Below are 51,966 nucleotides of genomic sequence, written 5' to 3' on the forward strand. Positions count from 1 at the left end.
CCGCCAGCGTATTGATAGTCGGCGCCGCCAAAGCCGTAGCCGATCTGGCCGCCGACATAACCGCCGCTCCAGTTGTAGCTAGATGCCTCAGGCAGATCGCCATCCGCTGCCAGCGCGCTGCCTGCCAGCGCGATCATCAATGTTGTCGCCAGAAGAACCGATTTCATTGTCATCCCCTTGGTCATGCGGCCGCAGCGCCCGTTCGCGGCGCAGTCCTGTCGGCTGTTGCACGGCCAGACTGCTGACGTCACCGTTGCCAAGGCAGGTTGGGACGCGCAGTCATCAAGATGGGACTGGCGATCAAGGCAGGCCGAGCCGCCGCCGTTGGAACCGAAAAGTTTACTTGGCGCCGCAGCGGCCTTTCAGCCGGGCAATTTCGGCTCGTGGGTCTCCGAGCCGCCCAGCGGGACACCGATCATGAAGACGCCGAGCGCATCCTGATTGGCCACGCGCTGCTGACGCGATGTGATGTCGGCGAGGCGATCCTTGTCGGCCTGGGTGCATTGCTTGCCGTCCGACGGCCCGGCCTTGATGTTGGAAGGCGGCGTTGCACAGCCTGCGAAGGCAGCAAGCGCTGCCAATGGTAGAAGCTTGTTCATGAAATCCCCCCGGATGTTCATATGTCTTGTTACATGTAGCAGCCTCATTGCCAATCGAGCCTGGTGTCCAACTGCGTTGGCACTGCAGCGTCGGGGTCGCTGAGGGCCAGGTCGGTGCGGTGGCGCAACTGGCGGCGGCAGGCGGGATCGCATGTCAGCGCCGGCGCGACCGGCTGGCACGTGCCGGTGGCGAGTTCGTCACCAAGCGCCATTGCCGCGTCGGTGAGGTAACGCGCCTCGTTGCAGCTCATGGCAGCAGCCTTTCGGCCTGGGCGATGACGACAGCGAAGAGGAAGGCGAAGCGGACACGGTCGAATGCGCCAGTGCGGTTGATCCAGGCGGAAAACATCAGGCCGCCGCCCGCGCCATGATCTTGATGGCGAAGCGGCGGACGAAGCGGAGATAGAGGCGGTTGGCCTTGGCCTTGGCGATCGCCGCGGCATGGTTGTGCCGGCGCCATGTCGGCATGTTGCGGTAGCGGATGATGAAGGCGGCAATGTCGTCCAGCGCTTCGTCGAGCGACTGCGCGGGGTGGATCATCGCTGCAATCAGGCCTGGATCGGCGGTGAGCGCGTCGGTGACCTGCTTGCGGGCGAAATGGGCCTTTCGCGCCTCGGCGATGCCGTGCCGGCGGATCACTTCCAGGGCTTCGCGCATGGCCGGGCTGGTGCCGGCATAACCGCATGCACGGGCGAACTGGCTGGCATGGCTGGTCATGTCAGCGGCCCCTGTCGGCGCGGATCAAAAGGGCGGTGACGACCAGCCTGTCGGCCTGTCGCCGCATGGTTTCGGTCAGCCAGTTGGCCTGTCGCCGCAGGTTTTTGGCGGGCCCGCTGCGGCGCAGCACGTCATTGGCGATGCCGGAGCGCGCCAGGAATTTCGGGTGCTGCATCTGCCTGTCGGTCAGGGCCATCGCTTCGCTCCAGTTGATGAAGCGAAGATATGGAAAACTCATAAATCCGTCAACGGAAATATGATAAAGTCATATTCTGTTTTGCCGCTTGCCCCAACCCTGGCGAATCGTCGGCATGAAAAGGCCCGCCGCCGAGGGCGGGCTTTCAGCTGTCTTTCAAATGGATGAGAGCGCCAAATGGGCGAGGGGGCAGAAAACGCTCAGTCGGCGGCGATCTCATAAGCCGCGTCGGCGCGTACGCGCCTGCCCGGCGCGCCCGGAACCGTCAGCATCGCGCGATAAAGCTTCGCCATCGCCGGGCATAATCTTTCATCCTTGGGGTCGGGCGAGGTGACCGACTGGAGTTCTTCTGTGGATCCGCCAGCGGACAGGAATGCCGCGCCCGCCTCGGCCCAATCGCTGTTGGTCGGCGGTTCGATCGGCTGCGGGTTTTCGATCGCTCCCGCCAATGCGCCGAACATACTGGCGGACGCGGCATCAATTGCCTGCACGTATTGGCTGTCGGGATCGGCAAGCACAATGGGGCCTTGAATGACGAAGCGCGCGCATGTTGCCGGTGTCTCCCTTGAAACCACCAGTTCCAGCAGCTCAAGCTGGGATTTCAGTACGGCAAGCAGGCCGTCATCCGATGCCTCGTGCATGAGCTTGGCATGCCTGTCGATAATCGATGCAGTCAGCAGCCCCAGTTCATCGCGTCTCTGAGCTGCCGGCGGGTTTTTTTCGACGATCGCCTGCAGCTGCCGCACCACCTCATCATATTCCGCCGGCATTTTCTGTTTCATGGCATCGAACATGCGCAATCCCTGTTGCTCGGACTGCGCTGCCATTTGCTCCATGGATGGCTGGGGTTTGAAAAATGGCGTCAATACATCGCCTCCACCGAGGAAGCCGGCGCCGCCAGTGACAAGCTTGACCAATAAAAACGAGCCGAGGCCCGCCAATACAACGATTGCAGTCTGCCACTTCGACATGATGCTTGAACCCCTCGACGCGAAACGATCCAATCATCTTTCCACAGCCGCCACAATCGCCTTGGCCGGCAAGATGTTCCTTTTTCGTTCTTGACTCTGTCGGCAGGAAAATGTTCCTATAAGCCATCCAGTTTCAGCGCCCCGGGAGTCGACGCCATGTACCAGAGCCTCAGTCATGACCGACCGGTGGTCGCGCCCGCCGCCGTCGCGGCCAGCGGCTTGCGCCGGGGCAAGGCCGTCGCCTTTGCTGAACCCATGCCTGGGGCATTGGCTGGTGATGCCGGCGCGGGACGGCATGGCACCGTGACATCACAGATATCAGAGATATCCGAGATATCCGAGATATCAGAGATATCAGAGATATCAGCGATATCAGAGATCAAGCAGCTGCGCGGTGTCTGACAGAGCGGGCCATCATGATCGAATACGGGCCGCGCTTTGCAACGCGCAATGACGAGATCGTCGCCGATCTCAGGAAACTGGCAGGGGCGGCCGCACCGCTCGATCCCAAGACGGTGATCAAGCGCAAGGCGGCCGAAATCTCTACCGCGATGGCTCTTTTACACGGCGGGGACTGGCGGGTTCAGATTGATCACGACCAGGGCCTGGTTCTGATCGTTCTGCGAGGTCGTCGACAAAACCCTTGATGACGGCGATGGCGCGGCCGAGATCGGTCCTGTCGACGCCGAAGGCCAGCAGGGCCGCCCGCAGCTGGTCTTCGGGGTTGGTCACGGCGGGGTCGAGCATCGGCCCGATCTCGCGCATCAGCCATTCAAACCGCACCTTGAAGCGGCGCGCATACTGGTCGCCCTTGTCGGCGCGGAAGCCGGAGTTGCCGTTCTCATGGCCGGCATAGGTCTGGTAGGGGATGCCGAGCGCTTCGGCAGCCTCCGCCGCTGTCTGAAAGCCGGCGTGTTTGCGCGCCGCGACCAATCGCTCATGTAGCTCCATATTTTGACTTTGCCATATTGAGATATGGAAAACTCATTGACAGCGGTCTATGAGTTTTCCATATTCGGCGCATGGAACATCAAATCGAGAGGGGCGCGATCCGCGCCCGGGCCGGCACCGGCACAGCTGGTGTCAGGGCAAAACACGCACCGGGCAAACGGGCCGAAGGGCCCGGCACGGATGCACAAGGTCGCCGGCGCAGCAACGGCGGCGCCATGACCCGGCTCGAGCTGCCTTTTCCGGTGCCGCAACGCGTCAGCGCCGTGAGGCCTACCTTGCGCCACCAGGCCTGGACAAGCGAGGCGGCGGCAGCCATTGCCGGGCAGCGGCCGGTCAAGGGCGAGGTGTCGGTCTATGTCCGCCTTGTCGCACCCGACAGGGCGGCGTGCGACCTGGGCACGCTCGCCACATGCATCCTCGACACGCTTTGGGCCCACGGCCTGATCGAAGGCAGCGTGCGCCGGCTGTCGCTGGAATGGGCCGAGCACGGCCCGGCTTGCGTCGTGCTGATCCAGCCGGGTGAGGCGGCATGAGCGAGATGCCCTGGGTCCGCTTCTTTGCCTCGGACTGGCTTGCCGGCACGCGCGGCATGAGTGCGGCTGAAACCGGCATCTACATCACGCTGGTGGCGTCGATGTATGAGCGTGGCGAAGCGGTGCCGGAAGATCATGCGCGCCTGGCCAGACTGTGCGGCGCCTCGAACGCGACGTTCAAGACGGTGCTGGAGACCCTTGTTGCAGAGGGCAAGATCAGCCGCGTTGCCGGTGGGTTGTGGAACAGGCGTGTCGAAAAAGAAGGTATCTACCGCCAGGAAAAGTCGGCGGCAGGAAAACAGGCAGCCAGCGCCAGGTGGCAGAAAAGCCAGCACGATCAAGCGTCCGCCGCTGCCGATGTTATGCCGCCGCCATGCCCTGGCACTGCCAGCCAGAAGCCAGATGCCAGAACCGAAAAACAAGAACCGGCCGGTTCTTCCAAAAAGCGCGGCTGCCGGCTGAGGCCGGATTTTTGCCCCGACATGGCCGATGCCCACAAGGCCGGGCTTTCCCTCGACGAGGCCGGGCGCGAGGCGGAAAAGTTCCGCGACTACTGGATTTCGCAAGCCGGACAGAAGGGCGTCAAGCTCGATTGGGCCGCGACCTGGCGCAACTGGTGCCGCCATGCCGCCGAGCGCCGCCCGCGCTCGCCGCCGCAGCGCAAGCGCAGCTTCGTCGACGTCGCAATGGACAGATTTGCAGGAGCCTCCGATGGACCAGAAAGCCTATTTGGCAATCACCGCAATGTTGAATTCCTTCCCCCAGACATCAGGCAACCCTGACCTGACGATGCAGACCTATGAGGCGGTGCTTTCAGGGGTGCCGTCGCCGGCGGTCGTCGAGGCCGCACAGCGCTTCACCACGGGCGAGGTGTTGGGCCAGAACAAGGTGTTTGCGCCGTCGGTGGCCGAGTTCGTCCAGGAAGCGCGCCGCATCGCCGCCGTCTTGCCGCATCGTGGCCGCAAGGTCCTGGCAGCACCACACCGGCCGCTGCGGCGCGAGCCGAAGTCGGACGAGCGCGCCCGCATGTGCCTCAAGCTGCCGCTGCTGCAGGCGGCGATCCGCAACGGCCGTGCCGACCTTCTGGCCGAGGCCGAACGCAACGGGCTCGCCGCGCTGATTGCGCTGGCAAAGAGCTGGAGCGTGCCGGTGGCCGACGACATCCTGGCCCAGCTTGGGAGGGCCGCGTGATGAACCAGCACGCCACGCCCCTGGCCTGGGATCTGGCGCTTGCCAGCCGCATGCGCGAAACCGGCATGACCTATGCCCAGATCGGTGCGGTGTTTAAGCTGTCGCCCGACACCATCCACAGCCGCACCGATCCCGCATATCGCGCCAAGCGCCAGTGGCAGAAAAGCGCAAAGCGCAACGAGCTGCTTGCCGGCGCGCGCGCCGCGACAAACGCCGACATCGCGGCGCGCCTGGCCGAAATCCCGCGGGATACGCGCGGCCTCACCGCTTTTGTCTTTGGCGATCCGATCCCCGGACGTTTCCACTTTGGCAAAGCGGTGGGCGTCAAGAAGATCAGCCTTGCCCGGGTGTCGATCCTGGGAGACAAGCCATGAACCACTTCCATGCCAAAGCGGAATGGCGCGACGGCGCCTGGCGCGCGCTGGTTCGCTACAGCCACAAGGCCGATTACTGGCCGGTGATGAAGGGTGAGCAGCCGGCCGGTTTCCCCTCCAGGGAAAAGGCGCTGATCGCCGCCTACCAGGCCCAGGAAAAACACCTCAACGGCACGATCCGCGGTTTCAGCGACAAGGCCTCCGTCGCCCGGGCCAGTGCCGAGCGGCTGTTTCGACCAGGCAAGAAGCCAATCGTGGTGGAGCGCGCATGAGCAAGGTCAAGAAGCACAAGCCGGTGAGCCCGCTGGTCCGGGTCGAGGTCGAAAACCCCGACTGGCGGCCGGCGCGTGACGGCGAAAAGGCGTTTCCGCGCGTCATCGCAGCCGACAAGAACATCAGGGAAAGTGCCGTTGAAACACTGTTTGCCCGCGGCTTCCTGGCGCGCTCGCAAAAAGAGGCGGCGGACCGCTTCCGCGCCTGTTGGGAAAAGGCCGGTGGTGCCGTGCCGAGCCTCGATTATGCGATGGACCGCGTCGACGGCGGCCGCAGCGACCCGATCGCCACCCGCCTCATCGCCGCCAACGAGCTCACCCGCTGCCGCGCCCTCGTCGGCCAACGCGGCTACCAGGTGCTGCAGCTTGTCTGCGCCGAAGGCCGGGCGCTGGCCGAGATCACCCCGCACAAACGCGAAAGGCTGACCATGGCCGACAATCTGCGCGCCGACCTCGACGACCTCGCGGCGATGTGGGGGCTCCAGACGGCGAGGCGGCGGGTGGATGGGTGAGGGGGGGGCGGGGCTGGCCAGCAGTGGGGACGGGAGCGGACTGGCGGCCTCCGGGCGACGAATGCGAGAAGCGGCCGTTCGGCTTGGCTGGGTACTCTCTGTCTACCAGAAAGTGCGATCCAGCGTGTGCGCGACAACCTGCAGAAGCTGCGGATGCGCCGCGTGTCGCCGACTCAGTGTCGCATGAAAAACTGTCCTGGACGCGACCGTTCAGCCGGGCATGGTGCCCGTTTCGATCCGAGGCGCATAACTCTCGCGGCCAGGTCGGCCGCTTGATGCGGTGCACAACTCTAAACTGTTGCTATGAGGCAAGAAGGCGGGCAAATCTAATCAGTAGTGGACTTTGGGGGGAATCAAATGGCTTTTGATCTTTGGAATTTTCTTGGCGGTTTGCTTGCAGGCGCGATCGGCGGCTCTCTGTTGACCTTCCATTTCACCAAGAACGTGCGCGCTGACCGCCATGGTACCGCGACTGATCAGTCCGGTGCGCGTGCCGGTGGAGACATTGCTGGCCGGGACAAGCGTTAGCTTGCTGACGGCATGACATCACATCCATGAAGATTGCGACCCAAGAGGGCACGATTTCCAACCAGCAAGGCGCCCAAGCAGGCGGTGGCATTGCAGGTCGTGACTACTACAACTTCGAACCTAAAAAGGGTGTGGTTGAAAAACTGCTTCTTAGACTGAAGGAGCAGTACGACTGCAACGAACAGACCCAGACGACCATGGACGAGTTGGCGCGATACCATACCCGCCGCGCCGCCGATGGGGTTGACGAACTCGAAGCCAAACTCAAAGCGAGCGGGCGTTTTGATTATTATGATGAGGCGATCGAGAAGAAAGAAATGTTCGCGAAGATGCTGGAGCGATGGTCTCTATATTCATCGGCTCAGCAGATTTTCGTTCACATCCTCGCTAGGGCCGAAAACGAGTTTACTCAGGTAATTTTTAATCAGATCCCGAAAAGGACTCCAGAAGAAATAAATGCGCTTGTGATCGACCGAATTGTGAATCCGATTGTCGAAGAATGCGGCGGAGATTTGATGTCGGTGAACCATAATTTGGTTCAGGGTATGGTGTACTGGCTGGCGGAACAGTGTTTCATCAAGTGGCATCAGGGCGCGGTGGCGGCATGATGCAACTCACTTACAACGAGGCCTTCGACCCCTATCATGCAGTCTTCAGATTCCTGAGGCTGCACCTCGCTTGCGATCTCAGCGGCAATTTGCCGTTCGACACTCTGCGCATCTTGGACTTTTATCTTCTCTTTCCATTCCGGCTACAAGCGATGAAGCTTTTCTCGAGCGATACGGGTTGGAGAAAGATAAGCAAATCCTATGAAAACCAGGCTCCGTACGGCGCGATGCCGGATGACAGCACCATCTTTGCCCGGATGGAGCCTTTCCAAAGGGCCGCGGCTGCTAGCCTCGTCCGCAGTGGCCAGCTGGATTCCGATGCATGGGACTTGAACGAGGTTAGATTTACGACGGATGCGCGTGCAGCAACAGTGGCGTTGCGCTGCTCAGAACTGAACACCCAGATGAAGGACGTCGTCGACATTCTGTGTCAGATCAAGGCGCGTTACCCCCTCGGAGGCCGTGACGGGCTGAAGGACAGGACAGGGCTATTGGAGTACCGATATGACTCGGTATGATCCCTGTCTCATCGTTAAGCGCCTTGTTGTGAAGCGCGGAGCCTCGATCCTATACGACGAGGCGTTTCATACGGGCGTCAACGTGATCCGGGGGGACAACTCCTCGGGCAAATCGACAATTATGAACTTTCTTTTCTTTGGGCTAGGCGGCGATCTCGACCGCTCTGCCTGGAGTGAGCATGCGCTGTTGTGCGAGTATGTATGGCTGGAGGCGGAGTTTAATGGCAAGCCGGCCGTCCTTCGTCGTCAGATAGATGTCGCGTCACAATCTGCGATGGAGATCTTTGGCGGGCGCTATGAGCAAGCTGTTTCGGCTCCGATCGAGGCGTGGCACCGATACCCCTACGCTCGATCAAAGAACCAGGAGAGTTTCTCCCAGGCAATCTATCGCCTTCTCGACATGCCAGACGTCGCGGTGGAAGGCACGTCCAGCATCACAATTCATCAGATTCTCCGTCTTCTCTATGCCGATCAACTCTCGCCGACCGAGAGCCTCTTCCGGTTTGAGGGCTACGATCCTGAGAACCTGCGTGAAGCTGTAGGGAACCTGCTATGCGGTGCGTTCGACACTGAAATCTATGAACTGCAGCAGCTGAAGCGAACGAAGGAACGCGACTTTACAGAAGCGTCCGCTGAACTGAAGAGCATATTCAGGGTCGTTGGTGGTGGCGACGAGAGCATGACTCTCGATTGGATTGAGCAACGCCGCAAACGGTTGGTCGAAGAACGTGATGCTGCCTCAGCCCAACTCCTGGTAGCCGAGGAAGCGTTCTATTCCAGTCAGTCGTCTGACAAGTTTACACTTCAGGCCCAGAGGGAAGTCTATAAACAGGTACAAAAGCTGCAGGTGGACATCCGCCAGAAGCAGGCCGACGTGGATTCCGTGGAGTTCGAGCTCTCGGATTCGGCTGCCTTCATAAGAACCCTAAACGCACGTCTTGAGGCTTTGCGCGACGCTGACCTTGCCGCCGAGGTCGTTGGCACTGTTCGCTTTGGAACATGCCCGGCGTGCTATGCTGAGGTCGTTGATCACGACCATGAGGTTGAAGCGTGCCATCTTTGCAAGACGCCGCTCGACACGGAACGTGCGCGAGAGCGGGTTGTCGGGATAATCAACGAGCTTTCGATACAAGTAAAACAGTCCGAGCGTCTGCAAGACATCAGAGCCGAGCGTCTCAAAACCCATCAGGTTCAACTGGACGCGCTGCAAGGAGCTTGGCGGCTTAAGGCAAAGGAACTGGCGGATCTCAGTTCGGTGCCAACATCTAAAGCCCGCGAGGAAATTCGCGAGCTGCAGCGAAGGCTCGGTTACATCGACAAATCGATCGAGGACATCGAAGCGCAAGTGAAACTTGCCAACAAAATCGGCGATCTATCGGCCAGAAAGTCGCAGCTGGATCAGGACATTCAGGCGCTAGGCACTCGCATCAGTGGCCTGCAACTCAGCCAGACCGATCGCCTTCGGACCGCAAAGGCCAGCATTGAAAAGAACATCATCGAATTACTTCGTGGCGATCTGAAGCGCCAGGATTCCTTCGAGAATCCGGAGCATGTGCAATTCTCATTCGCGAAAAACACGATCACGGTAGATGAGCACACCTATTTCTCTGCGAGTTCTCGCGTCGTGCTCAAGGCCGCGTTTCTGGTGGGCTTCCTCAAGGCTGCCCTTTATGATCGGCAGTTCCGCCATCCTCGATTCCTCATCATCGATATCACTGAGGACAAGGGGATTGAGCAGGCACGAAGTCACAACTTCCAGAAGCAGGTGATCGCCATTTCCGACCGGGCGCCGGTCGAGCACCAGATCATCCTTGCCACTGCAATGCCTTGGCCTGGCATAAGGCCCGAGCTGTTTGTTGGGAGGCATTCAACGCGAGAGCAGGGCACGCTAGGTTTTCTTCCGCGCAGGTAAATGGCTCTGAGCAAGCCTAGGAGACGTAGATGGCGAACGCACAATCCGTTGAGATCGCAGGACACCAGTTTGAACGGAAGACAGATGCGCTGGAATTCATGAAGGTCATGCTCAATCGCTATCGCCCGGGGGACGCTGTAAGCGCGGCTGATGGGGTGTTTCTCGCAGAAGCGCTGAAACGTCACCCTGAGGCCAGCACCAAGATCGGACCGGGCGTACGCAGCTTTGATGTGCGGTCGGCCGACTATGGAACTCAGTGCTTTTGGATATTGCGGATAGACGGCTCCGAGGAGCGGTTTTCTTACAAGAGCTGCGTGTAGCGACCATGACTGTGCAGCCAGTCAAGAGATCAGCGTTGAGCCTAACTGGTGCCGCTACCAGAGCTCGGTCCGAGTTGATCGCTCCTGGCAAGACGAAAGATGACTGGACGAAATTTGCCAAGCTTCTCGTGCCTGGCGGCGACGCCAATGTTTGGGCGGAAGCCTTCGACACCTATCTTCTAGCCAGACTGCGGAGCCGTTATCTCGGGCCTATAGGGATGGTGCAGGATAAGGGCGCGTGGGAAGGCGAAGGCTTCACCATCGTTTCGATTCAGTGCGCGCTGATCGAGTTTCTTGCGGCGACGCGTGCTGGGAAAAAGTATAGGCACAAGAACGCCCAGCCTCCGCACGAATATCAAAACAGCCGGAAACTTTTTGTAGATTTCCTGTTCCAGACCGCACCCTTCGACAAGGTGTTTTCTGAAGCGGAAGCGGAGGATTTTTACAGCAACGTTCGTTGTGCGCTCCTGCACGAGGCCAGAACGAAGGATGGCTGGATCATATGGGTCACCGGCGCAGTTCCGGTCGATTGTCACAAGAAAATCGTCTATCGCGATAGCTTCCAGACCAGTATCGAAGGCTACATCGACGATTACGGCATGGCGTTGACGGCCGACGCATCGCTCCAAGAGGCCTTCGTCAGAAAGTTTGACGATCTAGCCGCTTGACGGCGTCCTGGTGCAAATCCGCCCCTAGAACCTGTGCTTTTGTACGTCCGCTTTTGGCACGCCACCGTAACCTGGTCTAGGTCCAACATGCGGCGCGAAGCTGCCATCCCTTGGCTCGGCGATTGTTTCAGCTGATCTTCGGCGCAGCGGCAAAATCTCAGACCGCGCGCCGGGCGCGCATGGCCAAGTTTCCATCTGAGGAAACTAAGTTGCCTGAAACTGAGGCATCCGCTATTGAAACGTGTCTGATGGTAATGGGAGGAACCGACCATGGCACGCGCGACTGTCGTCAAATTCGGCAAGGTGGAAAACGCCGACGCCAATGATCTGCCCGGTTGGGTGGTGGTCGAAGGCAAGCCGACGATGAAGACCGCCGTCCAGCACACGACTGCGGATGGCAAGGTGTTGTCGGGCACATGGCAGGCGACGCCTGGCACCTACCACGCCAGCTACAGCGATTACGAATTCGTCCACATGATTGCCGGCCGCATTATCATCACGCCGGACGGTGGCGCACCCGTCGAGGTCGGGCCGGGCGACGCGTTTGTCGTCGAAGCCGACTTCAAGGGCACCTGGAAGATCGTCGAGCCGGTGACAAAACACTTCGTCGTCACCCTCGGATCGTAACAGGGGCGGATCGTAACAGGGGCGGATCGTAACAGGGGCGGATCGTAACAAGCGCATGCGCCGGCGCCCGGGCCATTCAAGCCCGGGGCAAAGCGGCCAGCGCATCGGACGGCCGGGCCAGCGTCAGGTAATGCGTCGGGTAAGCCGATGTGGCTTGCCGTATCAAGATGACGCTTGGCGTCGAAAAGGGCTGCTTTGGCCGCCCTGTTTTGTTTCAGCGCTGCATCTGCTGCAGGCGGGCGGAGCCATCAAACAGATGATCAACGCCCGGCAGCGCGCCACATATTGGGAAGTTCAAATCCTGCCCCTGCAACCACGAGTCGGCCAGGTTCCCGCAGGTGGCAGGCGAGTTCGTGCTTTCGAGATCAAAGCATCGGCCAGCTCTAGCGGGATGGCCTCGCGGAACGCGGTCAAGGCAAAGGATTGTGAGACGTCGGAGTAAAACACGTCCATCACCAACGGGTGGGGCAAGTCGGTCTCGTCCGTCGGCTCCAAGGAGATCCCATCTCGATCAAAGTCGCTCTGACGGCCCGTAAGTGCGACCTTCGACATCGAGCTCATTTGAGAACTGCCAAGCGATCAGGACGGTGGACGGATGTCGGCTGCAATCGACGCTTTCATGGCGACGACTGCGCTGGCGAAATCAGAAAACTCTGACAGTTCCAGCGGGAAATATTGGTAGTTTCCCGATGCGATGCCGGCGAGGACGACATAGTGTTTGTCCTGGCTATCGCGCTTCAGGCGTAAAGACAGGGTGCAGAGCCCATTTGAGATTGGCGTGTCAATCTGGCGGATAACCGTCCCGGTGGTTGCCATCTTCAATGAACGAAAAAGCGTCGAAAATAGCCCCATGTGCTGTTCGCCCGTCCCGTTGAGGCGCGCATCCTCCCATCAGCGCCTGTCGAGCGGGCGCAGCCGGCCTGACCAGCCGGGGTTCTTCGTGCCCAAAGCGAACACCGCCAGGCACCTTAGCTCCTGCTGTCCATGGCCCTGAGATGATCGTGAAGGACGTTGATCTCGCCCCAGCCATATTGGTCGCCGGACCTGGTGATGATCTTGGCCGTGTGATGCTGCTTGGCCAAGGGCATGTTGACGGCGTGACGCAGCGCCTGCGCAAGGTGATCGAACACCATTCCCGGCCCCAGCCGGTCCTCGAAGAAGGTGGCGGGTTCGTTGAAATCGACTGAGTTGATGTTTTTCATTGTGGGTAGGCGAAGGCCCCGATCAGAAGTGTGATGGCGCCCATGGCGATCAGCGCCAGGCCTGGCCAGTTGCGCCCACCTCCGCGCAGACGCCGAGGCTCCAGCGTGCGGCCGGCAATCGGGTCGACATGGCTGTCGCTGAGCTGGCCGCGGTGGAGGGCTGCGAGTGCAAGCGTCACCACGCCACACGTCACCAACAAGGCGCCAAACCACATGATCGCGCTCATCGCCGCGCTCCCGTAACGCCTAAACGCGCCAGCGAACGATTCGATCCTGCCGGGCCCTAGTTGAGCGTCTGCTGGGTGACTTCCAGAACGGGGGCAGGGTCGCGCGCACGGTCCATGAACCCGATGACGAACAGGGCAACCACCGCAAAAGCGACAGCCACCATCATGGCATAGAGGCCTGTGTTGTTATCCATCCGGACATCTCCTCTGAGACGACCGGAATCAACCGTCGACAGCCCAATCGGTTCCGCGCTAGACCCCCTGCCGGCCCTGACATGGCATCAAGAGCCGTCGTGCCGAGGCCGCGGCGGTCATGTGCCTGGCAGCGACATCAGTGGGCGGCCGATTGATCCTCGGTGGGACAGAGCTCGAGCTGTTTGGCCGCCAACATCATGATGGTGAAGGAAACTTCGCTCAGGGTCCAACCTGCTTCGACCGCCTTGTCCGCCAGGCTCTGGAATGAAGGCTCCAGTGCCAGGCGACATTCAGCTGGATAAAACGGATCACCAGCCGAGCGCGTGGGCGCGTTGATTGCCGCTTTGGTCATCTGTAACCTCAATAGGCCCGCCCTGATTGTGGTGACGATGCCGAATAGGCGGGGGCTGTCCAAATGTCCAGGGGTGCTCGGACGGAGCAGGTAGCTCGTCAGCCGCATAGGCCGCAGGTTCAAATCCTGCCGCTGCAACCAGGCCAAGGCTGCCGCAACATGGATGGCGCGGGGGTTGCCCTGGTTCGGCAGGCCATTTTCGAGCAAGGTTCTCCGGGGACAGGGCTGCCTCGATGCGAGACGCCGGCGCGCCGGGCGACGTGTTTGTTGAGGGCAGCTCGTCGAGCCGGTGACTTTCGTCGTCACCGTCGGATCGTACGCAACGAGCCGGTCGGCGGCCGGGCCATTCAAGCCTGAGCAAAGCGGGCATTGGCCGGCCTGTCGGATCCAGAACGGCCGGCTTGCGTCGGGTAAGCTGATGTGGCTTGCTGTCTTCAAGATGGCGCATTGCGTCGCAAAGGGCTGCTTCGGCGGCCCTTGGCGTTTCTGGTGTGGAGATCAAAGGGCAGCCGCAAAAGCCGGAGCGTCATCAAGATTGCCAGAAGTGCGCGCGCTTCATGCGGTAGCCTGGCTGCTCGCTGCCACCTGGCTTTTCAAAGTTGGGCTGGCCGGGGTTTGGCGGGTTCTGGCCGTCGGCGTGACGCGTCTTGTCGTTGGTCTCGTCGACAGGCTCGGTGTTGCCGTCGGCGGGCTTCCTGTTCTCCGCGGCTTTTTGGCTGACGCTGTCATTGGGATCGCGATAGTTTGGCGCTGGCTTGCGGGTCGTTATTGCTTTTTCGTCGGGCATGATTGCCTCCTGCTGCTGAGACAACATGCGGTGGAGCGTAAGGTTCCGTTTCAGGATGGCGCAGGGCTTGGCGCAGCCGAAGCGCTGCGACGGCGGCTCCAGGCCAGTGAGCTGGAAAGTACTTATCGGCTGGACGTTGGGCTGCCAGATGTCAGCTTAAGCTGAAGATCGCCGTCGTAGATCCGGTTCAGGATCGAGCACGCCGATGTCGCGCTTTCAAACGAACGCTCGACAAGCACGGTATTGCCAAGAGCCGCGGGCTGGTCGTCGGCATTGTCCCAGACCTGCCACGATCCGTTCGGCACCTGGATACAGATGAATCGTGGAACAATTCCGCTCACGACTGCCCCCTCGCTCGATGGTTGACCTTCTGCAACGCGCGAAGCGGGTATTCGTTCAATCCCGGCCGTGCGGGCCAGCCGTCTTGATCCCGCTTTGAAGGCATCCGGGGCAATCAGGCTGACGATCAGCAACGCTTCGTCGCCGACCTGCCTATCGCAGCGATAGTTATGGACCTTTGACCTGATCGAGTTTGGCGATGAGCTCGCGCAGCGCTGCGGTGTTTTGTCGAACGGCTTCGGTGTTGGCCACGCCCGACCATCTTCGCTGCCCGGCGCTGGTTCAATCTGCTGATGCACAGCCAGACAACAGCGCGCTCAGGCCAATCGTCGTGAGCTTATTTGAAAACTGCCCACCGCTTTGAACCAAACCCCGGCGCCAGAAATCAAGGATGGCGCGCGGCGGCAATAGGTTGGCGGGCGTCCAGCGTCTCCTATGACACGACGTTCCAGTGGCCGGTGAGGGTCAACACTCCCTGACCTCGCCGTCGATCAGGGCAGGGGATTGCGTCGGGTAACCGTGTGCGGCATACAGGAACCAAGATGGCGCATTGCGTCGACAAGGGCTGCTTCGGCGGCCCTTTTGCAATTCTGGTGTAGATCAAAGGGCGCTCGTCAAGCAGGCGGGGCGACATTGCCGAGTGTCGCGAAGCTGTCTAGCTTCGCCCCATGATCGAAAGCCGCACATTCATTTCCAGGATTGCTGGTGCCATAGTTGCTCTAGCCATCGTGGTTCCAACCATCGGCTGGCTTTTGGGACCTGTAGGTTGGTTTGTGGGCGCAGGCTTTGCTTGCACGACGCTGGTCGTCATCACGGCGCTGATAAGAGATCGGCATCGGCAATATCTTGTAGAACGCGGCCTTCTGAAACGCTCGTTTGGCCCATAAGCTGGAGGACGCAGGTTCAAATCCTGCCTCTATCGGGTCAGACGACGAACCCGACACATCCCTGTCCCGCAGCGGCAATCTTGGCCGGATTTGCTTTACACAATTCCTGTGCAATCCATCGTATTGTCGTCCCAGCAGCAGATTTCCAGGCTCCCTCCGATTTCGAGGATAAAACAGGTGCGGCTCGGAGCGGTATTAACGCCGTCCCTGAAATTTCTTGACGTCTTTAATGTCTTAATCGCGCCTGCGATCGCAGCTTGCTGTTGTGTTATCAAGCTGAACAAGAAAACCAAATCTTGGCGCGCCTCATCCGGCTTCTTGAATCTGATCTTTACCAGCGGATGTTCGTGATCTGCGCATCTGACCGACCGCAGGTGGTCGACAGATTCTATGATCTCGGCGGGAATGGATAGCCAGCGATCACATGACAGGGAATTTGAGAAATATATCGCCGACTGGTTCTTTTCGTCAGGCTTCACCAAACCCAAAATAACCGTGTCTTCGGGGTCCTGGAGATCACTTTTCGACATCTTTGCAATGAATTCAGACGTATCGTAAGTAATCATCGTAAGGCTCCTGATGCCTCAGAATGCTCTATATTGTGGCATATCTTGACGGTCAGGTCGAATCCAGTATTGCAGCCAGCTTAATGGGGTCGGAGGCTCACTGCCGACCGGCGCAGGCGAGGCTTTTAATCAAACCCCGTCTGGTGCGATTAGTGCCGAGAGGGCCATTGTTACAATCACGACGGCGATAGACCAGGCAATCACCCTGCGTTCTTTGGCAAACTCGGGCCCGACCCACATGCGATCGGTGCGAGCGCCTTGACGCTGCATGCGCTCGATCCAACTGAGCTGGCGTTCATCTTCAAGTGGCCGCAGCCGGTAGATGACATTTGCCAGCGTGCCGACAAACGCCAGGGCAGATCCTGCACAGATGACAAACAGGATCGTCACCAGTACTGACAACCATGAAATAGAAGCTTCAGAAGCCATTCGATGCCTATCTATCGTCGGTGCCAAGCCGGGGTGGGAAGCGAGCGGTCCAGGGGGCCTCACCACCAGCCGAAAGAGACGCCGAAGGGATGGACACCCGCGAGCAACGCTCCAACGGTTCCAAGGGTGAGTAGAACGACTTGGTACGTTTCTAGTAATAGCTTCTTTTCCAGGATGACAGCTTCGCCCTTCCAATAAAGGCGGCCATTGTCATCGAGTTGGAACCCATCAAGCTGCCCGACAGCGATTGTCTTGAGTGCCATTCACCCCTCCCGTTGGATCCTCCCATCGCTCTCGGCAACTGTCGAGATGAGTTCCCCGGCCGGATGAGCAAACGCCAATCGGTGGAAAATCTACTGAATGGATCTTTGTCGATTCCTGAAAACCATCCACGCCGCGACGACGCCCACGATCACGCCGATCATCACGACGAACATGATGACCGGCTCATACTGTTCGTTCGGGTCGCTATTCGCGGTTGCAGCGGTAAATAAGAAAGCCGCCACGGAAAGCGGGATCGCGACGATCGAGATGACGACAGCCACCGCGATCAACAAGTTGACAAACAGGTTGGTGAAGAACTGCCTGACACGCGCCATTTGCCCACCCCGTTGAGGCGCGCATCCTCCCATCACTCTCGGCACCTGTCGAGATGAGCTCCCGGCCTGCCGCGGCAACAACAAGATGTGGCACTGAAGCAGCAGCGCGCCTGACCGGTCAATCGGCTCGCCTTATGTGGCGGGCGAAGATGCCAAGGCTGGTGCCGCGACCTGTCAGGATGATGTGCATGCCCGGCGCCAGGCTGTCCCTGACGGCCTCGGGAACGCCACAGGCGCTGTCGAAATACGCGGGCAGGCCTTCCAGCTCCACGGGTGAATAACAGCCTTTTGATCCGCTGCCGTCAGCGCGGAGCACACTGAACTGCAGCTCGGTCTCGTCGCCCGCGACCAGGGCAATCGCCATCGGGCCGGTCACGTCGACGACGCTCTTGCCGATCAGGAAGCCAAACAGCAGAGCAGCGATTGCTCCGGCAAATCTCCGCAAGTCGGTGTCCTTTTCATCCCTGGGGGCTTTCAGGACTGCCCAGAGCAACAGCAGTGCCGTTGCCAGGCCGGCAACAAGGCCATAAGTGCCCGTGCCGGACGCCCATTCGGTCGACGGCAAGAAACCGGTACCGAGCATGTTGGCAAACAGCGGCAGCAGGCCAAGCAGCACCCAGACGATCGCCAGGATCGCGGCTGCCTTGCCAAGCCGCCTCTTTGCCCAGGCCACGTCAGCCCCCTTGAAAAACCCTCGGCGCAGCAAAGCAAACATGTCCTGCCGCGGCAACAGGCCGGCGCGCAGTACAGGCGACCTCAGCACCAGCTTTTGATGCCGACGGCGAACGCTGCCGCCCGATCGACCGCCCGACGACAGGAATGCACATGCCCGCACCCCTCGGCAATCAGTTCTGGAAGGTGCGCAGCTCGCATGGCCCGATCTTCGCCACGCCCGATGTGTTGTGGGAAGCATGCGCCGAATATTTCGAATGGGTCGATGCCCATCCGCTGTATGAGCCACGGGCGTTTTCCTACCAGGGCGAGGTCAAGGTCGAACACATCGAAAGGATGCGGGCGATGACGATATCGGGCCTGTGCATCTTCCTCGATATCGCCCGCAGGACCTGGGACAACTACCGCGAACGCGACGGCTTTGGCGACATCACCGCCCGGGTCGATGCGATCATCCGCACCCAGAAGTTCGAAGGGGCGGCGGCCGACCTGTTGAACCCCAGCATCATTGCGCGCGAACTCGGCCTGGCCGACAAGTCGGAAGTCACAGGCAAAGACGGCGCGGCCCTGGTGCCGATCCTGAATGTCACAGTCGCCAGCGCTTGACCTCACGCTCCACGCCAAGCAGGGCGTGGCGTTCAATTCCCTGGCGACCGAAACCTTCTTTGGCGGTGCCGCCGGCGGCGGCAAGAGCCATCTGATCCGCTCGGCGGCGATTTCGTGGTGTTCGGAGATTGCGGGCCTGCAGATCTATCTGTTCCGGCGCATCCGCGACGACCTGGTCAAGAACCACATGGAAGGCCCCAATGGCTTTCGCCAGCTGCTGGCGGGCTGGGTCGCCTGCGGTTTCGTCACCATCGTCGGCGACGAGATCCGGTTCTGGAACGGCAGCCGGATCTATCTCTGCCACTGCAAGGACGAAAAGGACCGCTTCAAATACCAGGGCGCTGAGATCCACGTGCTTCTGATCGACGAGCTGACCCATTTCACCGAGGTGATCTACCGCTTCCTGCGCAACCGCGTGCGCATGGTCGGCATCACCTTGCCGGGGAAATATGCCGGGCGGTTCCCGCGCATCTTGTGCAGCGGCAATCCCGGCGGCATCGGCCACCAGTTCGTCAAGCGCACCTTCATCGACGGGGCCGCCGCCTACCGGGTCTACAAGACACCGCCATCGGAAGGCGGCATGCTGCGCCAGTACATTCCGGCCCGGCTCGAAGACAATCCGGCGATGAACGACAATGATCCCGGTTATGAGGATCGCCTGCACGGCCTCGGCTCCGACAGCCTGGTGCGGGCGATGCGCCATGGCGACTGGGACATCGTCGAGGGTGCTTATTTCGACAATTTCCGGCGTGAGCGCCATGTCGTCAAACCCTTCGCCATCCCGCCGCACTGGGTCCGCTTCCGCGCCGGCGACTGGGGCAGTGCCAAGCCGTTTGCCTTTGGCTGGTTTGCCGTTGCCGCCGACGCCATGTCGGTCGGTTCCGGTATCGGCTCCAGTATCGTCATCCCGCGCGGTGCGCTGGTGATGTACCGCGAATGGTATGGGGTGAAGACCGATGCCGAGGGCCGCTTCGTGCCCGACACCGGCCTCAAGCTGCATGCCGAGGCCGTTGGCGCCGGGGTCAGGCTGCGCGACTATGACGACGTCATTTCTTACGGCGTGCTCGACCCGGCCGCCTTCAGCCAGGATGGCGGCCCCTCGCTCGCCGAACGCCTGGCCAGGGGCGAAAATGGCGAAGGCGCAAGCTTCCGCCGCGCCGACAACAAACGTACGCCGGGGCGTGGCGCGATGGGCGGCTGGGACCAGCTGCGCAGCCGCCTGAGCGGCGACGAGGATGGACGCGCCTTGTTGTTTTTCTTCAGCACCTGCAGCCACACCATCCGGACGCTGCCGACCCTGCAGCATGACGAGGCCAACCCCGAAGACCTCGACACGGCGCAGGAAGATCACGCCGCCGACATGGTGCGTTACGCCTGCATGTCGCGGCCCTGGGTCGGCCGGACAACCACTGAACATGCGCCACCGAGGCCCGGCCAGGTGCCATTGCCGCTGCCGCCCGAGACCGCATCAGGTGCAAGGATCAGGATATGACAGGTGACGAGATCGACGACATTCCAGGCGATCTGGCCGACGACATGTCAAGCCACGACATATCGGGCGAAGACATGTCGGGCGAGGGCGCTGGCCGCAAGCCGACATCGTCAAAAGCCTGGCTGGCGCTGATCGCCAGCCACGACAGAGCGGGTTTTGCCGACTATCACGAGCGCTGCGGCAACATCGAAAAGCAGTATGCCAATCTGGCGCGCCTGGCCTCGATGTCGCGCGACCGCCAGTTCCAGATCTTCTGGGCCAATATCGAGGTGCTGAAGCCATCGATGTATGCCCGCCCGCCGGTTCCGGTGGTGGCGCCGCGGTTCAGCGACAACCGGCCGCTGCAGCGCGCCGCTGCCGAACTGCTCGAGCGCGCAACGTCAGTTGCCTTCGAGCGCGAAGACATCGACGCCGTCATGCGCCAGGTGCGCGACGACCTGGCCGTCAATGCACGCGGCAGCATCTGGGTCCGCTACGAGGCCAGGAGCCGGGAAAACGGCCTGAGCGAGCGCATCTCGATCGAACACAAGAACCGCCGCGACTTCGCCCATGATCCGGCACGCGAATGGAAAGAAGTCGGCTGGGTCGCCGGCCGCGCCTGGATGAGCAAAAAGGAGATGCGCCAGCGTTTCTTCAAGAGCTCGGGCAATGCCTATGCCCATGCCGCCTTTTCCAGGCGCAAGGACGACAACAACAACAGCGACGGCAAGCTCAAGGCCGGCGTGTGGGAAATCTGGTCGAAGAGCGAAAACAAGGTGGTGTGGGTCAGCCCGGGCGTCGATGTCGTGCTCGACGAGGGCGAGCCGCATCTGGCGCTCGAAGGCTTTTTCCCGTGCCCGCGCCCGGCCTTTGGCACGCGCGAACCCGACAGCCTGGTTCCGGTGCCCGACTTCCTGTTTTACAAGGACCAGATCGAGGAGGTGAACGAACTCACCAACCGGGTTTCCGCCTTGACCCAGGCGCTGAAGGTGCGCGGCTTCTACCCCTCGGGTGCCGGCGAACTGAGCGACGCGATCGAGGCCGCGGTCAAGTCGAGCGACGACCGCAAGATCCTGATCCCGGTCAGCAACTGGGCGGCGATCGGCAATGGCTCGGCCAGAGACACCATCGTGTGGCTGCCGCTCGACATGGTGGTGGCGACCATCACCCAGCTGATTGGCCTGCGCAAGCAGCTGATCGACGACATCTACCAGATCAGCGGCCTGTCCGACATCATGCGCGGGGCGACCAACCCCAACGAGACGCTCGGCGCCCAGACGCTGAAATCGCAATATGGCTCGGTGCGCATTCGCGACCGCCAGAGCGAGCTGGTGCGCATCGCCCGCGACACCGCACGCATCGTCGCCGAGATCGCCGCCGAGAATTTCCAGAGCCAGACGCTTGTCGAGATGGCGCAGATGGAGTTCGACACAGACGCCAAGGTGGCGACATCGATCAAGGCGCTGGAGCAGCAGGCCAGGCAGATCGTCGACGGCGTCAAGGCAGCACAGGCCAACCCTGAGATCCAGGCGATGGCCCAGAGCAACCCGGGACAGGCGCAGGCGGCGTTCCAGCAGGCGCAGCAGCAGATCGACCAGCTTGCCCAACAGGTGCAGGGTCTCGAAGACACCGTCACCATCGACAAGGTGATGGCCTTGCTGCGCGACGCGCGCATCCGCCCGTTTTCGCTCGACATCGAGACCGACAGCACCATCCAGCCCGACGAGAATGCCGCCAAGCAGCGCACCGCCGAGTTCCTGACGGCACTGGGCACAGCCCTTGCCCAGCTGTCGCCGATGGTGTCGGCACGGCCTGAGACAGCACCTTTCGCCGGCGAAATCCTGAAATTTGCCACCGCACCTTTCCGCCCCGGCCGCCAGATGCAAAGCGCCATCGACAGCTTTGTCGCGCAGATGAAGGCGGAGGCCGGCCAGCCCAGGCCCGAGCCGGGGGCGGCACAGGCCGAAGCCGCTGAAAAGGCCGGTTCCGAGCGCGCCGCGGTCGAACAGGCCAAAGCCCAGGCCGCGACGGCGAAGGCGGAAGCCGACATCGCCCGCATCCATGCCGATGCGGCGTCAAAGCAGCGTGAGGCCGATATCCGCATCCGCGAGATCGAGGCCCGCGCCGCCGCCGACGCCCAAAGCCACCAGCAGGCGATGCAGAAGGGTGCGCTCGAAATCGAACGCCTGCGGCTGCAGCTGGCCCAGCAGGCCGACAAGGGTTTGGCGGCTGTGCCGGGCGCGCCTGTTGTCCCAGAGGACCTCGGGATTGAGGGCCTCGGGATTGAGCGCCTCGGGATTGAGCGCCTCGGGATCGAGGGCCTCGGGGCATGAGTTCATACCGCTGGATCGCGCTTGAAGACGGGCGCTTGCTCTACCGCAAGGTCGCAACATTTGCGCCGAAGCGCTCGCATCTGGCCTGCCCGATGATCACGAGCGACACCATGGCGCCGGTGCAGAGCATGCTCGACGGCAAGCTCTACGACAGCAAGTCGACGCTGCGCCGGACCTATCGCGCCGCCGGCATGGTCGAGGTCGGCAACGACCCGGCGCGGCTGCGTCCGCGCCAGCGGCCAGCACCCGACATCAAGGCGATCAAGGACAGCGTGCACAAGGCCAAGGCCCGGTTCGACCGCGGCGAGCGCGTCCGTCCGGCCTAGTTCCTCCGCAACCTCTCAGACAGGTGACATGATGACCGAGATCTTGAACGGCAGCACCTCCGTGCCGGCCGGGCCGGCTGCCGCCGGACCGCAGGCCCCGCAGACACAGGCCCAGCCGACCCAGCCGAATTCGCCAGCGGCCGAGCGGCCCTTGCCGGAACCAAAGCCGACAGGCGCAGGCAAGGATGGCGAGGCCGAGCCGAAGCCGGCTGTGACCGCCCGCGAGGCGCTGAAGCGCGCCGCCGACAAGGTCGCCAGGGCCGAGGCCAGCCGCCCTGGGGACGGCGCCAGCCGCCCCGGGGACAGCGCCAGCCGCCCTGGGGACGGCGCCGACAAGCCGGACGCCACAGCGCACCGGCCGGCGACAGAGGCAAAACACGCCAAGGCCGACACTTCGGGCACAAGGCCTGCTGAGCAGCAGTCGAAATCGGAGGCGCCGGCGCGGTTTTCCGCCGATGCCAAGGCGGCCTGGGCGGCAGCACCCGATCCGGTCCGGGCCGAGGTGCATCGCGCCATTCGCGAGCTCGAGCAGGGCCATGAGAAATATCGCGCCGACGCCGAGGCGTTCAGCCAGGTCAAGGAATTCGACGAGCTGGCGAGGAAAAACAACACCTCGCTGCGCGATGCGATGACACGCTACATCAATCTCGAAAGGACCCTGCTGACCAATCCGCTTGATGGCATCGAGGCGGTCTGCGATTTTGCCGGCGTGTCGCTGCACGAGCTCGCCGCAGCCGTCACCGGCCAGGCGCCGGACCAGCACCAGAGCCACAACGACGCCACCATAAGGGCGCTCAGGCAGGAAATCTCAGGCCTGAAGCAGCAGATCGGCGGCGTCACCTCGTCGCTCGAACAGCAGCACCGCAGCGGCATCGAGACCGCTGTCGACGACTTCGCCAGCAACAACCCGCGCTTTGAAGAGCTTGCCGACGACATCGTCTTCTTCATCGAAAGCGGCAGGACCAGAGATCTCGCCGAGGCATACCAGATGGCGGACCGGCTCAACCCCGCCCCATCCGCCTTGGCCCCATCCGCCACGGGCCAATTCGTAACGGCTTCGGCCGCCCCGGCGGCTTTTGCAGCAGACCTTGAGGCTCAGACCCGGAAAGGTTCGAAATCCGTATCCGGCGCACCCTCGCTCGGCTCAGACCCAGGCACAGGCAAGCGCTCCACCTCAATCCGGGAATCGCTGTCCCGCGCCATGGCGCGGGCCAGGTGACCCTTTTCACAGGAGGCCAGCTTGGCCCTGACATCAATTGAAAAGAACCAGGAGATCCTCTCTCTGGCGCTCGAGGATCGTTCCGAAGGCTACCAGGACCTAGTCTCCAACTCCGCCGCCCTGTTCTACCTGCTCAAGGACAAGGGCCACATGAAAGAGTATTCCGGCCCCAAGATCCGCGAGCGGCTGCTCTACAACAAGACCGGCTCGGCGGTCTGGTACAACGGCTTCGACTTTCTCAACCCGGTGCCGACCGAGCTGTTCAGCGACGCCGAATACACCCCCAAGCAGGTCGCCGTCGCCGTCACCTTGTCCAATGACGACATCCTCAACAATGAGGGTGAAAACCAGCTGATGGACATTCTGGAGGCCCACATCGCCGCCGCCGAGCGCGAGCTGATCGATGAGGCCGACATTTCGCTGCATGGCAACGGCACGCGTTTCGGCGGCAAGGAACTCGGCGGCCTGCAGCTGGCGGTTCCGACCATCGTCAACTCAGGCGTCTATGCCGGCATCGACCGTGGCACGCAGGCAGCCTGGCGCACCTCGGTGTTCGACGCGCATACCGGCTTTCCCGCCATCGGCACGCAGGTCAGCGCGACCACCATCCGGCCGATGCTCAATACGGTCATGACCCAGCGCTCGCGCGGCAAGAAAGCCGCCAACCTGCTGTTGATGTCGCCCGAGCATTATGCGGCCTATGACGCGGCCACCGTCGCCATCCAGCGCATCAATGACGAGACCAAGCTCGGCAAGCTCGGTTTCTCGGCGCTGAAATATTACGGCGCCGGCCGCGTCGCCGACATCGTCCAGGAAGGCGGCATCGGCTCCAACATGCCGGCCAATACCACCTATGGCCTCGACCTCGACAGCCTGTGGCTGCGCTACCATCCCGAACGCAACTTCAACAAGATCGGCAAGGCGCTGACGCCGGTCAACCAGGACGCCATTGTCCAGTACATCGGCTTCATGGGCGAGCTGACGATGGACAACCCACTGTTCCAGTGGAAGCTCATCGATTCCAACCCGGCGGCATAGGAGAGCAACGATGCCTCGTTTCACCACACCTTCGCTTCCCGGCCTTGGCCCCAACCGTATCGCCCTGGCGGGCGATCCCGCCGTCAAGCAGGCGCTCGGCACGGTCTTTTCTGGCGATGACGGCCACGACTACATGCTCGCCAAGGCCTCGGCAGCGATCGCCTCGGCGGCCGTCTGCATCCTGACCGAACCGGCAATGACCATGGCCACCGGCGCCGGTGCCTGGACCGCGCCGACCATATCAGGCGGCGTGCCTTCGGGCGCCACCGCCTGGTTCAGGAAAACAGCGATCTGACACTGTTATCGCCTGACAAAAGCGGGGCCTTCGGGCCCCGTTTGCGTTGCACCCTCTCAGACAGGACATCTGAAATGACCCCCACCAGCAACCAGACGACAGTGGTGTTTCGCATCCACACCATGCCCGATGCCACCGCCAGCCTCAGAGCAGGGCGGCCGATCTTTTCCGACATGGAGGTCTGCGACATCGCCTTTGCCGGCAACACCAAGACCAGGGCGACGTTTCCGGCGCATGAGGCCGAGCCCAACGCGACGCGGACAAGCGTCAAGGATGGCGGCACCGTGGTGACCTACGCGATGCTCTATAACGACCAGTACCGGGCGTTCAAGGCAGGCGTCGCCCAGCCGACCAGCGGCACGCCGCTGTCGGAAGCGCCGTTCCTGCCCGAGGCCAAGCGCCGCGAACTCAAGGCGCTCAACATCCACACCGTCGAAGCTCTGGCCGGGCTCGACGGCAATCCGCTCAGGCAGCTCGGCATGGGCGGGCGCGAGCTGAAGAACCAGGCCCAGGCCTATCTCGACGCCGCCGCCGGCTCGGCCGATGTCACCTCGCTTGCCGCCGAAAACACCGCACTGCGCCAGCAGATGGACGACATGCGGGCGCAGGTCGCCGACCTCGTCGCCTTCAACAAGGGCGCTGCATCAGCCGCCCCGGTCGAAGCGCCGGCGCCAGACGCAAAGGTCGACCCTGTGCCGAACGATTTCAACGCCTGGGACGGCGACAGGCTGAAGGACTTCATCGCAGCCCATACCGGTGCACGCCCGCGCGGCAATCCGAGCCACGCCACGCTGGTGGCCGCTGCCCAAGAACTCGCGAATGGCTGAGCGGCCATGAGCATATTGAGCGTCATCAAACAGGTCTGCCCGGTCATCGGGCTGAGCGTGCCCGATGCGGTGTTTTCGTCGACCGAGCGCGAACATCTCGAACTGCAGGCGCTGGCCAACGAGATGGCGCAGCGCATCGCCTTCGACGGCCGCGACTGGACCCGCCTCAAGGTGCTGGCAACTGTAACCGGTGACGGCATCGCCACCAGCTTTGCCTTGCCTGCCGACTACAACAGGATGTTGAAGAAGGCGCGTATCTGGCCTTCGGCCAACCCTTACGCGCCGTTTGCGCATATTGCCGACAGCGACGACTGGCTCGCCATGACGGTACAGAACCGTCACGAGCTGACAGGCGCCTGGACGCTGATCGGCGAGCAGATCCACATCGCCCCCGTGATGGCCAATCTGGCGACAGCGTCGTTCTTTTACCTGTCCGACAAGATGGTGAAGGACAAGGACGGCGTCGCCAAGGCCGAATTTGGTGCCGACGACGATGTCTTCCGGCTCGATGAACGGGTGCTGAAGCTCGGCATGATCTGGCAGTGGAAGGCCAATAAGGGCCAGGCCTATGCCGAGGACATGGCGAGCTACGAGGATGCGCTTGCCGTTGCGAGCGGTGCCGACAAGGGCTCGAACATGCTGGTCATTGGTCGGGCGCGTCTTCCGGCCGATGCCGATTGTGCCTTTCCCAGGGGGATCATGCCATGAGGCGGGGCTTGCGACGCGTGCCTGTTGGCGCCGCAGCACAGCAGCAGCACCGCACCATGACCTTTCCCGCGCCGATCCGCGGCAAGATCTCGAACGAGAATCTGGCGGCGTCGCAGCCGCAGGGCGCCAAGGTGCTGGAAAACTGGTTTCCGACCAGCACCGGCATCAGGCTGCGCGGCGGCGCCCGCAAGAAGGCGACCATCGGCACCGGCCCTGTGGTCTCGATGATCACCTATGACAGCTCAAGCGGCCGCTACATCTTCGCCGCCGACACCACCAGCATCTACGACGTCACCAGCCCGGCCGACCCCAATGTCGCCCCCGCCGCCGTCGTCTCCGGCCAGACCAGCGGCTATTACAGCTACATCCAGTTTGCCACCGCCGCCGGCGACTTCCTCTCGGCGGTCAACGGCACGGATTCGCTGCGCCAGTTCAACGGCAGCGTCTGGTCGACAATCGCCAGCCTGGGGCCGATTGCCACCAACAAGCTGTCGCAGGTCTGGGCCTATCGCAACCGCCAGATGTTCATCCAGAAGGACAGCCTCGTGGCGTGGTTCCTGCCGGTCAACCAGATCGCTGGCACGGCCCAGGATTTTTCGCTGGCCGGCGTGTTCCAGAAAGGCGGGTCGCTGAAATTCGGCGCGACCTGGTCGCTCGATGCCGGCGACGGCGTCGACGACAAATGTGTGCTGGTCTCCGACCAGGGCGAGGTCGCCGTCTATGAGGGGGCCGACCCCGGCAATGCCAATGACTGGCGCCTCGTCGGCCGCTACGACATTTCGCGGCCGATGGGCAAACGCGCCTTCATGCAGGCCGGCGGCGACCTGTTGATTGCCATGGAAGACGGCATCGTGCCGATCAGCCAGGCGATCTCGAAAGACCGTGCCGCGCTGTCGCTGACCAGCGTCAGCCGCAACATCGAACCCGACTGGCGCCGCGAGGTTGCCCGCCGCGCCGCCTTGCCATGGGAAATCGTCAAATGGCCGTTGCTCAACATGGGCATCGTTTCGCTGCCGGCCGATGTCGGCCAGGACAGGCTGTGCTTCGTCGTCAATCTCGAAACCGGGGCCTGGGCCGACTATACCGGCTGGGACACGCGCTGCCTCGCCATCCATGACGACTGGGCCTATTTCGGCACCTCCGACGGCAAGGTGATGCAGTGCGAGGTCGGCGGCCATGACGACGGCGCGCCTTATGTCTGCAGCTATGTCGGCCTGTTCGACCATCTCGGCGTGCCGGCCGCCAGCAAGGTCGTCCATATCGGCCGGACGGTGTTTCTGGCGGCGCGTGCGTTCAAATCCAAGCTGTCGATGTCGAGCGACTACCAGGTCGAGCTGCCGTCGGCGCCGTCTTCCGTGCCCGACGACACCTTGTTTGACGAATGGGACAGCGGCCTGTGGGACGTGATGAAATGGGACGCCGGCTCCGACAAGCGCATCGCCACCCGCTGGGCCTCGGTCGGCCGCTCCGGCTTTGTCGTCGCGCCACAGGTCCAGGTCACCTCAGGCGTGACGCCGACACCCGATGCCGAGCTTGTCGCCATCGACATCACCTATGAAGTCGGCGGCGTGGTGGTGTGAGATGCGGCTGCTGTTTGGCTGCAACCAGCAGGTCGCCGGTTTTGTCGCCGCACATATTTCAGGCTGCGACGGCGGCTTCGGCAATTGCCAGGCCATCGGCGTCGTCGACGAGCAAACAGATGAGCTCGTCGCCGGCATGGTGTTCCACGACTGGCAGCCCGGCCCCGGCGTGATCCAGATATCGAGTGCGTCGCTGACCCCGCGCTGGCTCACCGCCGAGGTGCGCCACAAGATGTTTTCATATCCGTTCGACGAGATCGGCTGCCAGATGGTGGTGCTGCAGGTCGCAGCGACCAATGTGCGCATGGTGCGCATCGCCAAGGCCTTCGGCTTCACCGCGCATCTGATCCAGCGCATGCGCGGCCGCAACGAGGACGGTTACCTGTTCACCCTGACCGACGACGCCTGGCGCAACAGCAAGTTCACGAGGAAACACCATGGGCAAACCCAAAGCGCCGACCCCGCCTGATCCGAAGGAAACGAGCGCCGCATCGACCGGCACCAACATCTCGACCGCGATTGCCAATTCGTGGCTGAACAATGCCAACCAGGTCACCCCTGACGGCACCATCACCTATACCAAGTCGGGCGAAGAAAAGATCACCGATCCTTATACCGGCAAGACCTACACGATCCCCAAGACGACAGTGACAACGCAGCTGTCGGCAGCACAGCAGGCGATCAAGGACCAGACCGACAAGGCCCAGCTCAACCTCGGCACGCTCGCCAACAACCAGTCGTCCTTCCTCAACAGCTACATGGCCAAGCCCTTCGACGGCTCCAACGAGGCGGTCGAAGGCAGGCTGATGGAACTGGGCCGCAAGCGCCTCGACCCGCTGCTCGCCCAGCAGCAGGACCAGCTGACGACCAGGCTTGCCAACCAGGGCATCATGCCGGGATCGGCCGCTTACGACCGGGCCATGGCGCAGCAGGGCCAGAGCGCCAATGACGCCTACAACCAGTTGCTGCTATCAGGCCGCGGCCAGGCCTTTGCCGAAGCCCAGGCGGTGCGCAACCAGCCGATCAACGAGATCACGGCGCTGCTTTCGGGCTCGCAGGTGTCGGCGCCCAAGGCGCAAGGCTACACCGGCAGCACCATTCCCACGACCGACAATGCCGGGCTGATCAACGAGAACTTCAATCAGAAAATGAACATCTACAACCAGCAGATGGCGCAGAGCCAGGGCCTGCTCGGCGGGCTGTTCGGGCTTGGCACCAACCTGATCAAAGCTTCCGACCGGCGGCTGAAGACCGATGTCGAGCGGGTCGGCAAGACCCATGACGGCCAGCCGATCTATGCCTATCGCTACAGAGCGGGCGGGCCGATGCAGCTCGGCCTGATGGCGCAGGATGTCGAGAAGAAACACCCCGGCGCCGTCATCGATACCCCGAGCGGCTTCAAGGCCGTCGACTACCGCAAAGCCCTGTCTTTGGGAGCATGACCATGGCCTTCATTTTCGACGCATCGAGACAGACGCCGGCCGAGCTCGCCAGGAAGCGGGCGGCGGCCGAGGCGCTTGCCGGCCCGACGCCGATGCCGCGCAATGTCGGCGAAGGGCTGACAGCGCTTGGCGAGGCGATCGGCTACCGCATGACGCTGGGCGACATCGCCCGGGGCGAGGCGGCCGAAAACGCGGCGCCGCCCGTCGGCGCTGCCCAGTCGCCCTTCGGGGCCGGTCCTGCCGGCCCGACCGGAAGCCGCGGCGGCATGAACGGCCCGGCTGCCGCCACTCCGGCTGTGCAGCGCGTGGCGCAGGCGCTCGGGGCCTATCGCGGCACGGCGGCCGACAGCGGCATGCCCTTTCAGGCATCGGCCACCCCGCCCGCCGGCCCGACAGTGCCGGCAACTGCGGTGCGGCCGACACAGGCGCAGTCGACCCATCCGCTGCCGACGCCGCATCAGGCCATGTCGCCTGACATCGATGCCAGAGCCGGACCGCCTGGTGAGGCGCAGCACAGCACCAGTGCCGACCCATTGTCGATCCTCGGCAGGGAACTCGACCGCTACGAAAAGCTGGTCAGGGGGACCGGCATCGAGGCCATGCCCGGGCAGGACAAGGACAATCTCAACGCCGTCCGCCAGGGCATCATGCTGCGCATGAAGCCGCTGTTTGATCCCGACGGGCCTGACCTGTCGCGCATCGAACCCATGATCTACGACCCGGTGGTCGCCCCCTTCAGGGATGGCGGGCTGGCCAAGCTGCCCGACCAGCTCTGGACCGGAGCCTGGGGCGAAGCCGGCGCGCGCGCCCAAAACAGCGCCGCCGAGCTGAGGCGCATGCTGGCCAACACCAGGGACGTCAACGCGATCAACGAAAAATACGGGCTCGAACGATGACCGATATCGCACGCATCAACAGAAATGTCGCCAAGCTGGTCGGGCAGAACGCACCCCAAGCCGAGGTCGACGCCTATCTCGCCAGTGAGGGCGTCACCACGAAGGATCTCGGCGCGGCCAATGGCGCGCAGCCTCAAGGTGCCGGCGGGGTCAGTCATCCCGAATTTGATCCCGCAAACGTGCCAGGTGGTGTTACCGGCTACAATGCGCGCACCGGGTTTGTCGAGGACAGTGACGCCGATCTTGACGCCTTCAGCAGGACGAATTTTGCCCAGGCGATGTCCGGCCTCAACGAAGGCATTGCGACCACGCTCGGCCTTCCCATCGACATGGCCAACGTCGTTGTCGGCCTCGGCATGAAAGGCATCAATGCCGTCGCCGGGACCAACTTGCAGCCTTCTGCCGAGCCGCTCGGCGGTAGCGCGGGGCTCAAAAGGAGCCTGGTCGACATCGGTTCGATCAGGCCCGAGACGCATGATCCCGGACAGCGGTTCCTTCGCCGCGCGTCGCAAGAAGTTGGCTCAGTGGTGGTTCCAGGGCTGAATGCGGTGTCAAAGGCGCAGGCTCCCGTGCGGGAAGGCGCAAAGATCTTGATGACCAGTCTCGGCAGCGGCGGCGGCGCGGCGGCTGCAAATCAGATCGCTCCTGACAATCCGTGGGCGGAGTTGGCCGGGCAGGTACTCGGCGGTCTGAGCGTCGGCGCGCCCATGGTCGCGGCCGGCCGGTACGCTGACAAGCGAGCAATTCAAGCTGCCATTCCGACAGATGGCGAGCTTCGGATGGCCAGGGATGCTGCCGTCAAGCGGGTTGATGCCACCGGTGCGACCTATACCCCGGAGGCGATGTCGGAGCTTTCGCGCCGCATCAAGGACGACGTCACCTCTGCCGAATTCGATGCTCGCCTCCAACCGCGCGCCGACGCGATGATGCAGATCATCAAGAAGCAGCTGGACGGCAAACCGCAATCGCCTGCCGAACTGACCAAGCTCCGCAAGTCTATTGAGGACAACTTGCTCGACAAGACTGGCACGACGGCCGAACGCTCTCATGCCACCAAGATGATCGACAACATCGATGGGTTTGTCGGTGCGGCAGGCCCGAGGCAGATCAGCGCCCGGAATGTGCCGGAAGCCGACACGGCCATCCGCGAAGCGTTCGACCTGGAGACGCGGCTGCGCAAATACGAGCCGGTTGCCGAGGCGCTCAATCGAACCGGGCTGCGAGCCGGATCTCGCGGCAAGATCGACGACGCCGCGCTGGACAGGCTCCACGCGGTTTACAACGATCCGCAAAAGTCGGGTCGCTACTCGCCTGTCGAAAGGGAGCTCATGGAGCGTGCCATTACCGGCACCACGGCGCAGAAGCTGGGCCGGCAGATCGGTACATTGGCGCCATCGGGAAGCGGCCTGCAGCAGGCGGTGGCCATGGGCGCCAACGCTTTGAACCCGGTGAAAGCGATCCTGCCAGGAGCGGGCATGGTCGCGAAATTTCTGACAGATCGGGCAAGGGGCAAGAACGTGGACGAGCTGGTCCAGACCATCCTCTCAGGCGCGCCGGTGAAGAAAGTCCGGCTCCTGAACGACAGCGCCAGACGCGTGGCGGCAGCGCTCATGGCTGCCCAGGCGGCGAATGCCAACGCCGATTGAGGCGGTTGCCGTAGCCGCGTTGCCGGCAACCCTAGCCGGCCACGGTAGCCGGGAGAAGGCCGTCTGCGTCATGCATAGGATGCGTCGTGGTCGACCAGAGGCGGCACTTTGTCGCTCAATCGGGGTCGCTCAATCGGGCTACTCCCCTCCATCCTGGCCGCAAGGGAGCTTGCGGGAATAGGCGTCGAGGCGACGTCCGTCGAAAATGACAGTTGAATAGGTTTGTTGCGATGCCAAACAATCCGACTACGTAGTCGGCGGGAAGGCCGAATCGGGCCGCTCCTCTCCATCTGGGGCGCAAGGTAGCGTTCCGGAATAGACGTCGAGGCGACGTCCGTCGAAAATGACAGTGGTATCGTCAATGAACGTCAACTCAGACGTCGAGCCATCCTTGCACGATAGCTGGGCCGTGGGGGTGTTCAAAGGCCAACTGGTCATTGTGCAGTCTTTCTTCTGACTGCCGTCCACGTTGCCGAACGTGAATTCGAGTTTCTGAGAAACCAAAGATACTTCGCAACCCTCATCAATCCACGTCCTGGCTGACGCGGGCAATGCCAGCAGGACCACTGCGACGGCCAAAGCTATCTGTTTCACTCGATCCGCCCTTACTGCTCGCAGCCGCGTTCAATCACATACGGGGCCATCCTCGGTCACTTCTTGAAGCTCCAAGCCGGCGAAGACAACGCGGTTGCCCGACAACAGCGACAACGATGGCATTGACCCGTCGTCACATCTCATCTTTGCCTTGGCGCTGGCTATGGGCCAAGATTCTATCTTGCACTTAACATCCTGGGCTCCGTCCTTCCCGAAAGTGAAGGTGTCGTTTTCCGACACCAGACTGACCGAGCAAGAAACATCCGACCATGACTTTGCAAATGCGGGCTGCGCAAACAATGCGGCAGCAACAATGAGCGCTATTCTCATAAGTCTCTCACGCCTGTTCATAACATATGGTGATGAATCATGCCAGTTGAAGCCCGCACACCAATAGACGTGATCCTTGGAACGCCCGATGAGGCCGTGCAATACCTGGCGTTGCCGGCCACCCGTTAGAAGCCGCCGACGGCGGCTGATACGGGCAATGCCTGCAGGACCACTGCGGCGGCCAAGGCTATCTGCTTGAATCGCGTCCTTGCCGCTCGCAGCCGGGCTCGTAGACGTCCATGTCGAAGACGAGTTTGTCGTCAACCATTCGATAGGAATGCTCTGCGCCGTTTGGCTCGATGGCCTGTCGAAGCTGGATTCCTGTGCCGATGGAACGGGTCTCCAGAATGATCAGTTCGTCGTCCCGAATCCACTCCAGCACGAGATCGCCTGCGCGATCGATAATGAACCAGTTTGGCCGCTTGTTCGACCAGGAGTCGAATTCAAGGCGGTAGCACGGCCAGTCTTCGGCAAGCGCCGGAACAGGAACCAGGGACAGGAAGATGATGGAAACTCTCAACCTTAGCAGACGTGACATCGATGCTCTCGCGCGGCTCGCCTATGCAGAAGCCGCAAGTATAGCAACTAAAACCGGCGATGAAAGACTTGCCTACGGGACAGTTGTCGATGCAGTTCTAAATCGCGCGGCTGCGAAGCAAGATTATCTTGGCGGCGGCTCGATCTCGGGCGTCATCAACAGGCGCACGCAGTTCTCGCCTGTCAATGAGCTGGGCACGTGGGAGAAGTTACCCAAGCCGCCGCAACAGGTTTACGATACGGTCACATCCTATCTGGCGGACCGCGCCGCCGGCCAGCCAAACTATATGGGCAAGGCAACCCACTACCTCAACCCTGATCTTGCCGATGACGATGCAAAACGAACATGGGCTCGCGACTGGCAGTCCTGGCCGAGCGTTGGGGTCGGGAAGACGCGGCACTATTTCGGCAGCCCCGACCCGATCACTGTTCCAGACCTGAGTGTTTCATTCGAGCCTGACCCGATCCCGACCCCGAGGCCGACCGGGTCGCCATATCAGGACTACGCCCGCACACGCAGCCTGGCGCCAGCAGCCCCGGTCGATCGCAGCTTTCCCACCCGGCAGCGAGACTATGCCAGGCTGGGGGCCAGCTTGTCGGCCGCTGGGGTCGCGGGACTGGACGGGCGTTTGACGGCAGCGCCGGTCCCGTCTGCACCGGTTCAGCCACCGACGACTGCGCCTGTCGTGACCAAGGCATCGCGCCTGATGACGCCGGACCAGCGCATCGACCAGGCATTCAAGACGACATCCGTTCCTGGCGGGACACGTCAGCCAGGGGCGGGCATGGCCGCGAAATATCTCGCAAATCGGGCAAATGGCAAGAATTTGGAGGAATGGGTCCAGACCATCCTCTCAGGCACGCCGGCGAACAAGGTCCAGCTCTTGAGCGGCAGCGCCAGACGCGTGGCCGCCGCGCTCATGGCCGCCCAGGCGGCGAGCGCCAGCGCCGATTGAGCCGTCCTGGCGTTGCCGGCCCGGCAACAAGGCGGCCGGGAACAGGCTGGGGTGTGGTTGCACAGGCGCTCTTTATCGCTCAGTCGGGGTCGCCCGATCGGGGTCGCTCTGCTGATGCGGGCAATGCCGGTAGGACCACACGGCCAAGGCTATCTGCTTGAATCGCGTCCTTGCCGCTCGCAGCCGGGCTCGTAGACAGACATGTCGAAGAGGAGCTTGTCGTCAACCATTCGATAAGAATGCTCTTCGCCGTTTGGCTCGGTCGCCCCTCGAACCGGGATTCCGGTGCCGCCGGAATAGGTCTCCAGAATGATCAACTCCTCGCCCCGGATCCACTCCAGCGTGTTGTCAACTTCGCTAAAGCTGATGAACCAGTTTGGCCGCTCGTTCGCCGCGGCGTCGAATTCAAGGCGGTAGCACCGCTCGTCATCGGCAAGCGCCTGAACAGGAACCAGGGACAGGACGATGATGGAAGCTTTCAACATTGACAGACGTGACATCGATGCTCTCGCGCGGCGCTTCTATTCAGAAGCCGAAAGTATAGCAAATAGAACTGGCGATGAAAGAGCCGCCTGCGGGACAACAGCAGATGCGGTTCCAGATCGCGCGGCTGCGAACAAAGCATATCTTCGGTCGATCTCAGGCGTCGCCGCCGGCGGCTGATGCCGGAGCAGGACCACGGCGACGGCCATCCGGTTCGATCGGGCCGCGCCTACTGCCTGCAGCCGAGCTTGTAGACCTTGTCGTCAAAGCTGATGGCCGTGTCGTCGACAGCTGTGAAACTGTAAATGTTGCCGTCATCATCCGCGGCCGCCATGCGGGAAAGCCCGGCGCCGCTGCTCATGCTGCCGAGCTCGAGCGCAGCCGCCGCACCCCTTCCGGGCACCGCATCCTTTTCTGCGCCGTGTTGGAACGTCACCGTCCAGGGCGGGTCTTCCCTGAGCGCATGGCAGGTGTCGGCGAATTCAGGCGAAGCGGTCAGCAACAACAGTGCAACGGCTGGTTTCATGGCCATCCTCGTCAGGACGTGATCCTGGCAAAATGCCTGGGGTGGGCATGGTCGCGAAAGTCTGGGCACATCGGGCAAGAGGCAAGAACGCAGACGAACTGCTCCAGACGATCCTCTCAGGCCCGCCGGTGAAGAAAGTCCCGCTACCGAACGACGGCGCCGGACGCGTGGTGACGGCGCTCATGGCTGCCCCGGCGGCGAATGCTAACGCCTGTTGAGGCGGTTGCCGTACCAGTTCTTGGCGTTGCCGGCCACCCAGCCCCAGAAGAAGCCGACGATAGCGGTCGACACCGGGTTGCGCAGCAGGGCATTGTCGGGCGCATCACCCGTCATCCGCCCGATGACGGCGATGGCGACGCAAATGAGCGCGGCGACGGCGCCCCAGATGAGCGGGTTGGTCTTCTGCACAGTCACGGGCGCCCCCTGGCCAAGGAGAGGGCAGGATTTCAAGAAGTAACTGTCTAGTCAAGATCACCTGAACGACGACGATGACTGCGCCTGATCAGGTCAATTCGGGGCCGATCCGCACGCTGATCTTGGCTGGTGCAGGCACACATAATGCGACGCGCCTGCCAACTGGTGCCAACATCACCGCTGCTGTCGTCATCAGGTCAAAGGGCAGTTGCGTCAGCTATCAAACGGTGGAGCAGCAAGCAACATGCTGGTGCTGCATACCAATGGCTGCGCCAATCTGGCCGGAGGTCAATAACAACTTGTTCTGACGACACCGTTCATGCCCGGTGTGGATGTACATTGAACTGGCCTGTTGTTGGCACGCGCCGCCGCATTGGCCTGCATGTCGGCCCCCACATCTGCCATCGCGTCACCGAATTGCTGGCGTTTCAGCGCATTCGCATTCCTGGTTGCGACCTCCCTGTTGATCTCCTGCTGCATGCAGGCGTCGAATTCGGGATGGCCTTTGGCAATGCCTTGCGCTTCACATCTTTTGTGCAGTGAAGCAAACACCTGCTTGGTCTCGGTGTAGCTCATCTGCTCGATCGGCTTCGACTGGCAGCCGGCAAGTATTGCGAGAAGGAATATGGGAAAAGAGCGCATGCGCCGATAGGTCCGTTCTGCCCAGCTTCGACAATGGGCGCTTCAGGGGCCGCTTCAGGAGACAGTTGTGCGCAGTGCTACTGCTGTGCGCCGCCGGCGGGCTTTGTCGACGCCTCGATCAGCTCGGCCTGGCGGATAAGGCCTTCGGCGATCTTTCGCGCCTGGTGGGGCTTGATCAGGAGCTCGACGCTGTCGGCCGTGGCCTCGCCACGCCGAACCCGCTCGATGTGGTCCTGAGAGGTCACATATTCCAGGCGGACAATGAGGTTTCCCGGCTCAAGCGCGTTGATATGCACATTGATCAGGTTCGGTGTGTTGGTCGTGTTCTCGAACTTTGCAGGCATATGCGTCCCTTCCGAATCGCCGGGATCATGCCGGTGCACCACCCAAGAGTCCATCAGCCGCCCGAGGCGGCTTTTTTCATGGAGATTGCCGATGCCGCGTAACGGCTTGGGTGTGATGTCATGGCCGCCGAACACCAACGGCGTGCCCAACACGACGGTGTCGAGCACCAGATACAATGCCTTTCTCGCCGATCTTTTGGCCGACCTGAATGCGGTGCGGCCGATCACATCAGGCGGCACCGGCGGCACCTCGGCCGTCTCGGGCAATGACGGGCTCAACACGTCAGGCGCCGACATGGCCTCGGCGGCAACGCTCAACCTCGCCAACGCCACAGGTGTCGTGATCACCGTCACCGGCACGACCGGCATCACCGCACTTGGCACTGTCAGCTCCGGTGCGATGCGCACGCTGATCTTTGCCGGCGCGCTGACGCTGACCCACAATGCGACGAGCCTCATTTTGCCGGGTGCTGCGAACATCACGACTGCTGCCGGTGATGTGGCTGAGTTCAGGTCCAAGGGCGCGGGAAATTGGGTCTGTGTGGGCTATCAGCGGGCGTCAGGGGGGCCGACGGTTAACACGTTAGTCCAACCGACGCTGACCTTGAAGCAAGGAGTGAACCCGACCCCTACCGCAGAGGCCGATATCCAGTGGGATACCGATGATGACGTCATCGTCGTTGGCGACGGTGTTGGACAAGAGATATTCGCTCCGCTTCCTGCCTCAACCGCCGCTGGTGACATGCTTTACCTAGCAGGAGCAAAAGCTCAGGCTCGCCTTGCAAAGGGTACGGCCGCCCAAGTTCTTCAAATGAACCCAGGAGCGACGGCTCCGACTTGGGCAGCTCCGATTGCAGCTCATCAAGGGGTTGCGAAAGCCTGGGTCAACTTCAACGGTACTGGCACTGTTATCATCCGTGACAGTTACAATGTGACATCGATTACCGACAACGGTACAGGCGACTACACCATGAATTTCACGAACGCGATGGCGAATTCTAGCTATGCGGCTGTGGGTTCCGCGCGCTCTGATGCGGGCGGCGGTTCGTACAACGTCGGCTGCGTGACAACTGTCACACCAGCAACTACCACCTGTCAGATACGCACGCGTGCCGTAAACAATACCGCGCTCGATTGCGATATCACCAACGTAGCTGTCTTCGGAGATTGATATGCAGCGCATCATTCACCCAAGTGGCGACGGCGTGGCCGTGGTTATCCCAGCTGAAAAGAGCGGGCTCCCCATTGAGGAAATCGCTCGCAAAGACGTGCCTGCAGGCGTGCCATATCGAATTGTCGCGACCGCCGATATCCCTACCGACCGATCGCAACGTGAACTCTGGACCGCCGATTTCAGCCAACCTGACGGACATGGCATCGGTGCCGCAGCCTGGCGTGCAGAGGAGGCAATTCTTGCCACTGCTCACGCCGAAGAGATGGAGGAAGGCAAATGACGGTCATCAGCATTCGACCCGCTCCGTCACCACCTGTTCCCGACGTTGTCTCTTCTCGGCAGTTTAAGATGCAGCTGGAGATCGACGGTCTAACCGTACCTGTCGAAGGCTGGGTCTCCAGCCAACCCAAGCTTATCCAGATCGCTTATGTCGAGAGCAAGACATTCAATCGAGACGATACCATGTTGCAATCGGGCTTTGCCGCGCTCGGCTACTCGTCGGCACGCGTGGATGGATTCTTCACCGCCGCATCTAAACTTTGACGCCGAAAATAGGACCAGATATGGCGTAGCAAATGAAGCGCCACGACTTGGTCATCCTCACTGGCAAACAACGCCCGCTCTTAAATGACCTGTGGCTACAGGTTCGCGAGCGCCTGCGCGGTCGCGAGCGCCAGTATGGCGGTCACCCTGGCGTTACTCGCAGCCTTGTCGAAGGATTGAAACAGTTGGCCGGCATCGACTGGCTCTACGCACGACGCTTTGGCAGGTTGCGGGCAAAGACGGTTCATGCCGTCGCAGACGCCCGGGCTGTTCGGACGGGCATTGCGGCGAAGCGCGGCGGCCTGTGCGATCGGTTGATCGTCGGCCCGAACATTGTTGTCCGAGCCTTCGAAGAAGATGCGGTCTTGGCGTCTCCTGAAATTGATTTGGTACTGGTTCCGAGCAAGTGGGTCCAAGATGCCTATGAAGCTGATGAGCCGCGTCTGATTGGGAGGATCGCGATCTGGCCGGCAGGTGTGGACGCCGATCATTGGGCACCATCGGGCGGCAAGCGCAGCAAGGTCTTGGTCTATGAGAAGCGTCAACCCGAAGCTGCAGCCGAAGCATCCGAGATGATCCGAGCTGCGGGCTTCGAGCCCGTAACGATCCGCTATGGATACTACCAGCCCGAGGAATTCAAGCGGGCTCTGGACCAAGCGATAGTGTGCGTCGTGGTCGGTCAGAGCGAAAGCCAGGGGCTTGCCTTGGCCGAGGCGTGGTCAATGGATGTGCCGACATTTGTGCGACGTTTCGACGTCATCCCCGACGAGGGCACTCCTTGTAGCGCTGCACCATATCTGACCGAAGCAACTGGCGCGTTCTGGTCGGATGATGATGAACTTCGGCAATTGCTGGCCAGTGGCCCAGCCAACTACTCCCCTCGTGACTGGGTCTTGGAAAACAACACCGATCGGCATGCTGCAGAGGCACTTTTGCAGATAGCCTTTCCCCAAGGGGTCAGCGCGAAGGTGGCATGATCTGACCGTCTAGTTGCTGAACTCGACTTGCGAAATCCGGGCCCGTTAACCGGAACAGGTCGATATTCGCTCGGATCGATTCCTGATCCCAGGTCCACCACTGAAGCGCTTGTAGTGTCGCAATCGTTTCAGGCTCAAAGCGCATTCGGATCAGCTTGGCAGGGTTGCCGGCAACGATTGCATACGGTGGAACGTCCTTGGTCACGACGCTCCCCGCCGCGATGACTGCTCCGTTACCGATGGAGATACCGGGCATGATCATAGAACGGTAGCCGATCCAAACGTCGTGCCCAACCGTGGTTGGGCCCTTGAAGACGGAGTCATCGAACAGCCCGCCGGTGCTAGCTATTGAGTAGCCCGGATAAGTCGAAACCAAGTCGGGCCGATGGTCGGTTCGGAAGAAAAAGACCACCTCGTCCGCAATCGAGCAGAACGACCCAACTGTTAGAGGGGTGTCCTTCGGGTAGTAGCCGATGAGCACTGCCTTACCCATGCCGTAAGTCTTGCGCCCGATCTCGATGCCGGGCAGCGGATCCTGATCAGCGGGCTTGGTTGCTGGCAGGAAGTCGACATGCATGCGCTCCCTTCGTAGCCCCAGTCTAGTTCGCAATCCACGCAGAAAGCCCATAGGCGACGGCATAGCAACGCGGTCCGACGTTGTCGAATTGATTCACTCGTCTTCGAATTCGCCTTGATCGCCCGCACCTCTGCCGACCAATCCGTCCTCTGGTCGGGCCGTGCTTAATCCTGAACTGGCGATTTAATGCTCGTCAGTCATGCGTGTTCAGTTCGACATCCCGGTGGATCGCGTAGCCAAGATGTTTGTGTGACGCCTTTGGCGATCGGCCAGCACGATATGCAAGCACGGTAAAAAGCGCCTGATCCTGACGATGGTTGGCGCGGCTGGAGCCTACGGGCGCGATGCAATCACGGATCATGGCGCAATCCGCCCATTCGTTGACGAGCCGAACGCCCACCTCTTGGCGCATGTCAAAGGCGACGCAGGCGCCGTTCAGATTAGGAGCGTTAGCCATCCAGTCGGCTGGCAGGCCAAAGTAGGCAAGCATGCCGGGATGGGTCCAGCCCGAAACCGTGCCGCTGGAATGGGCACTGTGATATCCGAACCTCGCAGTTTCCCGGCGAAGGTGGTGCAAGGGCTCCTTGATGATATCGCCAGCATCCATCCAGCATATGATTTCAGCTGTTTCCAAAGCGACATCACGGACGAGCTGCGGCTTCCATGCATACTCGCCAGCGGCAACCTTGATGTTAAAGAAAGCGGGATAGCGTTCGAATTCGAACCGACGCACTTCACAGCCGAAACGGTCGCGTATTGCCGACACTTCAAGCCCGGTCATTCCAAGGTCGTAAACGATCAAACGCGCCCTCGGCTCATGCCTTGCTGCACTGGCAAGTAGATTGAGGGCAGAGCGCGCATGGCTCGTGTCGCAAGCTGTGACGAGCGTAAGACTTGGAGCTGCGAAGTAGCTTCTGAGCGTGGACAACATGTCCCTTTTATACTGCACCTATAAGTAAGCGAAAGCCCGACTTTCAACCGTCTTCGAGTTTCGCCATCAGCCGCCCCGAGGCGCTTTTTTTCATGGAGATTTGCCGATGCCCCGTAACGGGTTGGGTGTGATGTCATGGCCGCCGAACACCAATGGCGTGCCCAATACGACGGTGTCGAGCATAAGATACAATGCCTTTCTCGCCGATCTTTTGGCTGATCTGAACGCGGTGCGGCCGATCAATGCCGGCGGCACCGGTGGCACCTCGGCGGTCTCGGGCAATGACGGGCTCAACACGTCAGGCGCCGACATGGCCTCGGCGGCAACGCTCAACCTGGCCAACGCCACAGGTGTCGTGATCACTGTCACCGGCACGACTGGCATCACCGCACTTGGCACTGTCAGTTCCGGTGCGATGCGCACGCTGATCTTTGCCGGCGCGCTGACGCTGACCCACAACGCGACAAGCCTCATTTTGCCGGGTGCTGCGAACATCACGACTGCTGCCGGCGACGTGGCTGAATTCAGGTCCAAGGGCGCGGGAAATTGGGTCTGTGTCGGCTATCAGCGGGCGAATGGCGCGCCAGTGGTCAACCCGGATGCCTCCGCGACCGCAAAAGGCATTGTCGAGCTGGCAACCAACGCGGAAGCGATTGCCAAGGCTGACGCAGTTCGGGTTTTGGTTCCGGCCAATCTTGCAGCACTTGGCTCAAGCGACACGCTTGCCGGGCTTGTCGAAATAGCCGATCAAACTGAGATGGAGGCGGGATCGTCTACCATGTTGGCGGTGTCGCCAGGCCGCCAGCACTTCCATCCCAGCGCTGCGAAATGCTGGGGCTACGCTACCGTCTCAGGTGGTGTGCCAACGCTCCAGGCGTCCTACAACATATCGGGCATCGTCGATAACGGCACCGCCGACATCTCTTTCACCGTTGGCACTGACTTTTCCAGTGCCAATTGGGCGTGCATCCCCGGATGTTCGAACAGTCTTCGACCCCCAACCTCATCTCGTTGATCATTCAGTCTCAGGCGGCGGGAACTGTTCGCCTGCAAAAATGGGATGGCGCTATGACCGGCAACTCCACCTCTCCTTTCTATGACCCATTCTCGTGGTCGATGGCCGGCTATGGAGATCAATGATGAAGCCCGAGGTAGAGCATATTCTGGCGCAACGGTTGGATGGCTTTGTCTCATGCGCCCAGTTCGTGATCAGGGGTGATGGCGGCACGGAAGAAACGCCCGTCATCATGGAAACCGAAGCGACAGATGCGGCAATCGAGGAATTCCTTGCCAAAGCTGGCGTGTCTTGGGTGTCATGGCGTCGGATCGACCCGACAGACCTGCCCGGCGATGGCACATTCCGAAATGCATGGCGCGATAGCGGTGAAGCCGTGGTCATCGACATGCCTGTCGCCCGCGATATTGCACGCGACCATCTGCGCAGGGTCCGCGCGCCGCGGCTCATTGACCTGGACGTGCAGGCGGCTCGCGCGATTGAGCAGGGCAACACAGGCGCGCTTGCCGAAATCGCCGCTGACAAGCAGCGGTTGCGCGACATCACAAATCGTTCGGAGATAGCGGCAGCTGCGACCCCGCAAGACTTGAAGGCGATTGTCGAGCAGATCGCAGCCGAAATGCTCAAGCCCTAAATTCGCTTCCGGTACCAAGCATCCCAGCGCGACCAAAACCGGTGGACCCGCTTATAGCCACGCAACTTCATCAGCCGATCAATCTCTTTTTCGGCTGGCGTGAAATTGTGCTCGATGGCAAAGAGCCGAACGTCAAAACGACCGAAGTCGAAACCGGCGAGGATTTCGGGCTCACTGCCTTCGGTGTCGATGCTGATGAAGTCGATCTGCCTGGGGGCATCGTAGCGGGTCAACAGGTCATTCAGGCTGATGGTCGTCTGGTCTACCCTGGAGTGATTGGCTCGGTTGCGGGCATGGCCGTCAACGCCTGCGAATTGCTCCATGGTCGACAGTTCGGGATGGTCAGGGACGAACAACATGGTGACGGCGTCGCCAGAGGTGCGCCCGACCGGCTGGGTACAAAGTGGTGACGTCCTCCGCGTGACAATGGCCTGTTCCATCGCCGGATTGGGCTCTGCCAGAATGCCTGTCCAACCCATCTGCTCAAGCATGTAGGTGTTGGAATGCCCGATCCCGTCACAAGCTCCGACCTCGACAAAATAACCGTCGGTCTTGCCGCCAGCTTCTGACAATGCCCAAAGGTCTTGCTGGAGCTGCGAATAGCTTTTGCGCTGGCTGCGAATGAACGCAGGCGGAAACGCTGACCTGAGCAGATTGCTTAGTCGCATCGAGCCCTCGAGCTTGCTTCGAGCAGCTTTAGATTATCCACCCCCACTTTCAACCGTCTTCGAATTTCGCTGCCTCGCCCCGCGGGAATGACGGCGGCTGACAATGGAGCATCACATGGACCTGACTGACGCCAGCGCGCGGCTGATCGTCGATGCGTGCCTGAAACATGGCTTGTTGCGCAACCAGTGCGCTTATGTGCTTGCCACCGCCTGGCACGAAAGCGGCCGCTTCCGCTACATGCGCGAGATATGGGGGCCGACGGCCGCCCAGAGGCGCTATGAGGGCCGCAAGGACCTTGGCAACACGGTTGCCGGCGACGGCAAGAGGTTCATGGGCCGCGGCTTCGTCCAGATCACCGGGCGCCGCAACTATGCCGACTGGGGCAGGCGGCTCGGGCTTGATCTGCTGAATGCGCCGCAGCTTGCCGAAAAACCTGAGATTGCCGCGCGGATCATCGTCGAGGGCATGAAGCTCGGCACCTTCACCGGCAACAAGCTTGCCGACCACATCACCTTGCAGGCTTCCGACTTCACAAGTGCGCGGCGCATCGTCAACGGCCGCGACCAAGCGGTGTTGATCGCCGGCTACGCGCGCGCGTTCGACGCGCTGCTGCGCGCCGACGGCTATGGCGAGGTCACCACGCCCGAGCCGGCGCGCGGCTGGCTGGCCCGCATCATCTCCTGGCTGTTCTCGTAGAAGGAAACCGCAATGACCCAGCAGCAGAACTTCCTTGGCCCGCTGATCGCCGGCAAGGTGCTTGAAACCGTCATCGGGCGTGTGCTCGACAAGGTGGCGGTCAATCCGAAGATCTCGCTCGAGCCGACCGACGTGCCAGCCGTGCGCGAGGTGGTCGCGGCGACGGTGCGGCGCGAGTTGGCCTGGCGCGAGCAGCATGCGACCAACAGCGAGCCGGCCTATCAGTCGCGCGTGGCGCAAGGCTCGGTCGCTTCGATCCTCGGCGCGCTGGCCGTCATCGCCGAGCTGTGGACCAACGGCGTGCCGGATACGCCAACGCTTTATGTCGGCCCGGCGACGATCCTCGTCGGCGCGGCCTGGGCGCTGTATGGCCGCTTCATCGCCAGGAAGCCTTTCGGTGCATGATGGAGGGTGAGATGGACCTGAACGCAAAACCCGCCGACCGCCTGGCCGAGCTGCCGGTGAAAACACGGGAGTTTCTTGCGCAGCTGCGCGAAGAAGACATCGACACCTTGAACGCCGGCCTGAAGCTGGTCGTTGCGACCATGACCGTCGGCCGCGCCGTCAAATGGCTGATTGTCGGCATCCTCGGCCTGTTTGCCGGCGTCGTGCTGTTTGGCGAAAGCGTGCTGAAGATGCTGGCCTGGTTCCGACCACCGCCGACGTAGCCACCTGCTGCAGACACCTCAACACCGCCGCCGATGTCGCTGGCGGAACCTTCGCTGGTGGAGCCACCGCGATGAGGGGCTGGGCAAACGGGTCGGCCAATGGCAAGGACGCTTGAAATCCGGCCGTCTCAATGCGCATATCGGTGCCATGAGCAGTGGCCGACAGCTTGCACTTCCGATCATATCCGGGCGCCATCGGGGCGCACCGGCAGTGACCGGAGGCAAGGGTGCATCACAAACGAAAGAAGCCCAAGAACGCCAGGGCTGGCTGCCTGATGTGCAAGCCACACAAGGCTAACGGAGCCTGTCCCCGCCACCTGAACATGCGGATTGGCAATCGTCGCAGGTTTGAGGCTGGAAGCTCTCAGCTTCGATGTGCGGAAATTTTGGCTCGCTGACGCTACTGCCGACTGAACTCCCGCAACAGCCCCGCTGGCTTCGAGCTGGCGGGGCTTTTTACCGCAGAACCTGACCGGGCTCAGAATTTCTTGATCAGGCCGAGCCGGATCATGTGCAGGTCGTCTGAAATGCGGTACGCGCCATCGAAGCTATCGTCTTGCGAATGCTTGCCAAAATTCGCATAGGAATAATCCAGCCTGCCGACCCAGTCTCCGGCGAAGGCATGTTCAAGGGCCGCGCCGACCAGGAGGCCGGCTCTTGCCTTGTCGCCAAAGACCGAGGCATCCGGATCAGCTGAGCCGCCGACACCGCCATCGATGTCGCCGTAACCGTAGTCGATCTTGGCGACGATCAGCCCCGCCCTTGCGGTTATCAGGGTGCGGTCCATCGCGTAACCAAGCCGACCAGCCAAAGCTCCGTAGAAGCCGTATTCCGTTGTCGCGAAGTAGTCATCGCCGTTCGGGAACCAAAAGTCGTCCTTGGCGCCGAGATAGCCGACTTCACCTTCGAGACCATACACCAACGCGCCCGACTGCCAGTTCATGCCGGCGATAGCCGCCCCCACCAGGCCGTTTGGGCTGAGCCGGGCCTCGTCATCGGGGGCGGACCCGTCAAAGCCGCCGTCGGCAGTGGCTTTTGAGGCGCCGGTCCCATAACCAAGGACGACACCGGCATAAGCACCGGTCCAGACAAAACCCGACGGCTCCGTCGCGACAGAGTCGGCAGCTAGCGTGACGCCGCTCGACAGCAGCAGGGCGGACACCGCGACAAGAATCGATTTCATGCAAAGCCCCCAAAAATTCAGCCTGGCGTTGTATAAGCGACTGCAGGACACGCTGTGAAGTGGAGGCGTTGAGGTGACGGCGGAATGGCGCTTTGCTGTCGCTGAAACGCCACAGTAAGGCCAGCTCTTCCAGGCTTGATTTACCGGTGGTTAACCCTGCCGCGCCATCATGGCGCAGCGGTCATGTATTCAGTTCCGCCGACGAACAACCCAATCGCCCCGCTGCCGAAAGGTAGCGGGGCTTTTGGCGTTCAAGCCTGCAATTTCTGTCGGAGGAACGGAATGCCAGGGACTTCGTTCTTGCGTGGCGGAGCACCCGCCAATGGAACCATCGCTGCGGGAGCGGGCACCCTCCGGCAGGCCTTCGCTTGTGGAACTTATTGAGGCGCGGGAAGTTGTTGCTAAAGAGCATGGCCACCCCCCTCCGGCCGTGCTCGCAGCAGGCCTGCCGGATGTGCCCCATCCGGCAGGCCTTTTTCATGGAACTTACCATGGTCTGGAAGCTTGACCTTCGAGCGGGCGATTGTCCGTTGAGTAGGTTGCCGCTGGTCAGGGGGGGCCTATTTTGTTTGCAAGCCAACAGGGCGGCACCTCCCGATAGGGCAGACTTCAATGAATATTCCCAGCAATCACCTCAGTGACGCCGAAGCCATCCGTCACGACCTCAGGCTGTTAAGGAAACGGATCGCTGCGCTTGATGATCGCGCAAGCTTCGATGACGTCGATATCTTGTTGTCGGTGGCGGAATCGCATGTCGACCAGCACCTCGCTACTCTGCAGCGTAGCGGCGAATAGCTTGAGGTTGGGTTGCAACAGCTTGAACCAAGGCATCTATGAACTCATCTGGGTACGCGCCTTCGGCGCATAAATCGGTGATCAGCTCGCGTGCCAGCGCACGAAGGTCCGACAAGTCGGTTGGCAATGGCCTCATCCGGCGAAAGGCGCCGAGGGCAATCTCGAAGTCAAAGGCAGAGACGTTCGAGGGGCTCGTCATAGCTTCCCTCCCGTAAATCAGGGCGGAAGCTTGATCTTCGCTCGCAGCCGGCGATGCCCATTGTAGTTATCGTCGATGCCGAGACTATACACCCTCATGACGGGAACAGCCACAGCTACGCGGTTGCATCGGGGAAATGGGCAGCATTTGCCGTGGTCGCCGGTAGAGACCACCTTTGACGGTATTTGGGGGGCTCGGACGCATTTTGCTCGCATGGCGTGCACCACTATCGCCGCCGCTTTGGCATAAAGCGCATACGGAATATCCGCCGGGCTTCATCATCGTGGGTCGTTTGGCACTGGTCGGCAGCGATCAGATTGGACTCAGGCACCATGCGGTCAAATGCCTCTTCCGTGCTGCGGATGCGATAGTGAGGGAGGCCGTTTTCGATAGGCACGATTGTCTTGACGGTGAAGCTGTTGGGTGTGCCAAGCGGCACGCCGGCGCGAGACCTGAAGCTGACGGCCTGGCCGACGCCGAAGGCGGGTGGTTGAGGGTGTTCATGCATCAGATGCAAACGCGTCCGGCCGCGATTTGTTGCGGCCTCATGTGAAGGCGAGCTCTCTTTTGGGCACCTGTTCGCCGGCGTGGTCATGTTGGGCGCGCGCGCGCTGAAAATCCCGACGTGGTTCAGGCCACCGCCCGCTGATCATTCTCCGCTGCCGACAAACTGTCATGCTTGCACCGGCGGTTGCCCCGCTGCCGAAAGGCGGCGGGGCGCCTTTGCCTGTTGGGCCAACAAGGAACCTGCCGAAGCCGGGCCTGAACGTTGCGCATTGCCTGGTGGGCATCAGAACTTGTAGGCGACACCCACGCGCAAATCATGCGTGCGAAGATCGACGCGATGGATGTCGGATGTGCCTTCGCCGGGCGCGAATGCGAACCCGTTGGTGCCATAGTCTGAATAGATGTACTCGGCGCGGACGAGGAGATTTTGCGTGGCAGCCCATTCGATGCCGCCACCGACCGCATAGCCGGTGACAGTTTTTTTGGCGCGATTCGTGCCGTCGTCGTTGTGGTCACCTTCAAAGCTGGCGACAGCAAGTCCGCCGGTCAGGTAAGGCATGATGTTGCCAGCGGCGTAACCGGCGCGAGCACGAAGCGATGCACCCCACTTCGAATCATAGGTAATGAAGGCCGGATCCTCAGGCACTTCGGCGGACGCGTACTTCAGGTCTGCTTCCACACCAAGAACGAGATGACCCATCTGATGGTTATAGCCGGCATAAATCGCGCCCGCGAAGCCGCCGTCAGAGTACCGTTGATCGTCGAAGGTCAGGTCCTGAAGCGACAGTGTGTTGAAGCCGGTAGCAGCGCCGACATAGACGCCCGACCAGTTGTATGCTGCCGCGCCCTCGTCGATCACGACGGTGTCCGCGGCGGTCGCAGCGGTGGAGATCGCGACCAGTACAGTTGCTGCCAGAAGAATCGGTTTCATGGATGCCGTGCCCTCAAAGATGCCGCGTTTGCCCGACAGGCGACGCGGTGTTGTCGAGCTTTTGGTGTTGCATTGTCTATCGGCGGCGTCTTGGGCTGAGCCGCACCTGATTTGTCGTGGAAAGCACTGCGGCACTTTCTCAGTTGGTATGGCCGCTCGGGCTCGGGGAGCACAGCTGCAAGGCGTGCAAAGCTGACGCCCACCGTCTTCGTCAAGCCTACGCCCAGGCGGCTGCCCGCGCGGCTTGCCGGTCGTTTAGGCTGCCATATGGCTGACGCGGTCATCTATCCAGTGGCGTTGACCAACCACCCCGTCACCGAGAGGTGGCGGGGCCTTTGTTGTTTGAGCGGTCACGGCAAGCGGTTCAGCGATATTTAACCGTGCCCTGAATTGCCCGTGGACGCGGCTTAATCACGACAAATGGGGCACGTACCGAGGCAAGGGAGCCAGACAAGCACACAGGAATTGCCCAATGGATGACGGGAAAACGACCTCCGACCGGTGGGTGCCATTGAAGTGCCTGGCAAATGTCGCCTTGCTCTTTGCGCCCATCGCTATCGGGCTTGGCATCCTGGCGATGGTCTCTGCCGATCATGATCGGGAGGTGGATGCCGTGGTCACTGGTACCATTCAGCAGCACTAAAAACGGTCGCGGCGGACGCCCCGTTGCTACCAGGCAGCGGGGCTTTTTTGCCATCCCCATCTTGCCCCAATGGCTGCGATGAATATTAGGTAAAGGCGGCGGTCCGCAGCTCAGGGGAAGAGCGCCAGCCTCTGGGTTGGAGGCCTCCGGTCGAGACGTCGCCGGCAAACCTCAAATTGTCGCCAGATCGCCCGTCATGTCGCCATCAAGGCGATGATGCGGGCGAGCTCGGTCGGATCGCCGCTCACGGCGGAGAAGATCAGGCAACAGGCGAACCAAGCTGTGCATTTGTTCGGCCCTGATATGGATCATCGCCAAGATTGCATGTTGTAGTTGCAGGCGGCTGTATTTGGTTCCACTCGCTAGGTCAAAGCAACTGTGGTAGGTTAGCTTCCGCTTGGTGCAGGGGGAGATGCTATGGCGCATCATGAAATTCTATTGCACTTGTCAAAGGCGTTGAATATTTCACTCGGCGTCAATGATTTGTTCTTGGCTTCGCTTATCGGCATGGCATGTCTGGAGGCATCGCAGGCAAGGCGTGTGCGAAAGCCGAAGAAGAAGCGCCGATTGCGACGGGCAGCCTAGGCAGCCAGGACAGCGCTCCACTTGCTTCGGATGGCGGCGCTGTTGCGTAGGCTGAGCCAATTTCGCCGATCAATGGCCTGCGCCAGCACAATCCCCAGGCGGCTTGCGCCTGCTTGTGGGGAGATGGCCGCCGCGACAAACGCGATGCCGACAGAGCCATTTCGGGTCAAAGCTGTGCCTGACGGTTCCGCTTCGGTAGACAGCGTCGGCAGGACATGGTTGCTGCCCAAAGATCCGTCGCGTGGCTGGCACAGGGAAGGCATCGCATGACTGACGCGTTCAAGGTGGCGATCGTCATCCATGCCTTCTACATGGATGTGTTCGATGAAATTCTCGATCTCGTGCAAAGCCTTCCGGCGCGCCACAAGCTGTTTGTAACGACGGTGGCGGAGCGCGCGCCTGAGGTGGCTTTGCGCCTCGATGCCAGCGGTCGGGATCACGAGCTTTACGTGTTCGACAACCGCGGCCGCGATGTCTTGCCGTTCCTGTGCGTGTTTCCCGCGCTTCGCGCTGAGGGGTTTGAACTTGTCGTCAAGGTCCACACCAAGAAATCGCTGCATCGGGCCGATGGCGACGCGTGGCGTCGCGCAATGGTTTCAGCACTGCTGCAGCCACAGCAGCTGCAACGCGCGGCCCAGGCTTTTGGCGAAGATCCCGCTCTTGGCATCGTCGGCCCCGACGGCCATTTGCTGTCGGTCAAAAGCTATATGGGCGGCAATGAAGCGCGTGTCCTTGCCATCGGCCAGCGCCTTGGGCTGAGCCGCCAGGACGTGCTCGACGCCGGATTTTGTGCCGGATCCATGTTCATGGCGCGCAGCAACGTCATTGCGCCACTTGTCGATCTCGGCTTTAAGGCTGCCGATTTCGAGCCGGAGGCCGGGCAGATCGATGGAACCCTGGCTCACGCATTGGAGCGGTCGCTGGCCCTTGGCGCCGTGGTTCTCAAGCGCCGGCTTGCCTCGAGCGCCGATCCTTTCGGCCCTGCCAGCTTCAACGACGGCTATGAATTCGCGAGACGTCCCCCTGCCGGGCGCCTTAAAAGCGCCTTCCGGCGGATATTGGGCTGATCAACGCCGGCGCTTGGCATCATCAGATGATGCCTTGCTCGAACAGGCGCCTTTTCGTCGAGCCCAACTGGTCGCCCGGCACTTTCCTTTTCATGTCGGAGAGAATGTCGACGAGATGGCCCTCATGGCCGACGTCGACGAGGTTGTGCTCGATTTCGTCGATGTCGAACACCAGGCGATACAACAGGTCACGTTTCATCAGCGGGCAGTCGAAGTATTTCTTGTACAGGAATCCAGCCGTATGGATCTGGGAACGCCTGGCGATCTGCGCGCAGATATTCGACACCAGCCCGCTACGGCTTTCGTCGTTGAAAACAGACGGCGGAAGCCGCAGTTCGCGGCAGATGTAGGTGTTTGCCTGCGCGATGTCGTTGGAGGCGCTTTCGGCCAGATATTGCCGGATCCGGTCGGCTGAATAGATCGAGGTGACCGACTGCGCGATCGGCAGGATCGCCTCGGAAAAGCCGATCTCGCCTTTCCCGATCGCCCACAGGCGCGAATTGGCCGGCAGGTAGTCGTGCCAGAATTTCGCGAACGCCGGGCTTTTGAAGATCCTTTGGCTCACCGAAAAGCAGAAGGACTGGATGTGGTAGACATGTTGCCAGTTTTCGAACGAACCGGCGACGTCGGCGTCCGCGCCCGCCAGTTGCTGGAAAAGCGGGGTCAGCCCTTTCTTGAAAAAGTACACGCTGTCGTTGAGGTAGAGCAGCCGTGTCGGGTTTTCATTTTCGAGCAGATGAAGCGTCGCGTCGCGGTAGCCGCCAAAGTCGAAGCCGGCATTGTCGCGAATGATGATCCTGGAACAGCGTTTTTTGAGGTCGAGCAGCCGTCCGGCATCCAGCTCGTGATTGACGACCAGGATCACATTGGCACTGATTTCGTCCAGCGATGCGAGCGCATTGTCGACATACCACGGCGTCTCGGTCGGCTGCCAGATCAGGAATATGGCGTAGATGCCGCCAGCGTGATGCCGCTCGCCCTGGTGGAACTGAACCGGCTGTTGTTTTCCGAAACGGCGACTGAACCTGGCTCTGAAAACCTCGACATCGTGGTAGCGCAATTTGGCGATACGCTTCTGCAAGGATCGTAGCGGGCGGAATCTTGGCATTCTTATCTCTGTTGGGCTGATCTCTATGGGCCGATCTCTGTCGGGTGCCACAGCTTCGCCGGACAATCGGGCGCGATGCGGTGCTGTTTGTTCCAGCCC

74 protein-coding genes (1 of these 74 running past the window's edge) are annotated in these 51,966 nt (G+C 61.5%); 40 read left to right on the forward strand and 34 right to left on the reverse strand.

Annotated elements, in window-relative coordinates:
• The 6 genes from ACHMW7_RS08925 to ACHMW7_RS08950 all read right to left on the reverse strand — a co-directional run.
• Positions 1–167, reverse strand: the 5' end (the start) of a protein-coding gene (locus tag ACHMW7_RS08925) for an outer membrane protein (RefSeq protein ID WP_395449908.1). Its footprint begins 502 nt before the window's first position; only the first 167 of its 669 coding nucleotides appear in the window; it begins with the start codon at positions 165–167; its stop codon lies off the left edge, out of view.
• 195 nt (positions 168–362) lie between these two features.
• Entirely contained in the window at positions 363–599 is a 237-nt protein-coding gene (locus ACHMW7_RS08930; RefSeq protein ID WP_395449909.1) for a hypothetical protein, read from the reverse strand.
• 44 nt (positions 600–643) lie between these two features.
• Complete coding sequence (locus tag ACHMW7_RS08935) at positions 644–850, reverse strand: hypothetical protein (protein ID WP_395449910.1); 207 nt, start codon at positions 848–850, stop codon at positions 644–646.
• Between the two features lie 97 nt (positions 851–947).
• Positions 948–1,316: a hypothetical protein gene (locus ACHMW7_RS08940; protein WP_395449911.1), complete on the reverse strand. Its 369-nt coding sequence runs from the start codon at positions 1,314–1,316 to the stop codon at positions 948–950.
• 1 nt (position 1,317) lies between these two features.
• Positions 1,318–1,554 (reverse strand): hypothetical protein, encoded by a 237-nt coding sequence (locus ACHMW7_RS08945; RefSeq protein ID WP_395449912.1) that lies wholly within the window; start codon positions 1,552–1,554, stop codon positions 1,318–1,320.
• 158 nt (positions 1,555–1,712) lie between these two features.
• The gene (locus tag ACHMW7_RS08950) at positions 1,713–2,483 is read right to left on the reverse strand and encodes a hypothetical protein (RefSeq protein ID WP_395449913.1); all 771 of its coding nucleotides are present in this window, start codon (positions 2,481–2,483) and stop codon (positions 1,713–1,715) included.
• A gap of 156 nt (positions 2,484–2,639) precedes the next feature.
• On the opposite strand from ACHMW7_RS08950, the gene ACHMW7_RS08955 reads away from it, so the two are divergent.
• A complete protein-coding gene (locus ACHMW7_RS08955) occupies positions 2,640–2,885 on the forward strand; it encodes a hypothetical protein (protein WP_395449914.1) in 246 nt (81 codons plus the stop codon).
• A gap of 141 nt (positions 2,886–3,026) precedes the next feature.
• Here ACHMW7_RS08955 and ACHMW7_RS08960 read toward each other — a convergent pair whose 3' ends face one another.
• On the reverse strand, positions 3,027–3,416 hold the full coding sequence (locus ACHMW7_RS08960; RefSeq protein ID WP_395449915.1) for a helix-turn-helix domain-containing protein: 390 nt from the start codon (positions 3,414–3,416) through the stop codon (positions 3,027–3,029).
• Positions 3,417–3,505: 89 nt separating this feature from the next.
• Here ACHMW7_RS08960 and ACHMW7_RS08965 point away from each other — a divergent pair, with 89 nt between their 5' ends.
• From ACHMW7_RS08965 to ACHMW7_RS09025, 13 genes are all read left to right on the forward strand, one after another.
• Positions 3,506–3,967 (forward strand): hypothetical protein, encoded by a 462-nt coding sequence (locus ACHMW7_RS08965; protein ID WP_395449916.1) that lies wholly within the window; start codon positions 3,506–3,508, stop codon positions 3,965–3,967.
• Positions 3,964–4,749 (forward strand): YdaU family protein, encoded by a 786-nt coding sequence (locus ACHMW7_RS08970; protein ID WP_395449917.1) that lies wholly within the window; start codon positions 3,964–3,966, stop codon positions 4,747–4,749. The genes ACHMW7_RS08965 and ACHMW7_RS08970 overlap by 4 nt, the downstream gene beginning before the upstream one ends.
• The gene (locus ACHMW7_RS08975) at positions 4,712–5,158 is read left to right on the forward strand and encodes a hypothetical protein (RefSeq protein ID WP_395449918.1); all 447 of its coding nucleotides are present in this window, start codon (positions 4,712–4,714) and stop codon (positions 5,156–5,158) included. Before ACHMW7_RS08970 ends, ACHMW7_RS08975 begins: the two co-directional genes overlap by 38 nt.
• Entirely contained in the window at positions 5,158–5,532 is a 375-nt protein-coding gene (locus ACHMW7_RS08980; RefSeq protein WP_395449919.1) for a hypothetical protein, read from the forward strand. Before ACHMW7_RS08975 ends, ACHMW7_RS08980 begins: the two co-directional genes overlap by 1 nt.
• Complete coding sequence (locus ACHMW7_RS08985) at positions 5,529–5,804, forward strand: hypothetical protein (RefSeq protein WP_395449920.1); 276 nt, start codon at positions 5,529–5,531, stop codon at positions 5,802–5,804. The genes ACHMW7_RS08980 and ACHMW7_RS08985 overlap by 4 nt, the downstream gene beginning before the upstream one ends.
• A complete protein-coding gene (locus ACHMW7_RS08990) occupies positions 5,801–6,316 on the forward strand; it encodes a hypothetical protein (protein WP_395449921.1) in 516 nt (171 codons plus the stop codon). The genes ACHMW7_RS08985 and ACHMW7_RS08990 overlap by 4 nt, the downstream gene beginning before the upstream one ends.
• A gap of 357 nt (positions 6,317–6,673) precedes the next feature.
• Positions 6,674–6,844, forward strand: coding sequence for a hypothetical protein (locus ACHMW7_RS08995; protein WP_395449922.1), 171 nt, complete (start codon positions 6,674–6,676; stop codon positions 6,842–6,844).
• 26 nt (positions 6,845–6,870) lie between these two features.
• Positions 6,871–7,452, forward strand: coding sequence for an ABC-three component system protein (locus ACHMW7_RS09000; RefSeq protein ID WP_395449923.1), 582 nt, complete (start codon positions 6,871–6,873; stop codon positions 7,450–7,452).
• Complete coding sequence (locus ACHMW7_RS09005) at positions 7,449–7,970, forward strand: ABC-three component system middle component 5 (protein ID WP_395449924.1); 522 nt, start codon at positions 7,449–7,451, stop codon at positions 7,968–7,970. The genes ACHMW7_RS09000 and ACHMW7_RS09005 overlap by 4 nt, the downstream gene beginning before the upstream one ends.
• Positions 7,957–9,882: an AAA family ATPase gene (locus ACHMW7_RS09010; protein WP_395449925.1), complete on the forward strand. Its 1,926-nt coding sequence runs from the start codon at positions 7,957–7,959 to the stop codon at positions 9,880–9,882. Before ACHMW7_RS09005 ends, ACHMW7_RS09010 begins: the two co-directional genes overlap by 14 nt.
• Before the next feature lie 29 nt (positions 9,883–9,911).
• Positions 9,912–10,202: a DCL family protein gene (locus ACHMW7_RS09015; RefSeq protein ID WP_395449926.1), complete on the forward strand. Its 291-nt coding sequence runs from the start codon at positions 9,912–9,914 to the stop codon at positions 10,200–10,202.
• A 74-nt stretch (positions 10,203–10,276) separates the two neighbouring features.
• Entirely contained in the window at positions 10,277–10,870 is a 594-nt protein-coding gene (locus ACHMW7_RS09020) for a hypothetical protein (RefSeq protein ID WP_395449927.1), read from the forward strand.
• Between the two features lie 270 nt (positions 10,871–11,140).
• The gene (locus ACHMW7_RS09025) at positions 11,141–11,497 is read left to right on the forward strand and encodes a cupin domain-containing protein (protein WP_395449928.1); all 357 of its coding nucleotides are present in this window, start codon (positions 11,141–11,143) and stop codon (positions 11,495–11,497) included.
• A gap of 579 nt (positions 11,498–12,076) precedes the next feature.
• Here ACHMW7_RS09025 and ACHMW7_RS09030 read toward each other — a convergent pair.
• The 12 genes from ACHMW7_RS09030 to ACHMW7_RS09085 all read right to left on the reverse strand — a co-directional run bounded on the left by ACHMW7_RS09030 (position 12,077) and on the right by ACHMW7_RS09085 (position 17,753).
• The gene (locus ACHMW7_RS09030) at positions 12,077–12,349 is read right to left on the reverse strand and encodes a hypothetical protein (RefSeq protein WP_395449929.1); all 273 of its coding nucleotides are present in this window, start codon (positions 12,347–12,349) and stop codon (positions 12,077–12,079) included.
• Between the two features lie 116 nt (positions 12,350–12,465).
• On the reverse strand, positions 12,466–12,699 hold the full coding sequence (locus ACHMW7_RS09035) for a hypothetical protein (protein WP_395449930.1): 234 nt from the start codon (positions 12,697–12,699) through the stop codon (positions 12,466–12,468).
• Positions 12,696–12,926, reverse strand: coding sequence for a hypothetical protein (locus ACHMW7_RS09040; RefSeq protein ID WP_395449931.1), 231 nt, complete (start codon positions 12,924–12,926; stop codon positions 12,696–12,698). The genes ACHMW7_RS09035 and ACHMW7_RS09040 overlap by 4 nt, the downstream gene beginning before the upstream one ends.
• Before the next feature lie 56 nt (positions 12,927–12,982).
• A complete protein-coding gene (locus tag ACHMW7_RS09045) occupies positions 12,983–13,120 on the reverse strand; it encodes a hypothetical protein (protein ID WP_395449932.1) in 138 nt (45 codons plus the stop codon).
• Positions 13,121–13,257: 137 nt separating this feature from the next.
• Positions 13,258–13,680: a hypothetical protein gene (locus ACHMW7_RS09050; RefSeq protein WP_395449933.1), complete on the reverse strand. Its 423-nt coding sequence runs from the start codon at positions 13,678–13,680 to the stop codon at positions 13,258–13,260.
• Positions 13,681–14,002: 322 nt separating this feature from the next.
• Positions 14,003–14,260, reverse strand: a complete 258-nt coding sequence (locus tag ACHMW7_RS09055; protein WP_395449934.1) for a hypothetical protein — start codon at positions 14,258–14,260, stop codon at positions 14,003–14,005.
• 122 nt (positions 14,261–14,382) lie between these two features.
• Positions 14,383–14,898, reverse strand: a complete 516-nt coding sequence (locus ACHMW7_RS09060; protein WP_395449935.1) for a hypothetical protein — start codon at positions 14,896–14,898, stop codon at positions 14,383–14,385.
• A 683-nt stretch (positions 14,899–15,581) separates the two neighbouring features.
• Entirely contained in the window at positions 15,582–16,052 is a 471-nt protein-coding gene (locus ACHMW7_RS09065; protein WP_395449936.1) for a hypothetical protein, read from the reverse strand.
• 129 nt (positions 16,053–16,181) lie between these two features.
• Positions 16,182–16,481 (reverse strand): hypothetical protein, encoded by a 300-nt coding sequence (locus tag ACHMW7_RS09070; RefSeq protein ID WP_395449937.1) that lies wholly within the window; start codon positions 16,479–16,481, stop codon positions 16,182–16,184.
• Positions 16,482–16,540: 59 nt separating this feature from the next.
• Positions 16,541–16,744, reverse strand: coding sequence for a hypothetical protein (locus ACHMW7_RS09075; RefSeq protein WP_395449938.1), 204 nt, complete (start codon positions 16,742–16,744; stop codon positions 16,541–16,543).
• 90 nt (positions 16,745–16,834) lie between these two features.
• The gene (locus ACHMW7_RS09080) at positions 16,835–17,080 is read right to left on the reverse strand and encodes a hypothetical protein (RefSeq protein ID WP_395449939.1); all 246 of its coding nucleotides are present in this window, start codon (positions 17,078–17,080) and stop codon (positions 16,835–16,837) included.
• A 118-nt stretch (positions 17,081–17,198) separates the two neighbouring features.
• Entirely contained in the window at positions 17,199–17,753 is a 555-nt protein-coding gene (locus tag ACHMW7_RS09085; RefSeq protein WP_395449940.1) for a hypothetical protein, read from the reverse strand.
• Between the two features lie 152 nt (positions 17,754–17,905).
• Between ACHMW7_RS09085 and ACHMW7_RS09090 the strand changes: the two genes are divergently transcribed.
• From ACHMW7_RS09090 to ACHMW7_RS09155, 14 genes are all read left to right on the forward strand, one after another.
• Positions 17,906–18,358 (forward strand): DNA-packaging protein, encoded by a 453-nt coding sequence (locus tag ACHMW7_RS09090; RefSeq protein WP_395449941.1) that lies wholly within the window; start codon positions 17,906–17,908, stop codon positions 18,356–18,358.
• A complete protein-coding gene (locus tag ACHMW7_RS09095) occupies positions 18,336–19,850 on the forward strand; it encodes a terminase (protein WP_395449942.1) in 1,515 nt (504 codons plus the stop codon). Before ACHMW7_RS09090 ends, ACHMW7_RS09095 begins: the two co-directional genes overlap by 23 nt.
• Positions 19,847–22,162, forward strand: a complete 2,316-nt coding sequence (locus tag ACHMW7_RS09100) for a hypothetical protein (protein WP_395449943.1) — start codon at positions 19,847–19,849, stop codon at positions 22,160–22,162. The genes ACHMW7_RS09095 and ACHMW7_RS09100 overlap by 4 nt, the downstream gene beginning before the upstream one ends.
• On the forward strand, positions 22,159–22,488 hold the full coding sequence (locus tag ACHMW7_RS09105; protein WP_395449944.1) for a hypothetical protein: 330 nt from the start codon (positions 22,159–22,161) through the stop codon (positions 22,486–22,488). The genes ACHMW7_RS09100 and ACHMW7_RS09105 overlap by 4 nt, the downstream gene beginning before the upstream one ends.
• Positions 22,489–22,519: 31 nt before the next feature.
• Positions 22,520–23,707, forward strand: a complete 1,188-nt coding sequence (locus ACHMW7_RS09110; RefSeq protein ID WP_395449945.1) for a hypothetical protein — start codon at positions 22,520–22,522, stop codon at positions 23,705–23,707.
• Between the two features lie 21 nt (positions 23,708–23,728).
• Positions 23,729–24,745, forward strand: a complete 1,017-nt coding sequence (locus tag ACHMW7_RS09115; protein WP_395449946.1) for a phage major capsid protein — start codon at positions 23,729–23,731, stop codon at positions 24,743–24,745.
• A 10-nt stretch (positions 24,746–24,755) separates the two neighbouring features.
• The gene (locus ACHMW7_RS09120) at positions 24,756–25,040 is read left to right on the forward strand and encodes a hypothetical protein (protein WP_395449947.1); all 285 of its coding nucleotides are present in this window, start codon (positions 24,756–24,758) and stop codon (positions 25,038–25,040) included.
• A 74-nt stretch (positions 25,041–25,114) separates the two neighbouring features.
• Positions 25,115–25,867, forward strand: coding sequence for a hypothetical protein (locus ACHMW7_RS09125; RefSeq protein WP_395449948.1), 753 nt, complete (start codon positions 25,115–25,117; stop codon positions 25,865–25,867).
• A gap of 6 nt (positions 25,868–25,873) precedes the next feature.
• Positions 25,874–26,575: a hypothetical protein gene (locus ACHMW7_RS09130; protein ID WP_395449949.1), complete on the forward strand. Its 702-nt coding sequence runs from the start codon at positions 25,874–25,876 to the stop codon at positions 26,573–26,575.
• A gap of 17 nt (positions 26,576–26,592) precedes the next feature.
• Positions 26,593–28,155: a hypothetical protein gene (locus tag ACHMW7_RS09135; protein WP_395451294.1), complete on the forward strand. Its 1,563-nt coding sequence runs from the start codon at positions 26,593–26,595 to the stop codon at positions 28,153–28,155.
• Position 28,156: 1 nt separating this feature from the next.
• The gene (locus ACHMW7_RS09140; protein ID WP_395449950.1) at positions 28,157–28,624 is read left to right on the forward strand and encodes a GNAT family N-acetyltransferase; all 468 of its coding nucleotides are present in this window, start codon (positions 28,157–28,159) and stop codon (positions 28,622–28,624) included.
• The gene (locus tag ACHMW7_RS09145) at positions 28,593–29,597 is read left to right on the forward strand and encodes a tail fiber domain-containing protein (RefSeq protein WP_395449951.1); all 1,005 of its coding nucleotides are present in this window, start codon (positions 28,593–28,595) and stop codon (positions 29,595–29,597) included. The genes ACHMW7_RS09140 and ACHMW7_RS09145 overlap by 32 nt, the downstream gene beginning before the upstream one ends.
• A 2-nt stretch (positions 29,598–29,599) precedes the next feature.
• Positions 29,600–30,493 carry a hypothetical protein gene (locus ACHMW7_RS09150; protein WP_395449952.1) on the forward strand — a complete coding sequence of 298 codons (894 nt, stop codon included), beginning with the start codon at positions 29,600–29,602 and terminating at the stop codon, positions 30,491–30,493.
• 278 nt (positions 30,494–30,771) lie between these two features.
• A complete protein-coding gene (locus ACHMW7_RS09155; RefSeq protein WP_395449953.1) occupies positions 30,772–32,139 on the forward strand; it encodes a hypothetical protein in 1,368 nt (455 codons plus the stop codon).
• Between the two features lie 624 nt (positions 32,140–32,763).
• Here the strand turns inward: ACHMW7_RS09155 and ACHMW7_RS09160 are convergent.
• Both ACHMW7_RS09160 and ACHMW7_RS09165 read right to left on the reverse strand, forming a co-directional pair.
• Positions 32,764–33,063: a hypothetical protein gene (locus tag ACHMW7_RS09160; RefSeq protein ID WP_395449954.1), complete on the reverse strand. Its 300-nt coding sequence runs from the start codon at positions 33,061–33,063 to the stop codon at positions 32,764–32,766.
• 187 nt (positions 33,064–33,250) lie between these two features.
• On the reverse strand, positions 33,251–33,601 hold the full coding sequence (locus ACHMW7_RS09165; RefSeq protein ID WP_395449955.1) for a hypothetical protein: 351 nt from the start codon (positions 33,599–33,601) through the stop codon (positions 33,251–33,253).
• Here ACHMW7_RS09165 and ACHMW7_RS09170 point away from each other — a divergent pair.
• Positions 33,567–34,556, forward strand: a complete 990-nt coding sequence (locus ACHMW7_RS09170) for a cell wall hydrolase (RefSeq protein WP_395449956.1) — start codon at positions 33,567–33,569, stop codon at positions 34,554–34,556. The genes ACHMW7_RS09165 and ACHMW7_RS09170 overlap by 35 nt on opposite strands.
• Before the next feature lie 149 nt (positions 34,557–34,705).
• Here the strand turns inward: ACHMW7_RS09170 and ACHMW7_RS09175 are convergent, their stop codons facing one another.
• From ACHMW7_RS09175 to ACHMW7_RS09195, 5 genes are all read right to left on the reverse strand, one after another.
• Positions 34,706–35,056, reverse strand: coding sequence for a hypothetical protein (locus ACHMW7_RS09175; protein WP_395449957.1), 351 nt, complete (start codon positions 35,054–35,056; stop codon positions 34,706–34,708).
• Between the two features lie 212 nt (positions 35,057–35,268).
• Positions 35,269–35,565 carry a hypothetical protein gene (locus ACHMW7_RS09180; RefSeq protein WP_395449958.1) on the reverse strand — a complete coding sequence of 99 codons (297 nt, stop codon included), beginning with the start codon at positions 35,563–35,565 and terminating at the stop codon, positions 35,269–35,271.
• Positions 35,566–35,769: 204 nt separating this feature from the next.
• Entirely contained in the window at positions 35,770–35,979 is a 210-nt protein-coding gene (locus ACHMW7_RS09185) for a hypothetical protein (RefSeq protein ID WP_395449959.1), read from the reverse strand.
• A 288-nt stretch (positions 35,980–36,267) separates the two neighbouring features.
• Positions 36,268–36,555 (reverse strand): hypothetical protein, encoded by a 288-nt coding sequence (locus ACHMW7_RS09190; RefSeq protein WP_395449960.1) that lies wholly within the window; start codon positions 36,553–36,555, stop codon positions 36,268–36,270.
• 143 nt (positions 36,556–36,698) lie between these two features.
• Complete coding sequence (locus ACHMW7_RS09195) at positions 36,699–37,133, reverse strand: hypothetical protein (protein WP_395449961.1); 435 nt, start codon at positions 37,131–37,133, stop codon at positions 36,699–36,701.
• Here ACHMW7_RS09195 and ACHMW7_RS09200 point away from each other — a divergent pair.
• Genes ACHMW7_RS09200 through ACHMW7_RS09215 form a run of 4 tightly spaced genes read left to right on the forward strand, consistent with a single transcriptional unit; the run spans position 37,108 to position 39,659 of the window.
• Positions 37,108–38,136, forward strand: coding sequence for a hypothetical protein (locus ACHMW7_RS09200; protein ID WP_395449962.1), 1,029 nt, complete (start codon positions 37,108–37,110; stop codon positions 38,134–38,136). The two genes, ACHMW7_RS09195 and ACHMW7_RS09200, sit on opposite strands and share 26 nt — an antisense overlap.
• 1 nt (position 38,137) lies before the next feature.
• Positions 38,138–38,419 (forward strand): hypothetical protein, encoded by a 282-nt coding sequence (locus tag ACHMW7_RS09205; RefSeq protein ID WP_395449963.1) that lies wholly within the window; start codon positions 38,138–38,140, stop codon positions 38,417–38,419.
• Positions 38,416–38,682: a hypothetical protein gene (locus ACHMW7_RS09210; protein ID WP_395449964.1), complete on the forward strand. Its 267-nt coding sequence runs from the start codon at positions 38,416–38,418 to the stop codon at positions 38,680–38,682. The genes ACHMW7_RS09205 and ACHMW7_RS09210 overlap by 4 nt, the downstream gene beginning before the upstream one ends.
• Positions 38,683–38,714: 32 nt before the next feature.
• Positions 38,715–39,659, forward strand: a complete 945-nt coding sequence (locus tag ACHMW7_RS09215) for a hypothetical protein (protein ID WP_395449965.1) — start codon at positions 38,715–38,717, stop codon at positions 39,657–39,659.
• Here the strand turns inward: ACHMW7_RS09215 and ACHMW7_RS09220 are convergent.
• Complete coding sequence (locus ACHMW7_RS09220; RefSeq protein ID WP_395449966.1) at positions 39,640–40,236, reverse strand: CatB-related O-acetyltransferase; 597 nt, start codon at positions 40,234–40,236, stop codon at positions 39,640–39,642. The genes ACHMW7_RS09215 and ACHMW7_RS09220 overlap by 20 nt on opposite strands.
• 193 nt (positions 40,237–40,429) lie before the next feature.
• Positions 40,430–41,167 carry a DUF1647 domain-containing protein gene (locus ACHMW7_RS09225; RefSeq protein ID WP_395449967.1) on the reverse strand — a complete coding sequence of 246 codons (738 nt, stop codon included), beginning with the start codon at positions 41,165–41,167 and terminating at the stop codon, positions 40,430–40,432.
• A 106-nt stretch (positions 41,168–41,273) separates the two neighbouring features.
• Between ACHMW7_RS09225 and ACHMW7_RS09230 the strand changes: the two genes are divergently transcribed.
• Both ACHMW7_RS09230 and ACHMW7_RS09235 read left to right on the forward strand, forming a co-directional pair.
• On the forward strand, positions 41,274–42,182 hold the full coding sequence (locus tag ACHMW7_RS09230; RefSeq protein ID WP_395449968.1) for a hypothetical protein: 909 nt from the start codon (positions 41,274–41,276) through the stop codon (positions 42,180–42,182).
• Between the two features lie 121 nt (positions 42,183–42,303).
• Complete coding sequence (locus ACHMW7_RS09235) at positions 42,304–42,816, forward strand: hypothetical protein (RefSeq protein WP_395449969.1); 513 nt, start codon at positions 42,304–42,306, stop codon at positions 42,814–42,816.
• Here the strand turns inward: ACHMW7_RS09235 and ACHMW7_RS09240 are convergent.
• A complete protein-coding gene (locus ACHMW7_RS09240) occupies positions 42,813–43,484 on the reverse strand; it encodes an FkbM family methyltransferase (RefSeq protein ID WP_395449970.1) in 672 nt (223 codons plus the stop codon). The genes ACHMW7_RS09235 and ACHMW7_RS09240 overlap by 4 nt on opposite strands.
• Before the next feature lie 115 nt (positions 43,485–43,599).
• Between ACHMW7_RS09240 and ACHMW7_RS09245 the strand changes: the two genes are divergently transcribed.
• Genes ACHMW7_RS09245 through ACHMW7_RS09255 form a run of 3 tightly spaced genes read left to right on the forward strand, consistent with a single transcriptional unit; the run spans position 43,600 to position 44,849 of the window.
• Positions 43,600–44,181, forward strand: coding sequence for a glycoside hydrolase family 19 protein (locus tag ACHMW7_RS09245; protein WP_395449971.1), 582 nt, complete (start codon positions 43,600–43,602; stop codon positions 44,179–44,181).
• 12 nt (positions 44,182–44,193) lie between these two features.
• A complete protein-coding gene (locus tag ACHMW7_RS09250; RefSeq protein WP_395449972.1) occupies positions 44,194–44,586 on the forward strand; it encodes a hypothetical protein in 393 nt (130 codons plus the stop codon).
• Between the two features lie 11 nt (positions 44,587–44,597).
• Complete coding sequence (locus ACHMW7_RS09255; RefSeq protein WP_395449973.1) at positions 44,598–44,849, forward strand: hypothetical protein; 252 nt, start codon at positions 44,598–44,600, stop codon at positions 44,847–44,849.
• Positions 44,850–45,327: 478 nt separating this feature from the next.
• Here ACHMW7_RS09255 and ACHMW7_RS09260 read toward each other — a convergent pair whose 3' ends face one another.
• The 4 genes from ACHMW7_RS09260 to ACHMW7_RS09275 form a co-directional block, all read right to left on the reverse strand.
• Positions 45,328–46,011, reverse strand: a complete 684-nt coding sequence (locus tag ACHMW7_RS09260; protein ID WP_395449974.1) for an outer membrane protein — start codon at positions 46,009–46,011, stop codon at positions 45,328–45,330.
• A 693-nt stretch (positions 46,012–46,704) separates the two neighbouring features.
• On the reverse strand, positions 46,705–46,863 hold the full coding sequence (locus ACHMW7_RS09265) for a hypothetical protein (protein WP_395449975.1): 159 nt from the start codon (positions 46,861–46,863) through the stop codon (positions 46,705–46,707).
• Positions 46,864–47,252: 389 nt separating this feature from the next.
• On the reverse strand, positions 47,253–47,621 hold the full coding sequence (locus ACHMW7_RS09270) for a hypothetical protein (protein WP_395449976.1): 369 nt from the start codon (positions 47,619–47,621) through the stop codon (positions 47,253–47,255).
• A gap of 195 nt (positions 47,622–47,816) precedes the next feature.
• Entirely contained in the window at positions 47,817–48,464 is a 648-nt protein-coding gene (locus tag ACHMW7_RS09275; protein WP_395449977.1) for an outer membrane protein, read from the reverse strand.
• A gap of 472 nt (positions 48,465–48,936) precedes the next feature.
• On the opposite strand from ACHMW7_RS09275, the gene ACHMW7_RS09280 reads away from it, so the two are divergent.
• Both ACHMW7_RS09280 and ACHMW7_RS09285 read left to right on the forward strand, forming a co-directional pair.
• Positions 48,937–49,107, forward strand: a complete 171-nt coding sequence (locus ACHMW7_RS09280; RefSeq protein WP_395449978.1) for a hypothetical protein — start codon at positions 48,937–48,939, stop codon at positions 49,105–49,107.
• An 851-nt stretch (positions 49,108–49,958) separates the two neighbouring features.
• On the forward strand, positions 49,959–50,759 hold the full coding sequence (locus ACHMW7_RS09285) for a rhamnan synthesis F family protein (protein WP_395449979.1): 801 nt from the start codon (positions 49,959–49,961) through the stop codon (positions 50,757–50,759).
• A 22-nt stretch (positions 50,760–50,781) separates the two neighbouring features.
• Here the strand turns inward: ACHMW7_RS09285 and ACHMW7_RS09290 are convergent, their stop codons facing one another.
• Positions 50,782–51,867 (reverse strand): rhamnan synthesis F family protein, encoded by a 1,086-nt coding sequence (locus ACHMW7_RS09290; protein ID WP_395449980.1) that lies wholly within the window; start codon positions 51,865–51,867, stop codon positions 50,782–50,784.
• Positions 51,868–51,966: the final 99 nt, after the last annotated feature.

It is taken from the genome of Aminobacter sp. UC22_36, assembly GCF_044056035.1.
GTDB lineage: Bacteria > Pseudomonadota > Alphaproteobacteria > Rhizobiales > Rhizobiaceae > Aminobacter.

Excerpts from the sequence above, each read along its gene's own strand:
- ACHMW7_RS08930 (WP_395449909.1), bottom strand. The coding sequence starts at position 599 with ATGAACAAGCTTCTACCATTGGCAGCGCTTGCTGCCTTCGCAGGCTGT.
- ACHMW7_RS08935 (WP_395449910.1), bottom strand. The coding sequence starts at position 850 with ATGAGCTGCAACGAGGCGCGTTACCTCACCGACGCGGCAATGGCGCTT.
- ACHMW7_RS08940 (WP_395449911.1), bottom strand. The coding sequence starts at position 1,316 with ATGACCAGCCATGCCAGCCAGTTCGCCCGTGCATGCGGTTATGCCGGC.
- ACHMW7_RS08945 (WP_395449912.1), bottom strand. The coding sequence starts at position 1,554 with ATGAGTTTTCCATATCTTCGCTTCATCAACTGGAGCGAAGCGATGGCC.
- ACHMW7_RS08950 (WP_395449913.1), bottom strand. The coding sequence starts at position 2,483 with ATGTCGAAGTGGCAGACTGCAATCGTTGTATTGGCGGGCCTCGGCTCG.
- ACHMW7_RS08955 (WP_395449914.1), top strand. The coding sequence starts at position 2,640 with ATGTACCAGAGCCTCAGTCATGACCGACCGGTGGTCGCGCCCGCCGCC.
- ACHMW7_RS08965 (WP_395449916.1), top strand. The coding sequence starts at position 3,506 with ATGGAACATCAAATCGAGAGGGGCGCGATCCGCGCCCGGGCCGGCACC.
- ACHMW7_RS08970 (WP_395449917.1), top strand. The coding sequence starts at position 3,964 with ATGAGCGAGATGCCCTGGGTCCGCTTCTTTGCCTCGGACTGGCTTGCC.
- ACHMW7_RS08975 (WP_395449918.1), top strand. The coding sequence starts at position 4,712 with ATGTTGAATTCCTTCCCCCAGACATCAGGCAACCCTGACCTGACGATG.
- ACHMW7_RS08980 (WP_395449919.1), top strand. The coding sequence starts at position 5,158 with ATGAACCAGCACGCCACGCCCCTGGCCTGGGATCTGGCGCTTGCCAGC.
- ACHMW7_RS08985 (WP_395449920.1), top strand. The coding sequence starts at position 5,529 with ATGAACCACTTCCATGCCAAAGCGGAATGGCGCGACGGCGCCTGGCGC.
- ACHMW7_RS08990 (WP_395449921.1), top strand. The coding sequence starts at position 5,801 with ATGAGCAAGGTCAAGAAGCACAAGCCGGTGAGCCCGCTGGTCCGGGTC.
- ACHMW7_RS08995 (WP_395449922.1), top strand. The coding sequence starts at position 6,674 with ATGGCTTTTGATCTTTGGAATTTTCTTGGCGGTTTGCTTGCAGGCGCG.
- ACHMW7_RS09000 (WP_395449923.1), top strand. The coding sequence starts at position 6,871 with ATGAAGATTGCGACCCAAGAGGGCACGATTTCCAACCAGCAAGGCGCC.
- ACHMW7_RS09005 (WP_395449924.1), top strand. The coding sequence starts at position 7,449 with ATGATGCAACTCACTTACAACGAGGCCTTCGACCCCTATCATGCAGTC.
- ACHMW7_RS09010 (WP_395449925.1), top strand. The coding sequence starts at position 7,957 with ATGACTCGGTATGATCCCTGTCTCATCGTTAAGCGCCTTGTTGTGAAG.
- ACHMW7_RS09015 (WP_395449926.1), top strand. The coding sequence starts at position 9,912 with ATGGCGAACGCACAATCCGTTGAGATCGCAGGACACCAGTTTGAACGG.
- ACHMW7_RS09025 (WP_395449928.1), top strand. The coding sequence starts at position 11,141 with ATGGCACGCGCGACTGTCGTCAAATTCGGCAAGGTGGAAAACGCCGAC.
- ACHMW7_RS09030 (WP_395449929.1), bottom strand. The coding sequence starts at position 12,349 with ATGGGGCTATTTTCGACGCTTTTTCGTTCATTGAAGATGGCAACCACC.
- ACHMW7_RS09035 (WP_395449930.1), bottom strand. The coding sequence starts at position 12,699 with ATGAAAAACATCAACTCAGTCGATTTCAACGAACCCGCCACCTTCTTC.
- ACHMW7_RS09040 (WP_395449931.1), bottom strand. The coding sequence starts at position 12,926 with ATGAGCGCGATCATGTGGTTTGGCGCCTTGTTGGTGACGTGTGGCGTG.
- ACHMW7_RS09045 (WP_395449932.1), bottom strand. The coding sequence starts at position 13,120 with ATGGATAACAACACAGGCCTCTATGCCATGATGGTGGCTGTCGCTTTT.
- ACHMW7_RS09055 (WP_395449934.1), bottom strand. The coding sequence starts at position 14,260 with ATGCCCGACGAAAAAGCAATAACGACCCGCAAGCCAGCGCCAAACTAT.
- ACHMW7_RS09065 (WP_395449936.1), bottom strand. The coding sequence starts at position 16,052 with ATGATTACTTACGATACGTCTGAATTCATTGCAAAGATGTCGAAAAGT.
- ACHMW7_RS09070 (WP_395449937.1), bottom strand. The coding sequence starts at position 16,481 with ATGGCTTCTGAAGCTTCTATTTCATGGTTGTCAGTACTGGTGACGATC.
- ACHMW7_RS09075 (WP_395449938.1), bottom strand. The coding sequence starts at position 16,744 with ATGGCACTCAAGACAATCGCTGTCGGGCAGCTTGATGGGTTCCAACTC.
- ACHMW7_RS09080 (WP_395449939.1), bottom strand. The coding sequence starts at position 17,080 with ATGGCGCGTGTCAGGCAGTTCTTCACCAACCTGTTTGTCAACTTGTTG.
- ACHMW7_RS09090 (WP_395449941.1), top strand. The coding sequence starts at position 17,906 with ATGCCCGCACCCCTCGGCAATCAGTTCTGGAAGGTGCGCAGCTCGCAT.
- ACHMW7_RS09095 (WP_395449942.1), top strand. The coding sequence starts at position 18,336 with ATGTCACAGTCGCCAGCGCTTGACCTCACGCTCCACGCCAAGCAGGGC.
- ACHMW7_RS09100 (WP_395449943.1), top strand. The coding sequence starts at position 19,847 with ATGACAGGTGACGAGATCGACGACATTCCAGGCGATCTGGCCGACGAC.
- ACHMW7_RS09105 (WP_395449944.1), top strand. The coding sequence starts at position 22,159 with ATGAGTTCATACCGCTGGATCGCGCTTGAAGACGGGCGCTTGCTCTAC.
- ACHMW7_RS09110 (WP_395449945.1), top strand. The coding sequence starts at position 22,520 with ATGACCGAGATCTTGAACGGCAGCACCTCCGTGCCGGCCGGGCCGGCT.
- ACHMW7_RS09120 (WP_395449947.1), top strand. The coding sequence starts at position 24,756 with ATGCCTCGTTTCACCACACCTTCGCTTCCCGGCCTTGGCCCCAACCGT.
- ACHMW7_RS09125 (WP_395449948.1), top strand. The coding sequence starts at position 25,115 with ATGACCCCCACCAGCAACCAGACGACAGTGGTGTTTCGCATCCACACC.
- ACHMW7_RS09130 (WP_395449949.1), top strand. The coding sequence starts at position 25,874 with ATGAGCATATTGAGCGTCATCAAACAGGTCTGCCCGGTCATCGGGCTG.
- ACHMW7_RS09140 (WP_395449950.1), top strand. The coding sequence starts at position 28,157 with ATGCGGCTGCTGTTTGGCTGCAACCAGCAGGTCGCCGGTTTTGTCGCC.
- ACHMW7_RS09145 (WP_395449951.1), top strand. The coding sequence starts at position 28,593 with ATGGGCAAACCCAAAGCGCCGACCCCGCCTGATCCGAAGGAAACGAGC.
- ACHMW7_RS09150 (WP_395449952.1), top strand. The coding sequence starts at position 29,600 with ATGGCCTTCATTTTCGACGCATCGAGACAGACGCCGGCCGAGCTCGCC.
- ACHMW7_RS09155 (WP_395449953.1), top strand. The coding sequence starts at position 30,772 with ATGTCCGGCCTCAACGAAGGCATTGCGACCACGCTCGGCCTTCCCATC.
- ACHMW7_RS09160 (WP_395449954.1), bottom strand. The coding sequence starts at position 33,063 with ATGAGAATAGCGCTCATTGTTGCTGCCGCATTGTTTGCGCAGCCCGCA.
- ACHMW7_RS09170 (WP_395449956.1), top strand. The coding sequence starts at position 33,567 with ATGATGGAAACTCTCAACCTTAGCAGACGTGACATCGATGCTCTCGCG.
- ACHMW7_RS09165 (WP_395449955.1), bottom strand. The coding sequence starts at position 33,601 with ATGTCACGTCTGCTAAGGTTGAGAGTTTCCATCATCTTCCTGTCCCTG.
- ACHMW7_RS09175 (WP_395449957.1), bottom strand. The coding sequence starts at position 35,056 with ATGTCACGTCTGTCAATGTTGAAAGCTTCCATCATCGTCCTGTCCCTG.
- ACHMW7_RS09180 (WP_395449958.1), bottom strand. The coding sequence starts at position 35,565 with ATGAAACCAGCCGTTGCACTGTTGTTGCTGACCGCTTCGCCTGAATTC.
- ACHMW7_RS09190 (WP_395449960.1), bottom strand. The coding sequence starts at position 36,555 with ATGAGCTACACCGAGACCAAGCAGGTGTTTGCTTCACTGCACAAAAGA.
- ACHMW7_RS09205 (WP_395449963.1), top strand. The coding sequence starts at position 38,138 with ATGCAGCGCATCATTCACCCAAGTGGCGACGGCGTGGCCGTGGTTATC.
- ACHMW7_RS09210 (WP_395449964.1), top strand. The coding sequence starts at position 38,416 with ATGACGGTCATCAGCATTCGACCCGCTCCGTCACCACCTGTTCCCGAC.
- ACHMW7_RS09215 (WP_395449965.1), top strand. The coding sequence starts at position 38,715 with ATGAAGCGCCACGACTTGGTCATCCTCACTGGCAAACAACGCCCGCTC.
- ACHMW7_RS09220 (WP_395449966.1), bottom strand. The coding sequence starts at position 40,236 with ATGCATGTCGACTTCCTGCCAGCAACCAAGCCCGCTGATCAGGATCCG.
- ACHMW7_RS09225 (WP_395449967.1), bottom strand. The coding sequence starts at position 41,167 with ATGTTGTCCACGCTCAGAAGCTACTTCGCAGCTCCAAGTCTTACGCTC.
- ACHMW7_RS09230 (WP_395449968.1), top strand. The coding sequence starts at position 41,274 with ATGCCCCGTAACGGGTTGGGTGTGATGTCATGGCCGCCGAACACCAAT.
- ACHMW7_RS09235 (WP_395449969.1), top strand. The coding sequence starts at position 42,304 with ATGATGAAGCCCGAGGTAGAGCATATTCTGGCGCAACGGTTGGATGGC.
- ACHMW7_RS09240 (WP_395449970.1), bottom strand. The coding sequence starts at position 43,484 with ATGCGACTAAGCAATCTGCTCAGGTCAGCGTTTCCGCCTGCGTTCATT.
- ACHMW7_RS09245 (WP_395449971.1), top strand. The coding sequence starts at position 43,600 with ATGGACCTGACTGACGCCAGCGCGCGGCTGATCGTCGATGCGTGCCTG.
- ACHMW7_RS09250 (WP_395449972.1), top strand. The coding sequence starts at position 44,194 with ATGACCCAGCAGCAGAACTTCCTTGGCCCGCTGATCGCCGGCAAGGTG.
- ACHMW7_RS09255 (WP_395449973.1), top strand. The coding sequence starts at position 44,598 with ATGGACCTGAACGCAAAACCCGCCGACCGCCTGGCCGAGCTGCCGGTG.
- ACHMW7_RS09265 (WP_395449975.1), bottom strand. The coding sequence starts at position 46,863 with ATGCCTTGGTTCAAGCTGTTGCAACCCAACCTCAAGCTATTCGCCGCT.
- ACHMW7_RS09270 (WP_395449976.1), bottom strand. The coding sequence starts at position 47,621 with ATGACCACGCCGGCGAACAGGTGCCCAAAAGAGAGCTCGCCTTCACAT.
- ACHMW7_RS09275 (WP_395449977.1), bottom strand. The coding sequence starts at position 48,464 with ATGAAACCGATTCTTCTGGCAGCAACTGTACTGGTCGCGATCTCCACC.
- ACHMW7_RS09280 (WP_395449978.1), top strand. The coding sequence starts at position 48,937 with ATGGATGACGGGAAAACGACCTCCGACCGGTGGGTGCCATTGAAGTGC.
- ACHMW7_RS09285 (WP_395449979.1), top strand. The coding sequence starts at position 49,959 with ATGACTGACGCGTTCAAGGTGGCGATCGTCATCCATGCCTTCTACATG.
- ACHMW7_RS09290 (WP_395449980.1), bottom strand. The coding sequence starts at position 51,867 with ATGCCAAGATTCCGCCCGCTACGATCCTTGCAGAAGCGTATCGCCAAA.